The 57,671-nt window shown below is 71.2% G+C and carries 50 protein-coding genes and 1 tRNA gene (1 of these 51 running past the window's edge); 40 read left to right on the top strand and 11 right to left on the bottom strand.

Going from position 1 to position 57,671, the window contains the following annotated elements:
- The 21 genes from ACFY1E_RS14985 to ACFY1E_RS14885 all read left to right on the top strand — a co-directional run.
- Nucleotides 1-4,020, top strand: the 3' portion of a protein-coding gene (locus ACFY1E_RS14985; RefSeq protein ID WP_389075628.1) for a beta-ketoacyl synthase N-terminal-like domain-containing protein. 3,612 nt of this gene lie to the left of the window's left edge; 4,020 of the gene's 7,632 nt are visible here — the last part of the coding sequence; the start codon falls outside the window, past its left edge; its stop codon occupies nucleotides 4,018-4,020.
- 154 nt (nucleotides 4,021-4,174) lie between these two features.
- Entirely contained in the window at nucleotides 4,175-5,782 is a 1,608-nt protein-coding gene (locus ACFY1E_RS14980; RefSeq protein ID WP_389075627.1) for a PfaD family polyunsaturated fatty acid/polyketide biosynthesis protein, read from the top strand.
- Nucleotides 5,779-7,923 (top strand): acyl-CoA dehydrogenase family protein, encoded by a 2,145-nt coding sequence (locus ACFY1E_RS14975; protein ID WP_389075624.1) that lies wholly within the window; start codon nucleotides 5,779-5,781, stop codon nucleotides 7,921-7,923. Before ACFY1E_RS14980 ends, ACFY1E_RS14975 begins: the two co-directional genes overlap by 4 nt.
- Nucleotides 7,920-9,677 (top strand): acyl-CoA dehydrogenase family protein, encoded by a 1,758-nt coding sequence (locus ACFY1E_RS14970; protein ID WP_389075622.1) that lies wholly within the window; start codon nucleotides 7,920-7,922, stop codon nucleotides 9,675-9,677. The genes ACFY1E_RS14975 and ACFY1E_RS14970 overlap by 4 nt, the downstream gene beginning before the upstream one ends.
- Before the next feature lie 7 nt (nucleotides 9,678-9,684).
- Nucleotides 9,685-10,491, top strand: a complete 807-nt coding sequence (locus ACFY1E_RS14965; protein ID WP_389075619.1) for a 4'-phosphopantetheinyl transferase family protein — start codon at nucleotides 9,685-9,687, stop codon at nucleotides 10,489-10,491.
- A gap of 140 nt (nucleotides 10,492-10,631) precedes the next feature.
- Entirely contained in the window at nucleotides 10,632-11,261 is a 630-nt protein-coding gene (locus ACFY1E_RS14960; protein WP_389075617.1) for an RNA polymerase sigma factor, read from the top strand.
- Nucleotides 11,258-12,673, top strand: a complete 1,416-nt coding sequence (locus ACFY1E_RS14955; protein ID WP_389075614.1) for an aldehyde dehydrogenase family protein — start codon at nucleotides 11,258-11,260, stop codon at nucleotides 12,671-12,673. The genes ACFY1E_RS14960 and ACFY1E_RS14955 overlap by 4 nt, the downstream gene beginning before the upstream one ends.
- A gap of 19 nt (nucleotides 12,674-12,692) precedes the next feature.
- Nucleotides 12,693-13,187 carry a DUF4188 domain-containing protein gene (locus ACFY1E_RS14950; RefSeq protein ID WP_389075612.1) on the top strand — a complete coding sequence of 165 codons (495 nt, stop codon included), beginning with the start codon at nucleotides 12,693-12,695 and terminating at the stop codon, nucleotides 13,185-13,187.
- Nucleotides 13,184-14,890, top strand: a complete 1,707-nt coding sequence (locus ACFY1E_RS14945) for an acetyl-CoA carboxylase carboxyltransferase subunit alpha (RefSeq protein WP_389075610.1) — start codon at nucleotides 13,184-13,186, stop codon at nucleotides 14,888-14,890. Before ACFY1E_RS14950 ends, ACFY1E_RS14945 begins: the two co-directional genes overlap by 4 nt.
- Nucleotides 14,880-15,377 carry an acetyl-CoA carboxylase biotin carboxyl carrier protein gene (gene accB / locus ACFY1E_RS14940; protein ID WP_389075608.1) on the top strand — a complete coding sequence of 166 codons (498 nt, stop codon included), beginning with the start codon at nucleotides 14,880-14,882 and terminating at the stop codon, nucleotides 15,375-15,377. The genes ACFY1E_RS14945 and accB overlap by 11 nt, the downstream gene beginning before the upstream one ends.
- 18 nt (nucleotides 15,378-15,395) lie before the next feature.
- A complete protein-coding gene (gene accC, locus ACFY1E_RS14935) occupies nucleotides 15,396-16,757 on the top strand; it encodes an acetyl-CoA carboxylase biotin carboxylase subunit (RefSeq protein WP_389075606.1) in 1,362 nt (453 codons plus the stop codon).
- Between the two features lie 16 nt (nucleotides 16,758-16,773).
- On the top strand, nucleotides 16,774-17,004 hold the full coding sequence (locus ACFY1E_RS14930; protein WP_389075604.1) for a LuxR C-terminal-related transcriptional regulator: 231 nt from the start codon (nucleotides 16,774-16,776) through the stop codon (nucleotides 17,002-17,004).
- A gap of 85 nt (nucleotides 17,005-17,089) precedes the next feature.
- A complete protein-coding gene (locus ACFY1E_RS14925; RefSeq protein ID WP_389075602.1) occupies nucleotides 17,090-17,554 on the top strand; it encodes a cobalamin B12-binding domain-containing protein in 465 nt (154 codons plus the stop codon).
- The gene (locus ACFY1E_RS14920) at nucleotides 17,554-18,822 is read left to right on the top strand and encodes a methylaspartate mutase (RefSeq protein ID WP_389075600.1); all 1,269 of its coding nucleotides are present in this window, start codon (nucleotides 17,554-17,556) and stop codon (nucleotides 18,820-18,822) included. Before ACFY1E_RS14925 ends, ACFY1E_RS14920 begins: the two co-directional genes overlap by 1 nt.
- A 193-nt stretch (nucleotides 18,823-19,015) precedes the next feature.
- Entirely contained in the window at nucleotides 19,016-19,960 is a 945-nt protein-coding gene (locus ACFY1E_RS14915; protein ID WP_389075597.1) for a transporter substrate-binding domain-containing protein, read from the top strand.
- Nucleotides 19,961-20,050: 90 nt separating this feature from the next.
- The gene (locus ACFY1E_RS14910; protein ID WP_389076031.1) at nucleotides 20,051-20,950 is read left to right on the top strand and encodes a DMT family transporter; all 900 of its coding nucleotides are present in this window, start codon (nucleotides 20,051-20,053) and stop codon (nucleotides 20,948-20,950) included.
- The gene (locus tag ACFY1E_RS14905; protein WP_389075595.1) at nucleotides 20,947-21,990 is read left to right on the top strand and encodes an aspartate-semialdehyde dehydrogenase; all 1,044 of its coding nucleotides are present in this window, start codon (nucleotides 20,947-20,949) and stop codon (nucleotides 21,988-21,990) included. Before ACFY1E_RS14910 ends, ACFY1E_RS14905 begins: the two co-directional genes overlap by 4 nt.
- Nucleotides 21,987-23,090 carry an aspartate kinase gene (locus ACFY1E_RS14900; RefSeq protein WP_389075593.1) on the top strand — a complete coding sequence of 368 codons (1,104 nt, stop codon included), beginning with the start codon at nucleotides 21,987-21,989 and terminating at the stop codon, nucleotides 23,088-23,090. Before ACFY1E_RS14905 ends, ACFY1E_RS14900 begins: the two co-directional genes overlap by 4 nt.
- A gap of 5 nt (nucleotides 23,091-23,095) precedes the next feature.
- Complete coding sequence (locus tag ACFY1E_RS14895) at nucleotides 23,096-24,079, top strand: TauD/TfdA family dioxygenase (protein WP_389075591.1); 984 nt, start codon at nucleotides 23,096-23,098, stop codon at nucleotides 24,077-24,079.
- A gap of 142 nt (nucleotides 24,080-24,221) precedes the next feature.
- Nucleotides 24,222-25,253 (top strand): LuxR C-terminal-related transcriptional regulator, encoded by a 1,032-nt coding sequence (locus ACFY1E_RS14890; RefSeq protein ID WP_389075588.1) that lies wholly within the window; start codon nucleotides 24,222-24,224, stop codon nucleotides 25,251-25,253.
- Nucleotides 25,254-25,364: 111 nt separating this feature from the next.
- Nucleotides 25,365-26,261, top strand: coding sequence for a LysR family transcriptional regulator (locus ACFY1E_RS14885; RefSeq protein ID WP_351466051.1), 897 nt, complete (start codon nucleotides 25,365-25,367; stop codon nucleotides 26,259-26,261).
- Between the two features lie 102 nt (nucleotides 26,262-26,363).
- On the opposite strand, the gene ACFY1E_RS14880 is transcribed toward ACFY1E_RS14885, so the two are convergent.
- Together ACFY1E_RS14880 and ACFY1E_RS14875 are read right to left on the bottom strand one after the other, a co-directional pair.
- Nucleotides 26,364-27,239 (bottom strand): LLM class F420-dependent oxidoreductase, encoded by an 876-nt coding sequence (locus ACFY1E_RS14880; protein ID WP_389075585.1) that lies wholly within the window; start codon nucleotides 27,237-27,239, stop codon nucleotides 26,364-26,366.
- 2 nt (nucleotides 27,240-27,241) lie between these two features.
- Entirely contained in the window at nucleotides 27,242-27,403 is a 162-nt protein-coding gene (locus ACFY1E_RS14875) for a hypothetical protein (RefSeq protein ID WP_389075583.1), read from the bottom strand.
- Between the two features lie 197 nt (nucleotides 27,404-27,600).
- Between ACFY1E_RS14875 and ACFY1E_RS14870 the strand changes: the two genes are divergently transcribed.
- From ACFY1E_RS14870 to ACFY1E_RS14805, 14 genes are all read left to right on the top strand, one after another.
- Complete coding sequence (locus tag ACFY1E_RS14870; RefSeq protein ID WP_389075581.1) at nucleotides 27,601-28,053, top strand: nuclear transport factor 2 family protein; 453 nt, start codon at nucleotides 27,601-27,603, stop codon at nucleotides 28,051-28,053.
- A gap of 27 nt (nucleotides 28,054-28,080) precedes the next feature.
- A complete protein-coding gene (locus ACFY1E_RS14865) occupies nucleotides 28,081-28,518 on the top strand; it encodes a nuclear transport factor 2 family protein (RefSeq protein ID WP_389075579.1) in 438 nt (145 codons plus the stop codon).
- Nucleotides 28,515-29,549, top strand: coding sequence for an ankyrin repeat domain-containing protein (locus ACFY1E_RS14860; protein WP_389075576.1), 1,035 nt, complete (start codon nucleotides 28,515-28,517; stop codon nucleotides 29,547-29,549). The genes ACFY1E_RS14865 and ACFY1E_RS14860 overlap by 4 nt, the downstream gene beginning before the upstream one ends.
- A gap of 23 nt (nucleotides 29,550-29,572) precedes the next feature.
- On the top strand, nucleotides 29,573-29,881 hold the full coding sequence (locus ACFY1E_RS14855; RefSeq protein ID WP_030947702.1) for a muconolactone Delta-isomerase: 309 nt from the start codon (nucleotides 29,573-29,575) through the stop codon (nucleotides 29,879-29,881).
- 46 nt (nucleotides 29,882-29,927) lie between these two features.
- A complete protein-coding gene (locus ACFY1E_RS14850; RefSeq protein WP_389075574.1) occupies nucleotides 29,928-30,635 on the top strand; it encodes an EthD family reductase in 708 nt (235 codons plus the stop codon).
- Complete coding sequence (locus ACFY1E_RS14845) at nucleotides 30,622-31,860, top strand: MFS transporter (protein WP_389075573.1); 1,239 nt, start codon at nucleotides 30,622-30,624, stop codon at nucleotides 31,858-31,860. Before ACFY1E_RS14850 ends, ACFY1E_RS14845 begins: the two co-directional genes overlap by 14 nt.
- A gap of 19 nt (nucleotides 31,861-31,879) precedes the next feature.
- On the top strand, nucleotides 31,880-32,278 hold the full coding sequence (locus ACFY1E_RS14840) for a cupin domain-containing protein (RefSeq protein WP_389075571.1): 399 nt from the start codon (nucleotides 31,880-31,882) through the stop codon (nucleotides 32,276-32,278).
- 11 nt (nucleotides 32,279-32,289) lie between these two features.
- Nucleotides 32,290-32,922, top strand: a complete 633-nt coding sequence (locus tag ACFY1E_RS14835) for an NADPH-dependent F420 reductase (RefSeq protein WP_389075569.1) — start codon at nucleotides 32,290-32,292, stop codon at nucleotides 32,920-32,922.
- On the top strand, nucleotides 32,919-33,221 hold the full coding sequence (locus ACFY1E_RS14830; protein WP_351466074.1) for a hypothetical protein: 303 nt from the start codon (nucleotides 32,919-32,921) through the stop codon (nucleotides 33,219-33,221). Before ACFY1E_RS14835 ends, ACFY1E_RS14830 begins: the two co-directional genes overlap by 4 nt.
- 114 nt (nucleotides 33,222-33,335) lie before the next feature.
- Nucleotides 33,336-34,838, top strand: a complete 1,503-nt coding sequence (locus ACFY1E_RS14825; protein ID WP_389075566.1) for an FAD-binding oxidoreductase — start codon at nucleotides 33,336-33,338, stop codon at nucleotides 34,836-34,838.
- A gap of 5 nt (nucleotides 34,839-34,843) precedes the next feature.
- On the top strand, nucleotides 34,844-36,496 hold the full coding sequence (mdlC, locus tag ACFY1E_RS14820) for a benzoylformate decarboxylase (protein WP_389075564.1): 1,653 nt from the start codon (nucleotides 34,844-34,846) through the stop codon (nucleotides 36,494-36,496).
- A gap of 233 nt (nucleotides 36,497-36,729) precedes the next feature.
- Complete coding sequence (locus ACFY1E_RS14815) at nucleotides 36,730-37,575, top strand: type 1 glutamine amidotransferase domain-containing protein (protein WP_389075561.1); 846 nt, start codon at nucleotides 36,730-36,732, stop codon at nucleotides 37,573-37,575.
- Nucleotides 37,576-37,605: 30 nt separating this feature from the next.
- The gene (locus ACFY1E_RS14810; protein ID WP_389075559.1) at nucleotides 37,606-39,285 is read left to right on the top strand and encodes a thiamine pyrophosphate-binding protein; all 1,680 of its coding nucleotides are present in this window, start codon (nucleotides 37,606-37,608) and stop codon (nucleotides 39,283-39,285) included.
- Nucleotides 39,286-39,287: 2 nt separating this feature from the next.
- Entirely contained in the window at nucleotides 39,288-39,893 is a 606-nt protein-coding gene (locus tag ACFY1E_RS14805; protein WP_389075557.1) for a DJ-1/PfpI family protein, read from the top strand.
- 40 nt (nucleotides 39,894-39,933) lie between these two features.
- Here the strand turns inward: ACFY1E_RS14805 and ACFY1E_RS14800 are convergent, their stop codons facing one another.
- The 4 genes from ACFY1E_RS14800 to ACFY1E_RS14785 all read right to left on the bottom strand — a co-directional run bounded on the left by ACFY1E_RS14800 (nucleotide 39,934) and on the right by ACFY1E_RS14785 (nucleotide 45,724).
- Entirely contained in the window at nucleotides 39,934-41,295 is a 1,362-nt protein-coding gene (locus ACFY1E_RS14800) for a helix-turn-helix domain-containing protein (protein WP_389075555.1), read from the bottom strand.
- Nucleotides 41,296-41,763: 468 nt separating this feature from the next.
- Entirely contained in the window at nucleotides 41,764-43,872 is a 2,109-nt protein-coding gene (locus ACFY1E_RS14795; protein WP_389075552.1) for a dipeptide ABC transporter ATP-binding protein, read from the bottom strand.
- On the bottom strand, nucleotides 43,869-44,744 hold the full coding sequence (locus ACFY1E_RS14790; RefSeq protein ID WP_389075551.1) for an ABC transporter permease: 876 nt from the start codon (nucleotides 44,742-44,744) through the stop codon (nucleotides 43,869-43,871). The genes ACFY1E_RS14795 and ACFY1E_RS14790 overlap by 4 nt, the downstream gene beginning before the upstream one ends.
- Entirely contained in the window at nucleotides 44,741-45,724 is a 984-nt protein-coding gene (locus ACFY1E_RS14785) for an ABC transporter permease (protein WP_389075549.1), read from the bottom strand. Before ACFY1E_RS14785 ends, ACFY1E_RS14790 begins: the two co-directional genes overlap by 4 nt.
- 173 nt (nucleotides 45,725-45,897) lie before the next feature.
- On the opposite strand from ACFY1E_RS14785, the gene ACFY1E_RS14780 reads away from it, so the two are divergent.
- Entirely contained in the window at nucleotides 45,898-47,610 is a 1,713-nt protein-coding gene (locus ACFY1E_RS14780; RefSeq protein ID WP_389075546.1) for an ABC transporter family substrate-binding protein, read from the top strand.
- On the opposite strand, the gene ACFY1E_RS14775 is transcribed toward ACFY1E_RS14780, so the two are convergent.
- From ACFY1E_RS14775 to ACFY1E_RS14760, 4 genes are all read right to left on the bottom strand, one after another.
- Complete coding sequence (locus ACFY1E_RS14775; protein WP_389075544.1) at nucleotides 47,553-48,830, bottom strand: IS701 family transposase; 1,278 nt, start codon at nucleotides 48,828-48,830, stop codon at nucleotides 47,553-47,555. The two genes, ACFY1E_RS14780 and ACFY1E_RS14775, sit on opposite strands and share 58 nt — an antisense overlap.
- Nucleotides 48,831-48,833: 3 nt before the next feature.
- Complete coding sequence (locus tag ACFY1E_RS14770; RefSeq protein WP_389075541.1) at nucleotides 48,834-50,981, bottom strand: AGE family epimerase/isomerase; 2,148 nt, start codon at nucleotides 50,979-50,981, stop codon at nucleotides 48,834-48,836.
- Nucleotides 50,982-50,985: 4 nt separating this feature from the next.
- Complete coding sequence (glgX, locus tag ACFY1E_RS14765; RefSeq protein WP_389075539.1) at nucleotides 50,986-53,121, bottom strand: glycogen debranching protein GlgX; 2,136 nt, start codon at nucleotides 53,119-53,121, stop codon at nucleotides 50,986-50,988.
- Between the two features lie 264 nt (nucleotides 53,122-53,385).
- Nucleotides 53,386-53,473 (bottom strand) — tRNA-Leu (locus ACFY1E_RS14760).
- A gap of 187 nt (nucleotides 53,474-53,660) precedes the next feature.
- Between ACFY1E_RS14760 and ACFY1E_RS14755 the strand changes: the two genes are divergently transcribed.
- From ACFY1E_RS14755 to ACFY1E_RS14745, 3 genes are all read left to right on the top strand, one after another.
- Nucleotides 53,661-54,986: a M20/M25/M40 family metallo-hydrolase gene (locus ACFY1E_RS14755; RefSeq protein WP_389075537.1), complete on the top strand. Its 1,326-nt coding sequence runs from the start codon at nucleotides 53,661-53,663 to the stop codon at nucleotides 54,984-54,986.
- 138 nt (nucleotides 54,987-55,124) lie between these two features.
- Nucleotides 55,125-55,358, top strand: a complete 234-nt coding sequence (gene chpH, locus ACFY1E_RS14750; RefSeq protein WP_030947654.1) for a chaplin ChpH — start codon at nucleotides 55,125-55,127, stop codon at nucleotides 55,356-55,358.
- Between the two features lie 141 nt (nucleotides 55,359-55,499).
- Nucleotides 55,500-56,471, top strand: a complete 972-nt coding sequence (locus ACFY1E_RS14745; protein WP_389075535.1) for a chaplin family protein — start codon at nucleotides 55,500-55,502, stop codon at nucleotides 56,469-56,471.
- 114 nt (nucleotides 56,472-56,585) lie between these two features.
- Here ACFY1E_RS14745 and ACFY1E_RS14740 read toward each other — a convergent pair whose 3' ends face one another.
- Nucleotides 56,586-56,774 (bottom strand): DUF5703 family protein, encoded by a 189-nt coding sequence (locus tag ACFY1E_RS14740; RefSeq protein WP_005485166.1) that lies wholly within the window; start codon nucleotides 56,772-56,774, stop codon nucleotides 56,586-56,588.
- A gap of 47 nt (nucleotides 56,775-56,821) precedes the next feature.
- Between ACFY1E_RS14740 and ACFY1E_RS14735 the strand changes: the two genes are divergently transcribed.
- Nucleotides 56,822-57,532, top strand: a complete 711-nt coding sequence (locus ACFY1E_RS14735; RefSeq protein WP_389075533.1) for a hypothetical protein — start codon at nucleotides 56,822-56,824, stop codon at nucleotides 57,530-57,532.
- Nucleotides 57,533-57,671 lie beyond the last annotated feature (139 nt).

Below are 57,671 nucleotides of genomic sequence, written 5' to 3'. Positions count from 1 at the left end.
GCCGCCGTGCAGCGCCAGGACCGCGTCTTCATCACCCACGTCAACACGCCCACGGAGGTCGTCGTCGCAGGCGACCCCGCCCAATGCCGTGACGTGATCGCCGAGTTGGGCTGCCAGAGCGCACGCTCTCCCGCCAACCACGTCATGCACTGCCCGGTGGTGGACGGCGTACTTTCGGAACTCGCCGACCTCAACCGCTACCCGACCGGCGACGTGGGCGACCTCGTCCTCTACAGCAGCCGGCACTACGCCCCCGTGGGCGCCCTCGACCAGGACGTCGTCGCCCACAACATCGCCGTCACCCTGCGCGAGACGGTCGACTTCCCCCGTCTGATCCGACGGGCCTACGAGGACGGCTTCCGCTGCTTCATCGAGGTCGGCCCCTCCAGCACCTGCACCCGCTGGATCCACGAGACGCTCGGCGACGATCCGCACCTCTCGGTGCCGGTCGACCGCCGGGGAGCCCGCGGCGCAACGGACATAGCCCGCCTCGTCGCCCGCCTCGCCACCCACGGCGTCCCGGTCGACCTGACCCCGTTCCGCCCCCGCACGGCAGCACCCCGGCGCGCGCCGGGCCTGCGCACCTTCACGGTGGGCGGCACACCGGTGGCACCGCTGGTGAGGGAGGCGGCCGCGCCGGTGCTGGACGCGGTACGGCGGGCGCCCCACCGGCCCGCCACACCGCCGGCGCCTGCCGCTGCCGTGATGAGCGGCGGAGCCGGGCGGGGAGAACCTGGCCCGGCTCCCTCGCCGTCGCAAGCCACGGCCGCGGCGGCGACGAACGCACCGGCCGGCGAGGCCGATCCACGGGACGGAGCCGCACGGGGAGGCGGAGCCGAACGGCGGAACCACCCCGTGCCACCACGACCGGCCCCGACGACACACCCTCTCCCGCCGAAGCCCGTACCAGTGGCGACCGCGTCGGGCGGGGAAGCCGCGCCTCAGGACCGTGCTGTGCCGCTGCGGCCGGTCCGGGGCGGTGATCCTGTGCCGGCGGCGACCGTGTCGGGCGGGGAAGCCGCGCCTCGGGACCGTGCCGTGCCGTCGGTGCCGGTTCCGGGCGGGGACGTGCCCGTGCCGGCGAACGCCCCGTCCGCGCCGACGCCCGCCGCGGCCCCCGTGCCGGCAGTGACCGCCGTCGCCCCGCCCGGCCCGTCAGCCCCCGTCCCGGTGACCACCGGGGCCCCCGACCAAGCCCCGGAACTGCCTGCCACGGCATTCCACGCCACGGAATGGGACACCGCGATGCCGACCCGCCCCGACGGTCCGCCCGTACCCGCGCTCTCGCTGGAGCGGGAACCGATCACGATGCTTCCCGCCGACGCGGTTCCGGCGCCGTCCCTCGGTGCCGTGCCGCCGCAGGCCGAGCGCGCCGACGTACCACCCCGCCCGGCCATCTTCGGCGCCCCCCTGCCCGTACCGGAGAAGCCGCGGCAGCCGGACCGCCCCACGGATGACCACGCGGCCACGCTCACCCTCGTACGCAGCCTGCGGGCGGAGATCCTGGAGGCGCACCAGGAAGTCCTGGACGCCCAACGGGAGTTGCGGGAGGAACTCACCGCAGTACTGTCCGCCTCGGCGCCCGTCCGGCCGACGCCGGCGGCCACCCCGCGCCCGCCGAAACCCGAGGGCGTCGTCTGGGACGAACACGACCTCCTCGAGTTCGCCGTGGGCAAGGTCGGCAACGTCTTCGGCCCCCGCTTCACCCGTATCGACGGCTACGACCGTCGCGTACGGCTCCCCGCCCCGCCCTACCTCTTCGCCACGCGTGTGACTCAACTCGACGCGGAACCGGGGGAGTTCAAGCCGTCCTTCATCCGCACCGAGTACGACGTGCCCGAGGACGCCTGGTACGCCGTCGACGGCCAGGTCCCGCCCGCCGTCACCATCGAGGCCGGCCAGTGCGACCTGCTGCTCATCAGCTACCTCGGCGCCGACTTCACCAACCGCGGCCAGCGCGTCTACCGCCTCCTCGACAGCAGCCTCAGCTTCCTGGGCGACCTGCCGCGCACCGGGCAGACCCTGCGCTACGACATCTGGATCGACCAGTTCGTCCGCCAGGGCGACACCCTGCTGTTCTTCTTCCACTACGACTGCTACGCCGACGGCGAGCTCATCCTCAAGCTCAATAACGCCTGCGCGGGCTTCTTCACCGATGAGGAGCTGGAGAGTTCGCCGGGCCTGGTGCAGGGGCGGGTGGCCCCCGGTCTCAAGACGGCCGCGGACCCCGGGCGCACGGCCTTCAAGCCGCTCGCCACCACCCACCGCACCTCCCTCACCTCCGCCGACCTCGACGCCCTCGCCGAAGGCCGTATCGCCGAGGTCTTCGGCCCCGGCCACCGGCAGCCCCCCGGCTGCAACACCTCGCTGCGGCTGCCCACCCGGCCGCTGCTGATGGCGGACGAGGTCACCGTCCTCGACCGCAAGGGCGGCAGCCACGGCCTCGGCCGGATCGAGGCCGTCAAGGAACTCGACCCCGACGCCTGGTACTTCACCAGCCACTTCCCCGACGACCCGGTGCTCGCCGGGTCCCTCGTCGCCGAAGGAGCCGTACAGCTCCTGGAGACCTACGCCCTCTCCCTCGGCCTGCACCTCACCCTCCCCGACGCCCGCTTCCAGCCGGTGCCGGACCTGCGGACCGAGGTGAAGGTGCGCGGGCAGATCACCCCGCGCAACGCCCGTATCGAATACCGCATCGACATCACCGAGCTGACCCTGCTGCCGCGGCCCTCGCTCGTCGCCGACGTGGTCGTGCTGCGCGACGGAACCCCGTCGATCAGCGTCACCGGACTCGGCATCCGCCTCCGCGAGAAACCCGGCACGTCCTACCGCCCGGAGACCGCCGGCACCGTCCCGCACTTCCTCGGCCGGCTCTCCCCGGCCACCGGAGAACCCGCGCTGCTCAACGAGTTCCACATGGCGCACGCGGCGAAAGGCGACCTCGCCGTCGCGATGGGGCCCGAGTTCGAGATCTACGCCGACAGCAGGGCACCGTACATCCCCAACGGCGACTTCCTCTTCGTCGACCGGGTGATGAAGCTGGAGGGCACACGCGGCACGCTCAAGCGCGGGGCCGTGATGGTCACCGAGTACGACTCGCCCGAGGACGCCTGGTACTACGCCGACAACGGCCACCCGTCCATGCCCAACTGCGTCTACATGGAGTCCAGCCTCCAGGCGGCCATCCTCCTCGGCTACTACCTGGGGGCCACCCTGCCCTTCCCCGAGGAGCAGTTCAGCATCCGCAACCTGGACGGCCACGCCACCCTCGTCAAGGACGTCGACCTGCGCGGGAAGACCGTCCAGCACCGCTCGACGCTGCTGTCCAGCGACCGGATGCCCGGCTCGATCCTGCAGAACTTCTCCTACGAACTCTCCTGCGACGGCGAGGTCTTCTACACCGGCGAGTCCCTCTTCGGCTACTTCAACGAGAAGGCGCTCGCCCACCAGGTCGGCCTCGACAAGGGGCAGCACGTGCTGCCGTGGCTGGACACGCAGCCGGCCAGGCCGTCCGGCACCCGCCGCATCGACCTGCGCGACTTCCGCACCGCCGAGTCCGCCCGCCGCGGCCCGCGGCTGGCCGGCGGCCACCTCGACCTCGTCGAATGGGTGGACATCCTGCCCGGCGGCGGCGAACACGGCCAGGGATATCTGCGCGGGCACCGCTCCATCCGGCCCGACGAGTGGTACTTCTCCTGCCACTTCCACCGCGACCCCGTGATGCCCGGCTCCCTCGGCGTCGAGGCACTGCTGCAGGGCATGCAGGTGTACGCCGTCGAGACCGGCCTCACCGACGGTCTGCGCAACCCGCGTTTCGCCCTCGCGACCGGCACCGACACGACCTGGAGCTACCGGGGCCAGATCCTGCGCACCGACCCCGACATGGAGTTCGACGTCCACATCAAGGAGATCCGCCGCGAGCCCGGCCGGATCCTCCTGCTGGGCGACGCCCACGTCTGGAAGTCGACCCTGCGGATCTATCGCCTCGGCGACCTGGGCATCGAGATCCACCACGACTGAGCGGTTCGGGCAGAGTCCGCTGCGGTTCGGCCGCGCCCTGAAGGGGCGCGGGGAACTGCGCGACCAGCCACGGCAGACACCGCAGACGATCGACGGCCCATTGCGGCACTTCCCGCGGAGCGAACAGCGGCAAACGGACCAAGGAGACGTACACATGAGCACCGAACAGCCGCGCCCGCGCTGGAGCGGACCCGCACCCGCGGTCGGCGACAGCGGGATCCAGGAGGCGCTGATGCGCCTCGACGAGCCCGTCTACATACTGCGCGGGCCCTACGGCCTCGGCGCCGCCGCAGGCGGAGGCGTGCGGCCCGGCGGGGAGCACGAGGTCGTCGCCGCCGTGCCGCCGCTCGGGCCCGAACGCCTGGGCAGCGCCGCCTTCCTGGAGGCGTACGGGGTGCGTGAGGCGTACATGAGCGGCGCCATGGCGAACGGCATCGCCTCCGCCGACCTGGTGATCGCCATGGCCAGGGCCGGCTACCTCGGCTCGTACGGGGCGGCCGGGCTGCTGCCCGAGGCGGTGGAGAAGGCGCTGGTGCGCTTCGCGGCCGAGATCCCGGGGCTGCCGTACGCCTGCAATCTGATCCACAGCCCCAGCGAGGAGCGGCTGGAGCGCACCGCCGTCGACCTGTATCTGAAGCACCGGGTGCCGTGCGTGGAGGCGTCCGCGTTCCTGGCGCTCACCCCGCACATCGTGCGCTACCGGCTGGCCGGGCTGCGGGCCGGCGGGCCGCACGGGGTGGTCGCCGAGAACAAGGTCATCGCCAAGATCTCCCGTACGGAACTCGCGGAGCTGTTCATGCGGCCCGCGCCCGAGCCGATGGTGCGGGCGCTGCTCGACGAGGGCGCGATCACCGCGGAGCAGGCGCGGCTCGCCGAACGGGTGCCGCTCGCCGACGACATCACCGTGGAGGCCGACTCCGGCGGGCACACCGACCGGCGCTCGCTGCCCGCGCAGCTGCCGGTGATCATCCGTCAACGGGACGGGCTGGTGCGGGAGTTGGGGTACCCGGTGCGGCTCCGGGTCGGGGCGGCGGGCGGGATCGGCACGCCCGAGGCGGCCTGGGCGGCCTTCGCGATGGGCGCCGACTATGTGGTGACCGGCTCCGTCAACCAGTCCTGCATCGAGGCCGGCACCTCCGCGCAGGTCAAGGAGATGCTGGCGCAGGCCGACCTCGCGGACTTCGAGATGGCGCCCGCGGCGGACATGTTCGAGATGGGCGTGGAGCTGCAGGTCCTCAAGCGCGGCACGCTCTTCCCGATGCGCGCCCGGCTCCTCTACGAGCTCTACCGCGACCACGACGGCATCGACGCGATCCCGGCCGCGGCCCGCGCCCGTATCGAGAAGCAGCTCTTCCGGCGCCCTCTGGAGGACGTCTGGGCGGAGACCGTCGCCTACTTCGAGCGCCGCGACCCCGACCAGCTCGCCCGCGCCGCCGCCAGCCCCAAACGGCGGGCCGCGCTGATCTTCCGCTGGTACCTGGGCATGGCCTCGCGCTGGGCCAAGACGGGGGAGGCGGACCGGGCGGTCGACTACCAGATCTGGTGCGGCCCCGCGATGGGCAGCTTCAACTCCTGGGTCCGGGGCACGTATCTGGCCGCTCCGCGGAACCGCCGCGTCGCCGACGTCGCCCGCCACATCATGACCGGCGCCGCCTTCCACCAGCGCCTGTCCATGCTGCGGGCAGCGGGCCTCGCGCTCTCACCCGCGATCGCCGACTACCCGGTGCCGCAGCCCGACCCGGCCCTGGAGGTACGGCCATGACGGCGCCCTTCGCCGCTGCGGCGCTCCTCGACGAACTGCTGGGTGACCCCTGGCGGGCGGACAACGTCTACGGCTTCGGAGCCGGGGTCGCGCGGGACGACCGCGGAGACTTCCCGCACGCCTTCGCCGCCCGTCTCGACTCCGTCGACTTCCCGCTCGCCTGTCTGCCCCCGTCGCTGGGCGGCGCACTGCGCGGACTGGACGACACGCTGCAGCTGATACGGGTGGCCGCCCGGCGCGATGCCGCGATCATGCCCGCCACCCTGCTGTCCTGCTCCGCCGTGATGACGGTGCTCGCGGCGGGCACTCCCGAGCAGGCGAAGACCGTCGCCGACTGGGTGCAGGAGGGGCGGACGATCGCCTTCGCGCTCTCCGAGGAACGCTCGGGCAGCGACGTCCTGGCGGGCGAGTGCCGCCTCGATCCCGCGCAGGACGGAGGGTTCCGGCTGACCGGACGCAAGTGGCTCGTCGGCCGGGGCGCCACCGCAGACGCCGCGGTCGTGGTGGCCCGCACGGCAGCGCGCGGCCCGGCGGCGTTCACGGCGGTGCTGCTGGGGCCTCGCGAGCTGTCCCGAGTACGGCGGCAGCCCGCACAGGCCGTCACCGGAATGCGGGGCATCGACTTCGCCGACCTGACCTTCGACGGCACTCCGGTACCGCAGTCGGCGGTGATCGGGGACCTGGGCGGCGGCCTCGCGGGCGCGATGCGGGCCCAGCAGGTGGTACGGCTGCTCAGCACGGCGGCCTGCCTGGCGACGGCGGACACGGCACTGCGCACGGCACTGCGCTTCACACAGGGGCGGCGGATCGGCGGCGTCCGGGTCGCGGACACCGCCCACGGCTCCCGCGAACTGGCCGTGGCAGCAGCAGAGTTGTTCGCGGCGGACCTCCTGTCCCTGACAGCCGCCCGCTACGCCCACCTGTCACCAGCGACATTCGGCCTGTGCTCGTCGATCGTCAAGCGCGTGGCCACCAGCCTGACGGCCTTCACGGTGACCCGCTCCCGCTCCTTGCTGGGCGCCCGCGGAGTCCTGGCCCACGGCCCCGGCGCCGTCATCGACAAGGCCCAGCGGGACAACACCGTCGTGGAGTCGATCGACACCAGCCCGCTCGGCGTACTACGCGCGGTGGCCCTGCAACTCCCGGGCTACGCCCCGACGTTCGCCCCCTGGGCAAGGCCGGCAGCCGAGGCCGACGGCACGCCCGGGCTCCCCGCGGCCGGGCCCGGCTCTCCAGCCGTGCCCGCGGGCCCGGAGCAACCGGTCTCCGGTCCAGGTACCCCGGCTCTCTTCGAGGGGGCGGCGCAGCGAGGGTCCGACGTGGGGGCTGACGGTCGGCTCCCGGCGGGATCCGGGTCCGCGGCTGTGTCGGCGAGCTCGGCGCGGACGGGGGGCGTTGTGGTTGCGCCGGCCGCGGACGGTTCCCCGGATCGCTTCGGGGGGTCGGCGAGGCCGGGGTCCGGCGTTGGGAACGGCCATGCGGGCGGGGGTCCCGCCGGGGCCGGGTCCCGTATGCCGACCCGGTTTGAGGCTTCGGCCGGTGATGGACTGCCGTACCCGCCTGGGCCTGCGGCCCCAGCCGGTCTCGACTCCCTGTTCGCCTTCGGGGAGCCGCTTCCCGGGCTCGATCCGGGAGCGCTCGACCTCTCCGCGCGGCCCAAGGACCTTGTGCTCCTCGGGTTTGCGGCACGTGCGGAAGAAATCGCGCGGGACCTCAGGGCACGGGGCGAAGAACGGGGTGCCGGTCTCGTGCGGGACGTACGTACCGCTCTCGCCGACACATTTGCCACCGCCGCCGAGGCCCAGCGCGACCGGTCCCGTGGTCTCGGGGCCTCGCCCGAGCTGCTCGACCTCGCCGAAAGGTGTTGCCTGCTGTACACGGCCGCCGCGGCCGCCCTCGCCTGGTATGCGCACCCCGACCGCGGCCTGTACGGCGAGGGGCCCGCCGGGGCCGGGTGGCTCACCGCCGTTCTGGCCGTGCTGCTCGCCCTGGCCGAGGGACGTGATCCCCGGCAGGCGGCTTCCGATCTGCCGCCAGCGGCCCGCGCGCTCACTTCGCTCGACGCCGAGCGGCTCCTGTTCACCGCGTTCCCGGTCCGGCTGTCCGACGGACCGGCATCCGAGGAGGACGAGACGACATGACCGACCTCACCGCGCTGATGGCGGACCTGGAGCGGTATCTCGGCGACCCGTGGGACGCCGGTGGCCCCATGCCGTACCCGCGCATCCTCGACCTCGACGAACGCCAGGAGTACCCGCACGAGTTCGTGGACACCCTGGCCGAGTGGGGCCTGTACGACTGGATCGTCCCCGCCGCCAACGGTGGCAGGGCCGTCCATGTCGAGGACGGGTTCAACCTGTACCGCCTCGTCGGCCGCCGCGACCCCACCTCCGCCACCGCCATGGTGCTGACCAGCCTCAGCTATATGCCGGTGTGGATCGCCGGCAGCCCCGAGCAGCGGCAGTACTTCGCCGACGCCATCCGCGACGGCAGGAAGCTGGCCTGGGGGCTGTCCGAGCGGCGGCACGGCAGTGACGTACTGGCGAACGAGACCGTCGCCCGGCGCACCGACGGCGGCTGGCTGCTCAGCGGCGAGAAGTGGACCATCGGCAATGCCACGGTCGCCGCCACGGTCATGGTCTTCGCCCGTACCTCCGAGAAGGGCGGGCCCGGCGGGTACTCGGTCTTCGCCGTCGAGAAGGCCGGCATCCCGGCCGAGCAGCTGGAGCATCTGCGCGACGAGCCGCTCCACGGCCTGCGCGGCCTCGACATGAGCGGGGTGCGGCTCACCGACTGCTTCGTGCCCGACTCGGCACTCGTCGGACGGGTCGGGCAGGGGCTCGAAGTCGCCCTGAAGAGCAGCCAGTTGGCACGGATCGCGATTTCCAGCATTGCCATGAGCTGCGTGGACACCGCCCTGCGCAGCACCCTCGACTTCGCCTCCCGCCGTGTCATCTTCGGCGGGACGGTGCTCGAAGTGCCGTACTCGAAGCGGCAGTTGGCCGAGTGCTTCGCCGAGCTGCTGGTCGCCGACGCACTCACCACCGGCGCCGTACGGTCGCTCCAGCTCGCCCCCGCCCAGGCCAGCATCTGGTCCTCCGTCGTCAAGTACTTCGTGCCGACCCTGCTGGAGGAGACCCTCTCCCGGCTGACCACCGTCCTCGGCGCCCGCTACTACCTGCGCGACCACCCCCGCCACGGCATCTTCCAGAAGGTGCTGCGCGACTTCGCGATCTCCAACTTCGCCGACGGCAACACCGTGGTGAACCTCAAGAACATCGCCCTGCAGCTGCAGAACCTGCTCGCGAACGTCGTCGCTCAGGAACCCGCCCCCGTGGCCGAGGCGGTCTCAGCCACCACCCGGCTCTTCGATCCCGCCCACCCCATGGAGCCCTACGAGCCCGCCGCGCAGCAGCTCTTCAGCCGCGGCGGCGACGACTCCGTACTCGCCCTCCGCTCGGCCGTCGCCGAACTGCGCCGGGCGGCGGACGAAGCGCAGGGCCGCGAGGCCGCATGGCTGGCCGGGTGCGCCGACACCGCGGGGCAGCTCGCCGACGAAGTGCACCGCCTCGCCGACGAGCACGCCAAACTCCTCGCCGAACAGGGGCAGCAGGCCGGGCAGTCCGCCGAGCTGTACGACCTCGCCAAGCAGTACGCGGCCGTGTCGGCGGCAGCCGCCTGCGTCCACCTCTACCTGCGCGGACGCGACAGCTTCGCGCCCGCCCTGCGCTCACCGGCCGTCCTCCTGCTCTGCCTGGAGCGGCTGCTGCGGCGCTTCCACCCCAGGCGCCGGGTGACCGGACCCGAGGACGTCGACGCCGTCGCCGAGGTCATGGCGGGCGCCCACCGCGAGGGGCTGCTGTTCTCCTTCCGTCCGTTCCAGGTGAGTTGGTGACCGGGAGATGCGTACGACCGAGGCCCCCGACACGTCGCTGGAGCGCGAGCCCGCCGGCGACCCGCTGGCCGAAGGCGCCGACGTCTGGCTTCTCGCCGAGGAGGACGTGGAACGGTTCGCCGAGGCCACCGGCGGCCTCGAACTGCTCACCGAGGAGGAGCGGGCCCGGCACGACCGGCTGCTCTTCCCCGCCGCCCGCACCCGTTTCCTCGGCGCCCGGCTGCTCTCCCGCCAGGTGCTCTCGCAGTACGCCGACGTGGCGCCGGGGGAGTGGCGCTTCGACAAGGGCCGGTTCGGGCGGCCCACCGTCCAAGGCGCCGACTGGGGGCTCGACTTCAACATCACCCACACCAACGGGCTGATCGCCGCGATCGTGGTGCGCGGCCGTACCGCGGGCGTCGACGCCGAGAACACCCCGGCCCGCCCCGAGGCCCTCCAGTTCGCGCCGAAGGTCTTCACCCCGCTGGAGCAGGAGGTGCTGCGCCGCGACCGGGAGGACCAGCAGGGGCACGCCTTCGCGGACTCCTGGGTGGCCAAGGAGGCCTACACCAAGGCCACCGGCATGGGCATGGCCCGCGGCTTCGACGCCTTCTCCGTACACCGGCTCAGGGGCGGCGGCCTGGCCGTCGTCGACGACGAGATCCCGCAGGAGGAGCGGCCGTTGTGGCAGATCCAGGTGCTGCAGGTCTGGGACCGCTTCGCGCTCGGCATCGCCATCCGCGGCAGCGAGAACGAGCCCGGGCCGATCCCCGTACGGCTGCGTTCGGCCATGGCCGAGCTGCTGCCGGAGTCCTCCGCGGGCGGCCCCCGATGAGCAACTGCCCACTCCACGCTGTCCACTCCTGGTCTGACCGCTACCTGACGCCGTCATCCGTTTCCGGCCGTGACGCGCGGTGTGTTGCATGGAAGCCGGAGCCCGCTGCCGTGCGGGCGGTCGCAGACGGAGGACGAGCGATGCCGGCGAAGGGGAACGCGGAGCTGCTCGCGGGTTGTGCCCGTGGTGAGGCGGAGGCCTGGGACGAGACCGTCGGCCGGTACGGCCGGCTGGTCTGGTCGGTGGCCCGCAGCCACCGGGTGAGCCGGGTCGACGCCGAGGACGTGCGCCAGCTGACCTGGTTCCGGCTGATGCAGAACGCCGACCGCATCCGCGACCCCGACCGGCTGGGCGACTGGCTCGCCACCGTCGCCCGCCGCGAGGCCATCAAGGCGGCCACCCGCGACCGGCGTCTGGTGATGGTCGGCGACAGCGCCTCGCTGGAGCATCTGCTCGACCACCACGAGAGCCCGGAGCAGATCACCCTGCGTGCCGACCGCGGCCAGGAGGTGCTGCGCGCCCTCGACGGTCTCTCCGACCAGTGCCGCGAACTCCTGCTGCGTGCCTTGCAGGACCCGCCGGCCTCGTACCAGGAGATCGCCGCCGCGCTGTCCATGCCGGTGAGCTCGGTCGGCCCGATCCGCACCCGCTGTCTGCGCCGGTTGCGGCGCGCCCTCGACCGGGACGGCATGCCGGCCGCCCTCGACGAGGACTGCGCCCGCTGCCCCGTACGCACCCACGACAAAGCCGAAACCGAGGTGCCCAGGTGACCGCCCTCACCGCGTCCGAGACCCGGCTGGTGAGCCGGGAGATCACCACCGGCGAACCGCTCGGCGCCGTCGAGCTGTCCACCCCCGACCGCGTCACCTCCGCCGCCCGCCGGGCCGGCGCCGCGGCCCACGCCTGGGCGGCCACGCCCGCCGAGGAGCGCGCCGCGATCGTCGAACGCGCCGCCGACCTGCTGGTGCAGCGTGCCGAGCAGGCACAGGAGCTGCTGGTGCGGGAGGGCGGCGCGATCCCCGGCAAGGCGTTCTTCGAAGTGCACCAGGCCGCACAGGAGTTGCGGCACGGGGCGCGGCTGGCCCGGCATCCCGGGCTCCCGCACCCGCCCGCCGACGACCCCGACCGCGCGGCCGAGGTGACCCGCGTCCCGCTGGGCGTGGTCGGCGTGATCGTGCCCTGGAACTTCCCGCTGCTGCTCGCGGCCCGCTCCCTGGGCCCGGCGCTCGCCCTCGGCAACACCGTGCTCCTCAAGCCCGACCCGCACACCCCGCTCAGCGGCGGCCGTCTCTTCGTCGAGGCGTTCGCCGGCGCGGGGCTGCCGCCGCACGTGCTGGAGGTCGTGCACGGCGACGCGGAGGCCGGCTCGGCGCTGGTGCAGGCGCCCGACGTGGCCATGGTGTCGTTCACCGGGTCGACCGAGGTGGGCCGCGAGATCGGCGCGCAGTGCGGGCGGCTGCTCAAGCGGGTCGTGCTCGAACTCGGCGGCCAGAACGCCTTCGTGGTGCTCGACGACGTCGACGTGGAGCAGGCCGCGGCCGCCGGGGCCTGGGGCTCCTTCCTGCACCAGGGGCAGATCTGCATGTCCGCCCGCCGTCACCTGGTGCACCGGTCGATCGCCGAGCAGTACACCCAGGCGCTCGCCCGGCACGCGGCCGCCCTGCGCATCGGCGACCCCTACCGTTCCGACGCGCAGATCGGCCCCGTGATCGACCGGCGCCAGCTCACGACCGTCGCCAACGCCGTCGAGCAGGCCGTCGCCCAGGGCGCCCGGCTGGTCACCGGGGGGCGTCCGCAGCCGCCGTACTATCCGCCGACCGTCCTCGCCGACGTCACCGAGCAGATGGACGTCTTCCACACGGAGGTCTTCGGACCGGTCGCCACGGTCACCGCCTTCGCGGACGACGCGGCGGCCGTCCGCCTCGCCAACACCAGCGACCACGGTCTGACGGCCGCCGTCTACACCGGCGACACGGCACGTGGAGAAGCCATCGGCCGCCAACTCCGTTGCGGTGTCACCCACATCGGCGACCAGACCGTCGTCCAGGACGCCGGCCTGCCCTTCGGCGGTATCGGCGCCTCCGGCAACGGCTCCGGCTTCGGCGGGCGCGCGAGCCTCGAGGCGTTCACCCGCTGGCGCACCCTCACCACCAGCACGCCCCCGCGCACGTACCCCTTCTGAGACTCCGATGGGAGCTTCCGTGGCAGCCAAGGTCGAGTTAGTGCCCCAGGTGGCGGACCCGCCCGAGGGAACCGTGGTGTTCCTCATCGGCATGCGGATCAACAGCTTCTGGAAGGTGCACCGCTGGCTGCCGTCCTTCACGGCGATGGTCCCGATGCTGGTCGAGCTCCACAAGCAGAAGGAGTACGGCTTCCTGGGCGCCCGCACGTGGATCGGCCGCACGGTGGTGGTGATCCAGTACTGGCGCTCCATGGACGAGCTGATGGCGTACGCGCACGACACGGACGCCGCCCACCGGCCCGCCTGGGGCCGCTTCAACCGCACCGTCGCCGACAACGGCGCGGTCGGCATCTACCACGAGGCGTATGTCGTCGACCCGGCGCGCATGCACACCGTCTACCGCAACATGCCGCCGTTCGGCATCGCCGCGGCCACCGACAGCCGGCCCCAGCGGGCCGTGCCGGTGCCACGGGAGCGCGGCAGCGGCAGTCGACAAGAGCGGAGCACAACGTGACGACCACACCAGGGCCCATCCGGGCCGGACAGGACGTCCAGTGGCGCCGGTGCGCGTCCTGCGGCGCGTACATCTACGGCAAACGACTCGACCGCAACCGCAAGGTGTGCCCCGAGTGCCAGTTCCACTTCCGTATCCCACCCGACGTGCGGATCGCCCAGCTCGCCGACGCGGGCAGCTTCGAGGCGTTCCCCGACAGCTACGCGCCGCGCGACCTGCTCGGCTTCCGTGACAGCAAGCCGTACCCCGACCGGCTGCGGGACGCCCAGTCCCGGACCGGGCGGCAGGACGCGGTGCTCGCCGGGCGGATGAGCGTGCGCGGCCGTCAACTGGTCGTCGCCGTCCTCGACTTCACCTTCATGGGTGGCAGCATGGGCACCGTCGTCGGCGAGACCGTCGCCGCCGCGGCCCGCACCGCCCTCGCCGAACGGCTGCCGCTCCTCCTGATCGCCGCCTCCGGCGGGGCGCGGATGCAGGAGGGCGCGCTGTCGCTGATGCAGATGGCCAAGACCTCCCAGTGGATCGCCGCCCTGCGCGAGGCCCGGGTGCCGGTGATCAACCTCAACACCGACCCGACCTTCGGCGGGGTCAGCGCCTCCTTCGCGATGCTCGGCGACGTCGTCCTCGCCGAGCCCGGCAGCCTCCTCGGCTTCGCCGGGCCCCAGGTCATCCGCAACACCATCCGCCAGGAGCTGCCGGCCGGCTTCCAGAGCGCCGAGTTCCTCCTCGAACACGGCATGATCGACGCCGTCGTACCACGGGAGAGCCAGCGCGAACAGTTGGCGCGGCTGCTGACGTTGCTGGGCCCGTCCGTGCCCGAACTCCCCGAAGAATCCGGGGACTCGGTGCTCACTGCCCCGGTTCCGACCACCCGTACCACCCGTGAGACCGTCGCCCTCGCGCGCGACATCCAGCGGCCCACCACCCTGGAGTACATCGGGTACGTCTTCGACGACTTCGTCGCCCTGCACGGCGACCGTGCCTTCGGCGACGACGAGGCGCTGGTCGGCGGCATCGCCCGGTTCGGCGGGCAGAGCGTCGTGGTCCTCGGGCACCAGAAGGGCCACGACACGGCCGAGCTGGTGCGCAGCAACTTCGGCATGCCGAACCCCGAGGGCTACCGCAAGGCACTGCGGCTGATGCGGTTCGCGGACCGGTTCGGGCTGCCGGTGATCGCGTTCATCGACACCCCGGGCGCCTTCCCGGGCATCGGAGCCGAGGAACGCGGCCAGAGCGTGGCCATCGCCGAGTGCATCCTCGAACTGTCCCGGCTGCGCGTCCCGGTCGTCTCCGTCGTCACCGGCGAGGGCGGCAGCGGCGGCGCGCTCGCCCTCGGTGTCGCCAACTCCGTACTCATCCTGGAGAACGCCTACTACTCGGTCATCAGCCCCGAGGGCTGCTCCACGATCCTCTTCGGCACCGCCGAACACGCGGACCGCGCGGCCGACGCCCTGCGTCTGACCGCCTCCGAACTGCTGCGCCTCGGCGTCGTCGACGGCATCGTGCCCGAGCCGCCCGACGGCGCCCACACCGCACCGCACACCACCGCGCTGACGGTCAGGAGCGCCCTCGCGCGGACCCTCGCCCCGCTGCTCGACCTCTCCGGCGAGCAGCTCGTCGACGCCCGACGGAGGCGGTACGACCGCTTCGGGGACCCCCGACTGCAGCCCGTAGTGGACTGGGAGACGCACGATGAGCACTGAGGTGACCACCACCCGAGCCGAGGACAGCACCGACATGACGGTGGAGGAACTACGGGCCCACACCCTGCGCCTCGCCGGTGAACTCCCCGGCACACTCCGGCGGATCACGCTGCGGGCCGGCGCCCTCAGCGTGGACGTGGAGTGGGAGAACGCGCCGGTGCAGGCGGCTCCGGCCGCCCCGGCCGTGCAGGCGGCCCCCGTGGCGGCGGCCGCGGCTCCGGAGCCGGAGACCGCCCCCGCAGACCTGGTACGGGTCACAGCGCCCCTCGTCGGCACGTTCTACCAGGCCTCCTCCCCGGGCGCGGAGCCCTTCGTCAAGGTCGGCGACACCGTGGAGGCCGGGCAGCAGCTCGCCATCATCGAGGCGATGAAGCTGCTCAACTCCATCACCGCCGAGGTCAAGGGCACCGTGCACGCCATCCATGTACAGGACGGGGACGTCGTCGAGTACGCACAGCCGCTCATCGACCTCGTCCCGGCCGGCTGAGACGAGGCGGACGACGACATGTTCGACAAGGTGCTCATCGCCAACCGCGGCGAGATCGCGCTCAGGATCATCCGGACCTGCCGCGACCTCGGGGTCCGCACGGTCGCCGTGTACTCGACCCCGGACGCCGACGCGCAGTTCGTGAAGGCCGCCGACGAGGCCGTGCACATCGGCCCCGGCGCCCCCACCCGCAGCTACCTCAACATCCCCAACATCATCGGCGCCGCCGTGAAGACCGGCGCCGAGGCCATCCACCCCGGCTACGGATTCCTCTCCGAGGACCCGTACTTCGCCGAGATCTGCGCGGACGACGGCATCACCTTCATCGGCCCGCCCCCGGACGTGATGGAGAACGTCGGCGACAAGGCCACGGCCCGCAAACTCATGACGGCCGCGGGCCTCCCGCTGCTGCCCGGCACCACCGAACCCGTCGACTCGGTCGAGGCCGCCGAGGAGATCGCACGGGAGATCGGCTACCCGGTGATCATCAAGGCCGCGGCGGGCGGCGGCGGGCGCGGCATCACCGTCGTACGGCGGCCGCGGGACCTGCGCGACGCCTACACGAGGACAAGGGCCGGCGCCCTGGCGGTGTTCAAGAACAGCGCCGTCTACATCGAGCGCTACCTCACCGACACCCGGCACATCGAGATCCAGGTGCTGTGCGACGACTTCGACGGCGCCGTCCACCTCGGCGAACGCGACTGCTCCGTACAGCGCCGCCACCAGAAACTCGTCGAGGAATCGCCCGGCCCCGGCATCCCGCCCGAGCTGCGGGCCAGGCTCGGCGCGGCGGCCGTCGCCGGGGCGCGCGCGGTCGGCTACCGGGGCGCGGGAACGGTCGAGTTCCTGCTGGAGGCGGACCCGGAGGCACAGAACGCCTTCTGGTTCATGGAGATGAACGCCCGGATCCAGGTCGAGCACCCGGTCACCGAACTCGTCACCGGAGTCGACCTGGTCAGCGAACAGCTGCGCGTGGCCTCCGGCTCCCCGCTGACCGTCAAGCAGGAGGACATCGAGGTCCGCGGCCACGCCATCGAGTGCCGTATCAACGCCGAGGACCCCGACCGCGGCTTCGCGCCCACGCCCGGACTGCTGGAGAACTACCGCACCCCGGGCGGACCCTGGGTCCGCGTCGACACCGACTATGTGCCGGGCTCACGGGTCAGCCCCTACTACGACTCGATGATCGGCAAGCTCATCGTCTGGGGCCCGGACCGCGCCACCTGCCTGGACCGCGCTCTGCGCGCCCTGTCGGAGTTCGAGGTGTCGGGCCCGGGAGTCCACACCACGATCCCCATGCACCAGGAGATACTCGGCCACCCGGAGTTCCGCCGCGGGGGAGTCGCCACGGATTTCCTGGAGCGGCACTTCGCTCTGTAGACGCTCGGAGGCCGACATGTTCGGCGAAACCTGCGACATCCGCGCCATGGAAGTCGCGATCCTACGTCAACTGGAATGCGGCAGGTCCGACGAATTCATTTCCCGCAGCCTCGGCGTCTCCACCCGCACACTGCGCCGCTATCTGGCCGGAATGTGCGCGAAACTCGGCGTGGTGACCCGGTTCCAGCTGGGCGCGGCCGCCGCCCGGCTCGGTCTGCTCGGCGCCGTGGACACCCCGGACACGTGATGTATGGAAATTCCTGATCTCCGGTCCGGGAACTCCGTTGGGCGGCTTCTGTACTTTCGCCCGGGCGAATCCAAGAGTGATGGGTATGTCTCTCCGTATTGTCGTTTCCAGCGTTTCTTCCGACGCGCACATGTGGAATCTGGTCTATCTTCAGCTGCTGCTGGAGGAGGCCGGGCACGAGGTGACCAATCTCGGCGTGTGCCCGCCGGACGGGACCGTCATGGACGCCTGCCGCGGCGCCGACCGGCCCGACCTCCTGGTGCTGAGCACCGTCAACGGTCACGGCCACCTCGACGGTCTGCGCCTGATCCGTGCCCTGCGCCGCGATCCCGAACTGGCCGCCCTGCCGGTGGTCATCGGGGGCAAGCTCGGGGTGCGGGGCGCGGACGCCGAGGAGGGCCGGCGGCTGCTCGACGCGGGCTTCGACGCCGTGTTCAACGAGTCGGACCAGCCGGCCGGCCGCATGCTCGCCGCCTTCGGTGACTTCCTCGCCGGGCTGGCCCGGACAGCAACCGTGCACGAGCCGCTCGTCGCCGGGGCGCCGCGCTGATGCCCCGGTTCGCCGAGTTCGTCCGGACGGCGTCCGCGGCCGGGCGGCTGGTCGTGCAGCCGCGCATGGGCTTCGGTGAACTCGCCCGGATGCGGGCCGGGTTGAGGGCGGTGCGGGACTGCCGGGCCACCACGGTCGGCACCATCACGCTCGACAGCTACACCCGGGTCGGCGACTACGCCTCCGCCCGCCGGGCCCTGCGCGAGGGAGCCGAGCTCAACGGCTTCCCGCTGCAGGCCCACGGTGCGGGAACCGTGCGCGACCTGCTGCGCGAGGTCTCCGGTCCGGGCTTCCCGGTCCAGGTACGACACGGATCGCCGCTGCCGCTCGACCTGTTCCGCACGATGGTCGCCGCGGGCGTCGACGCCACCGAGGGCGGCCCGGTGTCGTACTGCCTGCCCTACGGCCGGGTCCCGCTCCCCGAGGCGACCGACAACTGGGCCCGCTGCAGCGAGCTCGCCGCGGCGGCCCCCGAGCCCATGCACCTGGAGACCTTCGGCGGCTGCATGCTCGGCCAGCTCTGCCCGCCGTCCCTGCTGGTCGCGCTCAGCGTCCTGGAAGCCATGTTCTTCCAGGAGCACGGCCTGCGCTCGCTCTCCCTCAGCTACGCCCAACAGGTGCACCTGGGCCAGGACCTGGAGGCCCTGGCCGCCCTCCGCCGTCTCGCGGCCGACCACCTCCCCGACGCCGACTGGCACGTCACCCTCTACACCTACATGGGCGTCTTCCCGCGCACCCCCATCGGCTCCTACCGCCTCGTCGAGGACAGCGTCCGCCTCGCCGTGCACAGCGGCACCGAGCGGCTCATCGTGAAGACGCCCGCCGAGGCCCGCCGTATCCCCGCGATCGAGGAGAACGCCGAGGCCCTGGAGTTCGCCGACGCCGTCGCCCGCCAGGCCGCCGCCGACTGCGCGGTCACCAAGTGCCCCCCGCCCACGGACACCGGCCTCCTGACCGAGGCCCGCACCCTGATCGGCGCCACCCTCGAACTCGGCCGCACGGTCGGCTCCGCCCTGGTCACCGCCTTCGCCCGGGGTGTCCTCGACGTGCCGTACTGCCTGCACCGCGACAACGCGAACGCCGCCCGGGCCGTCATCGACGAGCAGGGAATGCTCAGCTGGTCGAAGGCGGGCGGCATGCCGGTCACGATCCGCGACACGGACACCCCACCCCTCACGGCCGACCGCCTGACCACCATGCTCGCCCACAACGAACGCCGCTACGACCGCGAGGACCTGGTCGGCTCCCTCCTACGGACCGCAGCATGACCCCCCGCACCACAGCCGCCACCCGAGCCGCTCCGGTGCACGGCCGGTGGTCGCTCGGCAGCCCTGCCCGGTCCGGTCTGCCCGTGTGCTCTGCCGGTGCCGTGTGCGCGGTCGGGGCGACGGTCGGCCGGTCGTCGGTGGGGGCGGGCTGTGACCGCGGGGACTTGGTCGGTTCGCTGTTGGGGAGCGGGGCATGAGCGGCCGTACGGCCCTCGTCGGCACGCTGGCCGCCGTCCGTGCCCGTGGTGCCGTGCGGGCCCTGGTCTCCCAGGGACAGCCCGGGCTCTCGCTGTGTGGCGCCGACGGGCGTTGGACCGGGCTGGACGCGGACATCGCCCGTGCGGTCGCCGCCGCCGTGCTCGGCGACCCGGAGGCGGTCGAGTGGCGCCCGGCCGGATCCGCCGCCCGGCTCAGCCAACTCGCCGCGGGGCAAGCAGATCTGACGGTCTGCAACGTCAGCTGGACCATGGGGCGCGAGGCCGCGCACGGGCTGCTCTTCGCCGGGGTCACCTGTTACGACGGCGAGGGGTTCCTCGTGCCCGCGGAATCCGGGTTCGAGGACCCCGCCCAGCTCGCGGGCAGGCGGCTCGCCGTGCACGCCGGCTCCACCTCCCCGGCCAATCTGGCCGCCTGGTACCGGCCGCGCGGTCTCGCCGTGGAGCCCGTCCCCTTCGACCGGCCCGCCGACGCGCTGCGCGCCTACGCCTTCGGCGAGTGCGCCGCGTACGTCCTCGACAAGGTGGCCCTGGCCGGCGCGCGACGAACCCTCCCCGACCCCGAGGCGCACCGGATCCTGCCCGCCGAGATCTCCCGCGAGCCCATGGCCGCCGTGGTGCGGGACGACGACCCCGGGTGGTTCCGGATCTGCCGCTGGGTGCTGCAGCTCCTGTTCGCCGCCGAGTACGAGAGCCACCGCACCGGCGAGGCCGGCCGCGAAGCCGTCGCCCGCCAGGCCGGCCGGCACGGCCCCGCCGCCGGCCTCGACGAGCGGTGGGCGGCCCGTGTCCTCGACGCCGTGGGCAGCTACGCCGACCTGTACGAACGCAACCTCGGCCGCGCCTCGGGCCTCGATGTGCCGCGCGGCCCCAACGAGCTGTGGACCAGAGGTGGTCTGCACTACGCCGTGCCCCTGCACTGAGACGCGGATCCACCCGGAGAAGAGGTACCGACTGTGAGCACCCCCAGCCGTCAGCAGCAGACCAGAGGAGCCGTCGAACTCACCGCGGCCATGGTCCTGTCGGGCACCCTCGGCGTCTTCGTCGTCGAGTCCGGCCAGCCCAGCTTCAACGTGGTCTTCTTCCGCTGCGTCTTCGGCGCCGTCGCCCTCGCCGCGTACTGCCTGGCCCGCGGCCTGTTCAGGAATCACAACTTCACCCGCCGCACCTTCGCCCTCGCGGTCCTCGGTGGCGTGTGCATCGTCTTCAACTGGGTGCTGCTGTTCAGCAGTTACACCAAGACGTCGATCTCGGTGGCCACGGTCGTCTACCACACCCAGCCGTTCTACGTGGTGATCCTCGGGCTGGTCCTCTTCAAGGAGAAGCTCAACCGCCACCAGGCCGGCTGGATCGTCCTCGCCTTCCTCGGCGTGCTCCTGGTCGCCGACCTCACCTCGGCCGACGGCAAGAAGGACGGCGCCTACTTCCTCGGCGTCGGCCAGGCACTGCTCGCCGCGCTGCTGTACGCCTTCGCCACCGTCATCGCCAAGCACCTGAAGTCCGTTCGCCCCGAACTCACCGCCCTCACCCAGGTGCTGGTCGGCATCCCGCTGCTGCTGCCGTTCACGGCACTCGGCAAGACCGCCGATCTCGGCGCCGACTGGGCCTGGCTGGTCGGACTCGGCGTCATCCACACCTGCCTGATGTACATCCTGCTGTACGCCTCGTACCAGAAACTGCCCACCGCGAAGATCGCGGTCCTGTCCTTCGTCTACCCGGCGGTCGCCATCCTCGCCGACTTCACCGTGTACGGGCACCACATCACGCTCCTTCAGGCCCTGGGCGTCCCGCTGATCGTCCTGGCGGGACTCGGCGTGAACCTCGGCTGGCGGCTGCTGCCGTCGGGAGGCCGCCGTACGCACGGGGACAAGGCGGCGGCACCCGCGCTCACCCGGATCGGAGAACCCCGATGACCTTCGTCAGCGACACCAAGGCGCCGCAAATCGCCCTCGTCGGCGCGACCGGAGCGGTCGGCCACACCCTCATCGAGCTGATCGAGACCCGGAGCCTGCGCCACAACGGCATACGGCTCGCCGCGTCCGCACGTTCGGCGGGGCGGCAGATGGAGGTCGACGGCCTCTCCTGCACCGTGGAGGACCTGGACGGCTTCGACTTCTCGGACGTCGACATCGCGTTCTTCTCCGCCGGGACGTCCGTCAGCCAGAAGTGGGCCCGGCCGGCCGCCGCCCAGGGCGCACTGGTCATCGACAACACCAACGCCTTCCGCATGGACCCGGACACCCCGCTGGTCGTCCCGCAGGTCAACGCGGACGTCCTCACCGGCCGCCCGGCGAGCGGCATCATCGCCAACCCCAACTGCTCGACCATCCCGCTGGTGCGGCTTCTCCAGACGGTCGAGCAGCGGTGGGGGATACGGCAGGTGGTCGTCAGCACCTACCAGGCGGCCTCCGGGCAGGGCCAGCACGGCATCGAGGAACTCCAGGAGGGCACCGAACTCGCCCTGCACGACCCCGACGCCGAACTGCCCGCGGAACGCTTCACCGCCCCGCTCGCCTTCAACGTGGTGCCGTTCATCGACCGGCTCCTGGACACCGGGTTCACCATGGAGGAGCAGAAGATGCTCCAGGAGTCCCGCAAGATCCTCGGCCTGCCGCACCTCGACGTCACCACCACCTGCGTCCGCGTCCCGGTCGTCAACTCGCACTCCGAGGCGGTGTGGGTGGAGGCCGCGGCCCCCGTCGACCGCGCCGAGCTGATCGACCGGCTGGCCGCCCTGCCCGAGGTCACCGTCCACGACCGGGACACCCCGGGCCGCTTCCCGACCCCGCTGACCGCGGGCGAACCGGACCACGTCCACGTCGGCCGGGTCCGGGTCGCCCCGCACAACCCGCGCGGCTTCTGGCTCTGGCTGGTCGCCGACAACCTGCGCATCGGGGCCGCCCTGAACGCCGTACAGATCGCCGAGACCGTTCTCGACCGGGGGTTGCTGTGACCGACGCTGCCATTCTGAAGTTCGGCGGCTCCACCTTCCGTACCCATGCCGCCTACGACAGGCTCGCGGCCGGCCTCGAAGCCCGGCTGGAGCGCGAGGGCCGCCGGCTGGCCGTCGTGGTCAGCGCCATGCAGGGGGAGACCGAGCAGCTGCGGGGCCGGCTGCACGAGGTCAACGCCCACCCCGAGGACGCCACCCCGGCCGGCATGCTCGCCACCGCCGACCTGATCAGCGCCCACCTGCTCGCCACCGCCCTGCACCGCAGGGGCCGCACCGCGACCGTCCTGGCCGGCCACCAGATCGGACTGATCACCAACTCGTCCTTCCTGTGGGCCCGGGTGATCGAGACGGACCCGGGACCGCTCGACAGGACCCTGGCCGAGTACGAGGTCGTCGTCGTCCCCGGTGGCCAGGCGATCGACGCACAGGGCCGGCCCACCTGGCTCGGCAAGAACAGCTCCGACCTGTCGGCGATCGCCGTCGCCCGTGCCCTCGGCGGTACCGCCTGCGAGATCCACTCCGACGTCGACGGCATCTACACCTCCGATCCGCACCTGGTGCGGGGCGCACGGCTGCTGCCGAAGGTCTCCTTCAACATGGCCGCCCTGATGTCCCTGTACGGGGCCAAGGTGCTGCACCGCAGGGCCGTGCAGCTCGCCCTGCGGCACGGCATCGAGATCGTCTGCCGCTACAACCGGGCACCGTTCTCCCGCGGCACGACCATCAGCCGGGAGGGCGACCAGATGGCCGCCATCGTCTTCAACCAGCGGTCGGTGGTGCTGAGTTACGACAACGACGACTGCGCCGACCTCGCCCACGGCGTCTTCCACGCGGCCGGCATCGACACCGTACGGCTGACCGAGAAACCGTGGGTCGCCGTCGTCGGCGGCTTCGTCGACCTGGAGGCCGTGCAGCGCCGCCAGAACCTCAAACCCGGCAGCTACGTCGGTGTCCCGGTCGCCGAGATCCGCGGCTCCAAGGTCACCACCCACATCGCCGAGAGCGGCGAGGACGCCCTGCACCTCGCCCAGCGCCTGCACGACCGGATCGACCTGCCCGTCATGGAACCCGCGCCAGAGCCCCACCTCGCCGGAGTGTGACCGCCTTGACCTTCGCCGACCTCGAAATGCCCGACCAGGTGCGCGACACCATCGGTGCGGAGCTGTGTCTGCTGCCCGACCCGACCACGGACGTCGACCGGGCCCTGACCCGCTACCACCGCATCTTCGCCGCCCTGCCCACCGAACTCCTCCAGCAGCTCATGGACTTCGGCCGGCACAACGACTCCCCGGGCGTGATGCTCGTACGCAACCTGCCGCTGGACGCGGACCTGCCGCCGACCCCGGTCGACGGTGGACCTTCCGCCGCCAAGAACAGCTTCGTCGCCGAAGGCGTGCTGCTCGGCCTGACCGGACTGCTGGGCGAGCCGATCGGCGTGCTCACCGAGAAGGCCGGCCGACTCGTCCACGACGTCGTCCCGGTCCAGGAGGGCGCCCGCGCGCAGACCAACCAGGGCTCCGCGGTCTTCCTCAACTTCCACAGCGACATCACCTACGACACCACCGGCCGCTACGACGTCGCCAACCCGGACTTCCTCGTCCTCAACTGCCTGCGTGGCGCCCCCGGCAACGACGCCCACACGTACTACGCCGACGCTCGCGACCTGTGCCGGCACCTGCCGGACCCGCTGGTCGAGACCCTGCGCAGCCCGCTGTACCGGCTCAACGCCCCCGGCAGCTACACCCGCAGTGTGGGGGAGGAGGTGCTGTCCGAACCGGTGCCCATTCTCAGCGGCGCCCCCCATTTCCCGGAGATCACCGTCTCCGCGAACGGCACCCGACCGCTCACCAGCGGCGCCCGGACCGCCCTCGACGCACTGCAGGAAGCCTGCCGGTCCGTCGCCCACACAGTACGGCTGGAACCCGGCCAGGCCCTGCTGATCAACAACCGCAAGGGCGTCCACGCGCGTTCCGTCTTCCGTGCCCGTCACGACGGCCGCGACCGCTGGCTCCAACGCACCTACATCCGCCGCAACCTGTGGAACGTGCGTTACCGGGCCACGCCTGAGGACCGGCGCGTTCATTACTGAATGCGGTGCCGTACCTAACGCTCTCAAGCCGACGGAACCCGCACGGGAGTTCGGGCCGGGCGAGGCGTCCTAGGGTGAAACGGCAAGACGCGGTGCGCGGCGACGCACCGACCTGGGCTCGGGTGTGTTGGGGGGTGAGGAATTGACGGACGAGATTCCTCTTCTCGGCGACCTCGCGGTCAAGGCCTACGAAACGGCTCTGCAGAAGGGCCGCTTCGACGACGAGGAGATCGCCACCGCCCTCGCTGCGGACACCACCGCGGTCGAGGAGATACGCAAGTCCCTCCAGGACCTGCACCTGCTCAGCCCGAGCGCACCCGGGCGCCCCGTCGTCCCCCTCGACCCCGAGGTCGCCGAGGCCGAACTGGTCACGCCGCTGGAGGTGGAGATCGGCCGCCGCCGACGCGAGATCGGCCGTATCCACGAGGAGTTGCGCTCACTCGCCGCCGACTACCGCGCCCGGCCGGGCGGCTTGCCGGCCGACGTGCCCATCACCGTTCTCGACGACGTCGAGGAGGTGCGCCGCGAGATCGACCGGGCCCGCTACGGCTGCACCCAGGAACGCATGAGCCTGCAGTCCGGCGGCGGCCGCCCACCCGAACTCCTCGAGGCCGACCGGGAACACACCCTGGAACTGCTACGCCGAGGCGTCCGCGTGCGCACCCTCTACCAGCACACCGCCCGCACCAGCCTCGCCACCCGCACCTACGTCCAGGAGATCAGCCGACGCGGCGCCGAGGTGCGCACCGTCGACGAACTCTCCGAGCGGCTCATCATCTACGACCGCAGGATCGCCTTCATCCCCAAGGAGCGCACCGGCCGGCAGCCGCCCGGCGCCGCCGTCATCACCGAACCGACGGTCGTGGACTATCTGGCCCGCACCTTCGAGTCGGTGTGGCAGATCGGCCGCTCCTTCGAGGTGGACCAGCAGACCGCCGAATACCCGCAAGTCGCGGAAGAAGTACGGCACTCCATCATTCGCCTCATGGCCCTCGGGCTGAAGGACGAGGTCATTGCGCGCAGGCTCGGCATGGCGACCCGGACCTGCCGCCGCCACATCTCCGCCGTCATGGAGGAAATGGGGGCGGTCAGCCGATTCCAGGCAGGCCTGATAATCGGCCGCGAGAACCGGGAGCACGGCGGGGGCCGGGAAAACGGAGATGTTGGCCGCTAGCTGACGTCGCCTGTCCCCAAGGGGACAGCGCCGGGACATGGCGCCCGTACCCGTCCGGTGATTCGCTGGAACAGGAAATCCATCCGTTGTCGGCCCATGCAGGAGAACACCATGGATATCAGGCAGCTGGCGGCGTTCCACAAGGTGGCCACGCTGCTCAGTTTCTCGAAGGCGGCGACGGAACTGAAGTATGCGCAGTCCAGTGTCACCAGCCAGATAAAGGGACTCGAGATGTCCCTGGGCGTCGATCTCTTCGACCGCCTCGGCGGCCGCATCCAGCTCACCGAGGCGGGCCAGCGGCTGCTGCCCTACGCCGAGCAGATGCTGGCCCTGGCCGGCGAGGCCCGCGGCGCCACGGTCGGCTCCGGGGACCCCTCCGGAGTGCTCACCATCGGCTCGATGGAGAGCATCACGTCCTACCGGATGCCGCCGCTGCTGGAGTTCTTCCACCACCGCTACCCCGCCCTGCACATCGTGCTGCGCCCGAGCCTGTGCGCGGAGACCTGCCATGCCCTGCGGCAGGGAATGTTCGACATGGGCTTCCTCATGGAGGCCGAGACACAGCACCCGGGCGTCCAGACGGAAGTCCTCGGCTCCGAACCCCTGACCGTGGTGGCCGCCCCCGACCATCCGCTCACCCAGCTCCCGAAGGTGACCACCGAGGAACTCCGCCGCACCCAGGTCATCTCGGCGGAGGCGGGCTGCGCCTACCGGGAACTGTTCGAGGCCGAACTGAACGACGGCACGGGGGAGGCGCTGCCGTTCCTGGAGTTCGGCACGATCGAGTCCATCAAGCGGGGGGTGGCGGCGGGTCTCGGCATCAGCCTGCTGCCGACGGCCTGCGTACAGGACACATTGGACGCCGGCATTCTCGTGAAACTGGACTGGGACATCCCGTTCGAGGTGTTCACGCAACTTGCTTGGCGGCGAGGAAAGAACCTGACGCGCGAGATGCGGGTGTTCACGGACCAGTCGATCCGCTTCCTGGCTGAGGAATACGGGCGCTGACAATAAGCGCCGGCGTGCAGGAGCGCCCCTTCAGGGGCGCGGGGCTGTATCGATATGCGGCTCCGCCGCGTGGGCGCGACAAGCACCCACTAACCCGCGGACTCAGTCACAAGCGACTGGCCCCAATTCCCGCAACGTACTGCCGAGCATCCGAATGTGATCGTCCACGGTCGCCAGACCCAACCCCATGGTGCTCAGACAAAGATGCGTCGCCCCCAAGTCCCGCCAACCAGCAACGAAATCCGCCCACGCGGCCCGCGGCACCTCCGCAAGCTTGAGGCGCGCCTCAAACCCGACCGCACCGGGATCACGGCCGGCCTGCAAGGCATACGTCCGCACCCTCTGCACCATGCCCCGCGCCGTCTCATCCGGTGGGCGCTGAGGGAGCCAGCCGTCACCCAGGGTGCCGGCCCGCCGCAGCACCGCCTCCGCGTTGCCCCCGAACCACACCGGAATACGCCCCCGCACCGGCCGCGGCAGGATCCCCGCGTCCTCGATGCGATGCCAGCGCCCCTCATAGGTGACCGTGGGCTGCGCCCACAACGCACGTAGCACCTCGACCTGTTCGGCGCTGCGGGCGCCGCGGTCGGTGAACGTCGCGCCGAGGCTGTCGTACTCCACCCGGTTCCAGCCGATGCCCACGCCCAGCCGCAGCCGGCCGCCGCTGAGCACGTCCACCTCGGCGGCCTGCTTGGCCACCAGGGCGGTCTGCCGCTGCGGCAGCACCAGGACCCCGGTGACGAGCTCCAGGGTGCGGGTGACCCCGGCGAGATAGCCGAACAGCACGAAGACCTCGTGGAAGAGGTCCTCGCTGGTGTAGCCGTACCAGCCGGGGCGGCCGGCGGTGCCCGCGCCGAGCACGTGGTCGAAGGCGACCACGTGCCGGAAGCCCAGTTCCTCCACGGCCTCGGCCCAGGCGCGCACCGCGCCCGGGTCCGCGCCGATCTCCGTCTGCGGGAAAACTGCTCCGATATGCATGCTCAGCCGACCAGACCCCAGCCGTCGTCCTCTGCGGACGTGGTCCGCAGTGCGCTGCTGTTCACCATCAGTGCCTCCTCGTGGTCGATGTGGGTCGATCCGGTCGTCCCACCGTCCCCAGCCGGCTCCTCGCCCGCGCGGCGCCGCGCCGCCGGTTCCGGCACTCTGTCACACGGTCGATGACACTGCGTCAAGTGAGCGGTCAGTTCGAATGAACTGACGTAGTACCCAGGTGGAGCTCGCAGAGTGCGCCGGGCGGCCGCGGCGCCGGGACCTCCCCTCCGGCACCGTCACTAGCGTCGGCCGGGACCGATCGTCCAGCACGCCCGCCCCGACCGGGCGCGCCACCACGGAGTTGCCGATGACTTCCGCCGAAGACCGGATCGACGTGACCGAGACCTGCACCAGGATGCTGTGGCACGTCGACCTGCGCCAGTGGGAGGCACTGCCCGCCCTGCTCGCGGAGAAGGTGACCCTGGACTACACGAGCCTGTTCGGCGGGGAACCGGTGGTCAGCACCCGCGACCGGGTCATCGCCGACTGGCGGGCCGGGCTCGGCCACCTCAAGGCCACCCAGCACATGATCGGCAACCAGATCGCCGAGGTGCACGGGGACGAGGCGGTCCTCACCGCCCACTTCCAGGCCACCCACCTGCTGCCCAACGCGCACGGCGGCCCGAGCTGGACGCTCGGCGGCCGCTACCGCTTCGACCTGACCCGCGGAGGGTCCGGCTGGCGCATCGCCGGCCTGGTGATGACCGCGCTGTGGGCGGACGGCAACCAGCAGATCATGACCCCTCCGGACAGCCAGTAGGCCGCGAGACGGCCACAAGGAGACGACATGAGCGACCTCACCGAGCAGACCCGGGACGTTGCCAAGCGGTGGTTCGCCGCCCTGACGAGCGGCGACTTCGGCACCGCGCTCGGGCTCCTCGCCGACGACGTCGAATGGATCAACTACCGTCCCGTGCCCGGCTACAACGACGACATGAAGTGGATCGGCACCCTGCACAGCAGCGCCGAAGTGGCCGACAGCGTCGGGGTGTTCGCCGGCCAGTGCGAGGTGATCTCCGAGGAGCTGCTCGACCTCGTCGTCGAGGGCGAGAAGGCCGCCGGGATCATCCACGAGATCTCCCGGGTCAAGGAGACCGGCATCGACTTCGAGATCATCTTCACGCACTGGCTGACCGTCCGCGACGGCCGCATCGTCCGCTGGGAGTCCCACACCGACCCCTCGCAGATCATCCGGGCGATCCGGGGCGGGGCGGTGGCCTCATGAGCGCCGCTCTCATCGCGGCCGTACGCGGCCGCGCCACCGAGGAGGTCCAGCGGCTGCTCGACGCGGGCGCCGACCCGAGCACGCGCGAGCACTCCTCAGGGCTCACCGTCTTGATGATCGCCGCCGGCCAGGCCGACCCGGGGACCACCGAGACGCTGATCGCGTCCGGCGCCGACGTCCACACCGCCGACACCAGGGCCGGCGCGACCGCGCTGCACAAGGCCTGCCAGGGCGGCAGCCTGGACGTCACCCGGCAGCTCGTCGAGGCCGGTGCCTTCGTGGACGCCGTGGCCCCCACCACCGGGCACACCCCGCTGATGGACGCCCTCTGGTACAAGTACCCGGACCTCGTGGAGTACCTCCTCGACCAGGGCGCGGGCCTCAAGCTCCACACCCACTACGGCTTCTCGCTCGAGGAGCACTTCGCCTACGAGCTGAACGTCAACACCTTCGGCAAGGACAAGCTGCTCCGTGCCGAGCAGCTCCTGAAGGAGCGCAGGGAGGCGGACGCGAGCGCCGTCGAGGCCCAGCCCCTGATGGCCGCCACCGCCGCCGGAGACACCGAGGCGGTACGCCGGCTCCTCGCCGACGGCGCCGAAGTGGACGCCCGCGCCCCCTTCCTCAACGGCTTCAACGACGCCCACACCCCGCTGCTCGTCGCCTCCCGCGACGGCCACGGCGAGATCGTCCGGCTGCTGCTGGGCGCGGGCGCCGACATCAACGCCGTCGAGCCCTGCTTCGGCGCCGTACCCCTGCACAAGGCCGTCTACAACGGCCACGCCGACATCACCGCCGACCTGGTCGCCCACCCCGGCATCGACCTGGACTTCCAGGGCGCCACCAACGGCTACACCCCGCTGCACGACGCCCTGTGGCACGGCTACGCCGACTGCGTGACCGTCCTGCTCGACGCCGGCGCCCGCACCGACCTGGTCGGCCACGACGGCAAGACCCCGCTCGACCTGGCCGTCGAGGTCTTCGGCGACGACGACCCGATCACCCGGCGGATCGCGGCACTCGCGGCGGCGTGACCCCAACTCCCCTAAGGAACCCCATGTTGTTCTACGTCCAGATGCGCTGGAACCACGAGGGACGGATCTCCCTGGACGAACTCTGGGAGATCGAGCGCGAAGAGGCCGAACACGCCCAGGAGACCCTCGACTCCGGATTCGCCGTCGGCCTGTGGAAGGTCGCCGCGCAGAAGCGGGTGATCGGCATCATCGAGTCCCCGAGCGCCGAGGAACTGGACCGCACCGCCCTCGGCCGGCTGCCGATGCGCGAGTACCTCGAGTTCGAGGAGGTCTGGCCGTTGCGCGACTACCTGGGCTTCGCCGAGGACGTGAAGAAGGCCTACAAGGTCTGACCCGACCGACTCCCCTTCCGGCCGACCGACTCCCCTGGAGACCGCCATGATCCACCAGCTGATCTTCGCCCATCCCAAACCCGGAATGTCCGAGCAGGAGTTCCAGGACTACTGGGTCGACGTGCACGCGGTGCAGTACGCGAGCAAGATCCCGCAGATCAAGAAGTATCTGATCGACACCCGTATCCCCTTCGGCCCGGAACCGGACGACCCGCTGTGGAGCGGTATCGCGGAGATCTGGCTGGAGAACGACGAGGACCAGCTCGCCTCCCTGCAGACCCCGGAGTTCCTGGAAGGCGCCCGGCTGGACGAGCCCAAGTGGGCCGCCTTCTGGCGCACCGTCGTCCTCGACACCGACGCACACGTCCTGCGGGCCGGGGACCACCCGGCGCCCGAGGACGGCGTGAAGATCGTCGCCCTGGTCAAGCGCACCGAGGGCACCACCGTGGAGCAGTTCCGGGAGCGCAGCCTCGGTGAGCACGCCGAGCTGATGCTCCAGGTGCCGGGCCTGCGCCGCTACCTCCAGTGCTTCACCCGGGACGGCGCCTACGCCATCGGCGAGGCCCTCCTGGACGCCGCCTACCTGCTCTCCTTCGACAGCCTCGAAGACCTGGAGAAGGCCGCGGCCTCCGAGGAGTACGCGAGGGCCAAGGACGACCTCGTCACCTTCGTACAGCCCCGCTATCTGCACCACATGGCGGTCAAGGAGCACTGGATCATCGGTTCGGAAGGCGAAGCACGTGACCACCGCTGAACACACGCACGACAACCAGGCGCGTCGCACCCAACTCGCCCTGGGAACACTGGCCCTGGGCGCGTTCGTCATCGGCACGGCGGAACTCGTCATCGTCGGCATCCTGAACCTCATCGCCAAGGACACCGGCGTCTCGGTCGGCACGGCCGGCCTGCTGGTCACCGCCTACGCCCTCGGCATCTGCATCGGCGGACCCCTGCTCACGGCCGTGACCATCCGGCTCGGCCGCCATCTGCTGCTGTGGTCGGCGCTGTCCGTGTTCCTCGTCGGGAACCTCCTCGCAGCCGTCACCACCAGCTTCGGCGCCTTGATCGTGGCGCGCGTCATCACCGGCGCCATCCACGGCCTGTTCATCGGCGTCGCCTCCGCGCTCGCCGCACACCTCGTCCCCGCCGGGCAGCAGGGCCGGGCCGTGGCCATGGTGTTCGGCGGGATCGCCGTCTCCACCGTGATCGGCGTGCCGCTCGGCACCCTGGTCGGCAACGCGGTCGGCTGGCAGGCCACCTTCGTCGGGATCGTCGCCCTCGGCGCGCTGGCCCTGGTCGCCACGCTCGCCTTCGTCCCGAGGGTCGGCATCACCGGGCCGACAGGGCTCGGCTCACAGGTCCGGCACGCCTTCGCTCCACGGGTGCTGGCCCAGCTGGGCGTCGGGCTGCTGCTGCTCGGCGGCCAGTTCGCCGCCTTCACCTACCTTGCCTCCTACCTGGAGGACGTCACCGGCATCTCCGGCGGCGCGGTCAGTGCCTTCCTGCTGGTCTACGGCATCGCCAGCGCCGTCGGCGTGTTCGGCGGCGGCCGGTTCGCCGACCGCGGGGCGGCCACCACCCTGGTGGTGGCCAACGTGGCGCTCGCCCTCATCCTCACCGCCCTGCACTACGTCGGCGACAACCCGGCGCTGACCGCCGTCGCGCTCGCCGTATGGGGGCTGGTCGGCTTCGGCCTGGTGCCCTCCTTCCAGCTGCGGGTGATCACCCTGGCCGGACCCGGCGGAGACCTCGCCGCCACCCTCGGCGCCTCCGCCGTCAACGCGGGCATCGCCGGGGGAGCGGCCGCCGGCGGCTGGGCCGTGGAGGCCCACGGCGTCGGCTCGGTGTTCGTACTCGCCCTGATCGTCATGGTCGTGGCGCTGCCCGCGACCTGGGCCGCGACGCGGCTGCGCCCGGCCGGCGACGAGCCCGTCCAGGCGGTGTCCCCGGTCGCCGACCCGGTAGCCGATCCCACCTGAGGACCCCAAGGACCGACCCATGCAGATCATCGCGAAGAACAGCCTGCCCACCGTGCAGATCAACGGCGAGGTGGCCGCCCACATCCTCAACGCGAGCGACCATCCCGGTCTCAGCGTCTCGGCGTTCATCGTCGACGTCGCCACCGACGCCGGCCCCCCGAGCCACACCCACCCCTACGAGGAGATCTTCGTGATCGTCGAGGGCACGGTACGGCTGGAGGCCGGCGGCGAGAGCGTCGATGCGACCCCGGACGACATCTGCGTCGTACCGGCCGGAATGCCGCACAAGTTCGCCAACCTCGGCCCCGGCCGGGCCCGCATGGTCAACATCCATGCCGCCAAGGACGTCGTCACCGAGTTCGTCCCCGACGAGGCCGACACCAACGAGTCGTACGCGTACAACCGCCCGGGCGCTTGAGAGGACCGCACATGAGGATCGGCATCCTGGGCAGCGGCGAGATCGGCGGTACCCTCGCCCGGCTGCTCACCGCCGCCGGACACGAGATCGCCGTCGCCAACCGGCGCGGCCCCGACTCCCTCGCCGGGCTGGTCGCGGAACTCGGCGGACGGGCCCGGGCGGCCGGCGTCGAGGAGGCCATTGCCTTCGGTGACCCGCTCGTCGTGGTGGCCGTCCCGTTCGGCGCCTACGAGAGCCTGCCCGCCGACGCGCTCGCCGGGAAGGTCGTCGTCGACACCACCAACTACACACCCGGCAGGGACGGCACGTTCCCCGACCTCGAGTCGGACCGGACCACGTCCTCCGAGCTGATCGCCGCCCACCTTCCGGGTGCCCGCGTGGTCAAGGCGGTCAACACCCTCAACTACAAGTACCTGCTCGACCTCGCCCGGCCGGGCGCACCGCGCGAGGAACGGACCGCGCTGTTCGTCGCCGGCGACGACCCCGAGGCCAACCGGCTCGTCACCGAGCTCCTCGACGAGCTCGGATTCGCGCCCCTGCCGACGGGCTCCCTCGCCCAGGGAGGACGCCGGCAGCAGCCCGGCACGCCCGTCTTCAACCGCCCCCTCGACGCACGTCTCGCCCAAGAGAGGTGGAGCACATGACCACTGTGGAGACCATCCGGTTCAAGCTGCGCGAGGCCGGCGCCGCCGCCGACGCCGAGTTCCAGCAGCTCAACCGCACCATGGAGAAGGAGTACCTGGAGGCCCGCCCCGGCTTCCTCGCCCGCTCGACCGCCCGCAGCGCCGACGGCGAGTACCTGGTGACCGTCCACTGGGCCTCCCCCGAGGACGCCGAGGCCACCATCGCGGCCTTCTTCGCCGCCCCCGAGACCCAGGCCTTCCTCGCCGCCGTCGACCTGGAGACCGTACAGCCCGGCCGCTACGAGCTGATCGAGAGCTGAGGCCTTCTCCTCGGCTTTCTCCTCGGTCTTCCTCCCCGGCCGGGCCGGCTCCAGGACTGTGAGGGATCCGGAGCCGGCCCGGCCCACCTGTCGACAAGAAGAGAAGGGGGAGCCATGGCACCCTCAACGACCACTCCCGCGTCGGCGGCCGCCGTACGCGCACTGCGCACCACCCTGCGGGGGAACGTGCTCGCGCCGGGCGACCCGTCCTACGAAGCGGCGCGGCGCCTGTGGAACGGCGCGGTCGACGCACGGCCCGCGGTCATCGTGCGGCCCGCCGACGAGACGGACGTGACCTGGGCGGTCCGCATCGCCCGCACCCACCGGCTGCCGCTGACCGTCCGTGGCGGCGGCCACGACTGGGCGGGCCGGGCGAGTGCGGACGACGGCCTGATGATCGACCTGTCCGCGATGCGCCGGGTCACCGTCGACCGGGCCTCCCGCACCGCCGTGGCACAGGGCGGCGCCCGGGCCGGCGACCTCGTCGAGGCCACACGGGCCCTCGGCCTCGCCCCCGTCACCGGCACCGTCAAGGCCGTCGGCTTCGCGGGCCTCACCCTCGGCGGCGGCTACGGCCTGCTCGCCGGCCGGTGCGGACTCGCCCTGGACAACCTGGTCTCCGCCCGGGTCGTGCTCGCCGACGGCCGTCCCGTCGTCGCCAGTGCCGAGCAGAACCCCGACCTGTACTGGGCGCTGCGCGGCGGAGGCGGCAACTTCGGCGTCGTCACCGAACTGCGCGTACGCCTGCACCCCATCAGCACCGTCCTCGCCGGCATGATCCTCTACCCCCTCGCCCAGGCCGCCTCCGTCCTGCGCGGCTACCGCGAGGTCATCGCCTCGGCGGCGGACGAACTGACCGTCATGACCGGCTTCTTCGGCGGCCCCGACGGACAGCCCCTGATCTACGTCCTGCCGGTGTGGTGCGGCGACATCGCCCGGGGCCGCCCGGTCATCGACCGCTTCACCGCCCTCGGCACCCCCCTGGCCGGACAGGTCTGTCCCCAGGAGTACGCGGGCGTCCTCGGCATGTTCGACCAGGTCGTCGTCGACGGCCGGCACAACGAGATGGGCACCCAGTGGCTGCCCGAACTCACCGACGCCACCATCGGGTTGATCGTCGAAGCGGCGGCCGGCGCGACCTCGCCGTACTCCGGCATGTACATCCACCACTTCCACGGCGCCGCCGCCCGTGTACCGGCCGCGGACACCGCCTTCGCGCTGCGCCGGGACCATCTGCTCGTCGAGATCGCCGCGGCCTGGGAGGGCGCCGACCGGGCCGCGCCGCACCGGCGCTGGGCGCGCGAGGTGTCCAACGCGTTCGCCGAGCACGCCCTGCCCGGCGGCTACCCCAATCTGCTCGGCCCCCAGGAGAGCCGGCGCGCCGCGGCCGCGTTCGGCCCGGGCGCCGCCCGGCTGCTGAAGACCAAGGAACGCTACGACCCGGACCACGTCTTCAGCGCGGTGGCGGCGCTCGAACCCCCCGATACCACTGCATTTTCCCGGGGCGTGACATCAGCGGCTCCGCCGCGGGCCCCCGGACCCCCAGCAGCAAAGCAGGTCGGCCCGGATGACCGGCGCGGACAGCGCGAGGCAAACCCGAGGAACTCAGGAGCCTGATCACCATGACCGAAGTGGCGAGCACCGCCCGCACCGTGCGGGACGCGACCCTGGACGTCCTGCGCGCCTTAGGACTGACGACCGTCTTCAGCAACCCCAGCCACACCGAGATGAAGCTGTTCGAGTACTGGCCCGAGGACGAGTTCCGCTTCGTCATGGGCCTGCAGGAGGCCGCGGTCGTCGGCATGGCCGACGGCTACGCCCAGGGCACGGGCGAGCCCGCCCTCGTCCTCATCAACGGCGGACCTGGCCTCGGCAACGCCATGGGCAGCGTCTACACGGCCGCCGCGGCGAACACCCCGATGGTCATCCTCGGCGGGCAGCAGGCCCGCAAGATGCTCCTCGGTGACCCGTTCCTGGTCGCCAAGGACGCCACCCAGCTGCCCAAGCCGTACATCAAGTGGGCCGGCGAACCCGGGCGTCCGCAGGACGTGCCCGCGCTGATCGCCCAGGCCTACCAGATCGCCAAACAGGCCCCGCAGGGCCCGGTGTTCGTGGCCGTCCCCGAGGACGACTGGGTCCGCCCGGCCGATCCGGAGCCGGTGCGGATCGCCGAGGTGGAGAGCGCCGTCGTACCCGATCCCGCCGTCCTCGCCCGGATAGCCGAGGCGCTCAACGGCGCCGAGCGGCCGGGTCTGGTGGCCGGCGGTCCGGTGGACGCGCAGGGCGCGCGCGGCGACCTGATCGCGCTGGCCGAGAAGCTGAACGCGCGCGTGTGGGGCGCCCCGGTGTGGAACCGCGGCGCCTTCCCCGAGAACCACCCCCTGTTCGCCGGCGTTCTGCCGCCCATCCCCGAACTGGTCAACCAGCGGCTCGGCGAGCAGCACGACGTGGTCGTCGTCCTCGGCGGCCCCGCGTTCACGCTGTTCACGGCGTGGGACCTGTTCTCGACGGCACCCGCGGACCTGGACCGGACGCCTCGGCCTCAACTCACCGCCGATGTACGGTTCCTGCACGTCACGGACAATCCGCAGGCCGCCGCGGCCACCCTGGCGAACACCAGCTTCGTGGCCCCGCCCGGCGCGGTCGTCAAGGGCCTGGTGCCGCTGGTGGAGCAGCGCGAGCGGGTCGAACTCGCCCCGGTGCGCGAGCCCGTGGCGGTACCCGAACCCTCGACGCCGCTCACCCAGGCGTACCTCTTCCACGTCCTCTCCCAGGAACTCCCCGCCGACGCCCAGCTGTTCGAGGAACTGCCCATCGCCCGCGCCGACTTCCACGAGCAGATCCCGCTCGGCGCGGACAACGGCTACTTCGCCACGGCCAGCGGCGCCCTCGGCTTCCCCTTCGCCGGCGCCGTCGGCTACGCCCTCGCGCATCCCGAGAAGCGCGCCGTGGTCGTGGTCGGCGAGGGCTCGGCGCAGTACACGCTGCACGCTCTGTGGACCGCGGCCCAGCACCGGCTGCCGGTCACCTTCGTCATCCCCGACAACTCCGGCTATCTGTCCCTCAAGTACTACCTCCAGGACCAGAAGTCCTGGCAGAAGGGCTGGGACCTCAGCGGCGTCGACATGGCCCAGCTGGCCCGCGGCTTCGGCGTGCGCGGCGAACGCATCGAGACTCCCGAGCACCTGCGCGAGTCCCTCCGCAGCGCCCTGACGGCCGACGGCCCGGTCCTCCTGGACGTCGTGGTCGCCGACCCGGGGCTGTTCCGTCTCTGACCCCGCACACCGGCATCCGACGCCCTCCGCCCGGCGCGGGGGGCGTCGTTCGTTGCGCAGTGGACAACCGTCCCGGCCACGGCCCGATTTGCCGTAGTGCGGTCTGCCACTTCGGGATGTGCGCCACCCGGAGCCCTCCCTTCTGGTACCGGCCAAACCCCGAAAACTAGACATGAGTTCGGCAGTTCGCGTGTCCGAAGCGAACACCGACCGAGCCGACCGAGAGGAACCTCATGAGCAGGCGCATCCTCGTCGTCCTGTCCGAGTACGGCTATTGGGGCGAGGAACTGATCGGCCCCCTGGAGACGTTCGACAAGGCGGGATACCACCTCACCTTCGCCACCCCGACCGGCAAGCGGCCCGTGGCGCTGCCCCCGAGCATGGACCCCGACTACGTCGACCCGCCGCTCGGCCGCTCCGTCACGACCCCGGAGATGGCGGCGAAGGTCAAGGCCGTCGAGGCCTCCGACCGCCTCGACAACCCCCTCGACCTGTCCTCCTGGCTGCCCGACCGGCCCTACCGCTCGAAGCCGTACTTCCTGCGCGACTGGGAGGCGTACAACAGCCGCGTGGAGAAGGTCCGCGACCAGATCGCCGACCGCTACGACGCCCTCCTCATCGTCGGCGGCAGCGGCCCGATCGTCGACCTCGCCAACAACTGGCGCGTCCACGACCTGATCCTCGCCTTCCACCACCTGGACCGCCCGATCGCCGCCGAGTGCTACGGCGTCGCCTGCCTGGCCTTCGCCCGCGACCAGGAGGACCGCGAGAGCATCATCCGCGGCAAGCACGTCACCGGGCACTGCATCGAGTACGACTACCTCGACGGCACCGGGTTCGTCGGCACCGACTTCAACATGGGCCCGCCGCCGTACCCGCTGGAGTACATCCTGCGCGACGCGACCGCCCCCGGCGGCGCCTACCACGGCAACTTCGGCAAGACCACCTCGGTGATCGTCGACTACCCGTTCATCACCGGGCGTTCGACGCCCGACTCCTACCTCACCGGCCAGAAGACGGTCGAGGTGCTCGACCAGGGCCTGCGCCAGTGGGGCTTCCGGGCCGCCGCCCAGTCGTAGCCACCGATCCCGACGAGAGGCGGTACCACCATGGACAGCAGGCCGGCCCGGGCGGCGTTCCTCGAACAGCTCGCCGTCGACGGGGTGCCGTACATGTTCGGCAACCCCGGCACCGTCGAGCAGGGCTTCCTGGACGAGCTGCGCCACTTCCCGGCGATCGAGTACGTGCTGACCCTTCAGGAGGCGGTGGCCGTCGGCATGGCGGACGGCCACGCCCGCGCCACCCGCCGCCCGGCTGTCGTCCAGCTGCACTCCGGGGTGGGGCTCGGCAACGGCATCGGCATGCTCTACCAGGCGAAACGCGGCCACGCCCCGCTCGTCGTCCTGGTCGGCGAGGCCGGCCTGCGCTACGAGGCGATGGAGGCGCAGATGGCCGCCGACCTGGTGGCCATGGCCGAGCCGGTGACCAAGTGGGCGACGCGGGTCGTGGACCCCGACTCCACGCTGAGGGTGCTGCGCCGCGCGTTCAAGGTGGCCGGCACCCCGCCGTACGGGCCGGTCCTCGTCGTGCTGCCCGCCGACGTGATGGACCGGCCCACGCGCGAGGAGGCGGTGCCGGTGTCCTACCCCGACACCGCCTCCGCACCAGACCCGCAGTCGCTGGAGCGCGCGGCGGAACTGCTCGCCGGGGCGCGCAAACCGATCGTGATCGCGGGCGACGGGATCCACTTCTCCGGCGCACAGGCAGAGCTGGGGCACCTGGCCTCGGTCTGGGGTGCGGAGGTGTGGGGCGCCGACTGGGCCGAGGTGAACCTGTCAGTCGAACATCCGGCCTATGCGGGACAGTTGGGCCATATGTTCGGTGAGAGCAGCCGTCGTGTCACCGGTGCGGCGGACGCCGTCCTGCTGTGCGGCACCTATGCGCTGCCCGAGGTCTTCCCGGCCCTGGAGGGCGTCTTCGGCGAGGGCGTGCCGGTGGTCCACATCGACCTGGACACCGACGCGATCGCCAAGAACTTCCCGGTGGACATCGGCCTGGTCGCCGATCCCAAGCGGTCCCTCGCACTGCTCGCCGACGCGATCGAGGCCCGTATGGGCCGCGAGGACCGTACGGCGGCCCAGGACCGGCTGCGACGAGGCGCCGCCGAACGGGCCGAGGCCCGGGCGGCCGCCGCCCGCAGCGCTCGCGAGCGGGCCGACGCGGCGGAACTCCCGCACATCGCCTTCGCCGAGGAACTGGCGGCCCAACTGCCGGACGACATCGTCCTGTTCGACGAGTCACTCACCGCCAACCCGGACCTGTTCGGGCCCCTCCCGGCGGCCGAGCCCGGCCGCTGGCACCAGACCCGCGGCGGCTCCCTCGGCGTCGGCATCCCCGGCGCGCTCGGCGCCCAACTCGCCCGCCCCGACGCCACGGTGGTCGGCTTCACCGGCGACGGCGGCAGCATGTACACCTTCCAGGCGCTGTGGACGGCGGCCCGGCACGACATCGGCGCCAAGTTCGTTGTCTGCAACAACAGCAGCTACCGGCTGCTGGAACTCAACATCGACCAGTACTGGAAGGAACAGGGGATCCCGGTCCACGAGCACCCGGGGATCTTCGACCTCTCCCGGCCGGCCATCGACTTCGCCGCCCTGTCGAGGTCGCTGGGCGTGCCCGCGCTGCGCGTGGAGAAACCGGGCCAGGTCGCGGCGGCCGTCGACGAGGCGCTGTCGCACCGCGGCCCGTTCCTGATCGACCTGGTCACCGAACGGGGGAGGGGACGGTAACGGTGCGACTGACGGGTCACAAGATCGCCGTACTGATGGAGAGCGACTTCTACGAACCCGAGATCCTCTACTACGCGCGCCGCTTCCCCGAGGAGGGCGCCGAGGTCCACTTCCTGTCCCGGCTGTGGGGCGAGAAGGAGATGACCTTCCAGGGACACGAGCACCGGATGCCGTTCACGGTCGGCGAATCCTTCGAGGACGTCGACGAGTTCGCGCTGAAGGAGTTCAGCGCCGTCATCGTCCCCTCCGGCATGGTCGCCGACCGGCTGCGCTACACCGAGGACCCGGACCGGCTCCCGCCCGCCGTAACGTTCCTGCGCCGTGCGTTCGCCGACCCCGCCATCCTCAAGGGGATCATCTGCCACGGCATGTGGCTCGCGGCCCCGGTGCCGGGACTGGTCCGCGGCCGGCGTGCCGTGGTCCACAACAACCTGCTGGGCGATCTGCGCAACATGGGCGGCAGCTACGTCGACCAGGACGTCGTCGTCGACGACGACCTCGTCACCGCCCGCACCGGCGAGCACTGCCATCTCTTCGCACGCACCATCATCGACCTGCTCGCCGCACACGGTACGAGAAGCTCCGGCACCGGCTTGTGGGCGCGGTGAGCTGATGAACACTCACGGGGGAACGCGCCGAGCGGGCCGGTCAGCTCTGGTGCTGCTGCTGGCCGGTCAGGGCCTGCGCGGGGTCATAGGTCGTGGGCATCCCGGAGGCCTGCAGCGCCTGGTCGTAGGCCTCCAGGGCCTCCTTCGCGCGGCCCTGGCGCTTCCACACGTCACCGAGGTGGCGCCATTCCTGCGCGGTCTCGTACGACGCGGCGAAATGCCTCAGCTGGCGGGTCGCCGCGTGCAGGCCCTGCAGGCCCTCCTCCGTCTCCCCGCGCAGCAGATGGATCTCGGCGATCCTGACGCGTGCCCCGACCGCCTCGACGCGCGGGCCCGAACTGAGCAGTCCGAGGGCGCGCCGGGCATGGGAGACGGCCTCGTCCCACCGGCCGAGCTGGGTGTTCGCGTCGATCAGGCAGATCTCGCACCTGGCCTGCTCCACGGCGGTGCCGAGTTCCGCGAGCGTCTGTCCCGCATCCTGAAGGAGTTCCAGGGCACGGGCAGGGTCGGGCACCTCGGACTGCAGTTCCAGCCAGGCCACCGTCATCTTGAGCATCGCCACATGCCGCAGGTTGTCGTCGTCGGCCATCATCGCCAGGGCCCGCTCGGTCAGCGCGAGCGCCTCCGGGAGCTGGCGCCGGGAGAGGGCGACCAGCCCCGCGTTCCAGTACACCGCGCCGCGGCCCGCGCGCCCGCCGTGCTCCTCCGCCACCGGGACGAGCTTCTGGGCGAGGAGGTGGGCGCGGGTGATGTCGCCGCGCATGAGGTACGACCCGATGAGCGTCGCACCGACCTGGATGTGGTCCACGGTGACGTCCAGGCCGAGCGCATCCAGCCTGGCCATGGCCCGCTCGCCGATCTCGATGCCGAGGGTGATGTCGCCCATGTTGCGGTAGCAGCGGCTGAGGGCGACCTGCACACGGCACCACTCGTCGGAGCCGGCCGCGAGAGACGGGTCCTTGCCGAGTTCCTCAAGGACGGGGATGGCGGCCTCGATCCGGTCCAGCTTCTCCAGCGAGGTCGCCTGGCCGATGCGCGCGCGCAGCCGCATGTGCGGGTCCAGCAGGGCGGGTTTGGCGAGGAGTTCACCGAAGGCCTGCAGGGCCTCGCCGTTGTCGCCGTTCCGCAGCGCCATTTCGGCGAAAGAGAGCTTCAGCCTGGTGTCCTCCAGGGCGTGGTCGTCGCGACCGGTGCGCAGATGGTCCGGCGAGCACCCCAGTTTCGTGGCGAGAGCGGAGAGCACCGCATCCGAAGGAGCCCTTTTCCCTGATTCGATGAGCGAGATGTAGCTCGCCGAGATATCCGAGGAGGCCAGATCCTGCTGCTTCAGACCGAGTTTGACGCGGAGGGTCCGGATGCGCCTGCCCAACTCGACCGGAGATGCGCTTTCTGTTTGATCCATTTGGCTTCCCAGGGGTGAGCACATGACTTGAGATGTCATAGATCACAATACCAGCATGACTGGGCCACGCCAATGGGCTTGACCTGGCTGTGGCCTGGAGCGGCCGAAAACCTCCTGCTCCGCTTGTGGTTGCCATGTGCGCGAACAGGACACGGAAATTCCGATTCCCATAACGCGAATTACAATCCCTATTTTACTGAAACGCACTTGACTGGCGAAGTAATGTTCGATTGACTCTCCTCGTAAATAAAAACCTCTAGGGGGAATGGAGAAAAGGAGTGATTCACAAACTCGCCGCAATACTTGTGGCTGTGCTGTTCGTCGCCGGACTGGTCGGCGGCGGGACCTTCCTCGCAGAAGGAGGGGCGTCCGTGCAGACGGTCGTGCCCGCAAAGGAAAACGGCCCGGCGGGCGGCGGCTGCTGCTGAACCGGCCGGCGCACCTCGGCCGGCTGCCGTAAGGGGAGCCCTACCCGGATACGCCCCGAGGGCCCGTGAGCGGAAAATGACAGGCGACCGAACGGCCACCCCCCACAGCCTGTTTCAGGGTCGCCGGGATTTCCCGTTCACACCTGCGCTGTTCCTCCCGTCGAAGTGAAGCGAACACGGGGCAGCGTGTCCGGAACCGGCATCCCGTCGCGTACGCGCCGTCCGTCGACGGATCGCCCCGTAGGACAACGGTCGTACGTGTCCGCTGCAGCGCGGGATCAGGCACCGACACCGCGTCGAGCAGCGCCCTGGTGTACGGGTGGGCAGGCCACTCGAACACCTCCTGGACCTCGCCGGTCTCGACGACGCGACCGGCATGCATGACCGCGACCCGGTCGGCCAGCTGTCGCACCACGGCCAGGTCGTGCGAGACGAACAGACAGGACGGGCCGGGATCCTCCCTCAGCCTGCGCAGCAGATCGAGGATCCCCGCCCCCACGGACACATCGAGCGCGGACAGCGGTTCGTCCAGCAGCAGTAGCCGCGGCCGGGCGGCCAGGGCCCGGGCGATGGCGATGCGCTGCCGCTGGCCGCCGGAGAACCGGTGCGGGCAGGCGGACAGGTGCTCCGGGCCGAGCCCGACGAGCCGCAGCACCTCCGCCACCCGCGCGGCCACCCGGTCGGCCGGCATCCGCTGCACCCACAGCGGCTCGGCGACGATGTCACCCACCGGCATCCGCGGATCCAGGCTCGACATCGGGTCCTGGGGCACGATCTGCACCGCACTCCGCAGCCGCCGGGCCGCCTCACGCGACAACGACGAGGTGTCCTGCCCGAGGATCTCGATCGTCCCGCTCTGCGGGACTGCCAGGGAGACCACTTCGAGCAGCGTGGTGGACTTCCCGGCCCCGGACTCTCCCACGAGCCCCAGGGTCTCGCCCCGGCGCACCTCCAGATCGACCGACTCCACGGCGCGTACGACACGTTCGGCCGCCGCCCGTCGCCCCCGCCGCAGGCGTGACGGGCCCGACGGGTTCCATGGCCCGAAGGCGCCGGGCGCGGGATAGGACCTGGCGAGCCCGGTGATCCTCAGAACCGGCTCCGCCTCGGGCCCTCCCGCGCGCGGCCTCCGGTACACGGACGGCGGAAACAGCTCGGCGGAGCTGCGCTTCACGGCCTCGTCGCCCCGATGGCAGGCGGCCACATGCCTCTCACCCCCCAGGAGTTCGGGCATCCGCTCCCGGCACTTCTGCTCGGCGAGCGGACACCGCGGGGCGAAGGCGCAGCCCGGCCCGCTGCCACCCGCGGCGGGCGGCTCGCCCGGCACGGGGGTGGGCGGAGTCTCCCCGTCGACGCGGGGCACGGACCCGATCAGCCCCTTGGTGTACGGCATCCGGGGCCGCGCGAAGAGCGCATCGACGCCGGCGCTCTCCACGATCCGCCCGGCGTACATCACCGCGACCCGGTCCGCCGTGCCCGCCACCATCCCCAGGTCGTGGCTGACCAGCAGCAGTGCCGCGCCCGTGGCCCGCCGTGCCGTCGTGAGCGCCTCGAGCACCTGGGCCCGCACGGTGACGTCCAGGGCGCTGGTGGGTTCGTCGGCCACGATCACCTCGGGGCGGCCCGCCATCGCCATGGCGATCATGGCCCGTTGCCGCATCCCGCCCGACAGCTGATGCGGGTAGGAGCGGGCGGCCCGGTCCGGCTCCGGCACCCCGAGCGCGTCCAGCAACTCGGTCGCAGCCCGCAGCGCCGACTCCCGCCCCGGCCGCGGGCGTTGATGGATGCGCAGCACCTCACCGATCTGGTCCCCCACCCGCTGCACCGGGGTGAACGCGCTCAGTGCGTCCTGGAACACCATGGCGATGTGCCGTCCCCGCACCCGGGCGAGTTCGCGCACGGGCAGCCCGACCAGCTCCCGCCCGAGCAGCCGCACCGAACCGCTCACCTCCACCCCGGGCGGGCACAGACCGAGCAGCGCCAGCGCGGTGAGGCTCTTCCCCGCCCCCGACTCGCCGACCAGTCCGAGGACTTCCCCCCGGCGCAACCGGAGATCGACACCGTGCACCAGCGGCACCCCGGCCGATCGGCGGCTCCCCGCCCGCCCGACCCGCAGCCCCCGTACGTCGAGCACCACCTCGCCCGTCACACCCGGCTCCCCGCTTCCCCGCCCACCACCACCGCCTCGGGATCCAGCGCAGCCCGCAACGCATCCCCGATGAGATGGAACCCCAGCACGAGCAGCACCAGCAGCCCCGCCGGGAAGTAGAACATCCACGGGTACGTCGTCGGGACGTCCGCGGCATCCGCGATCAGCGTGCCGAGGGACACGTCGGGCGGCTGCACCCCGAAGCCGAAGTACGACAGTCCGGTCTCGCTGATGACGGCCCCGGCCACCGCCACCGTCGCGTCGGTGACGAGGAAGGACGCCATGTGGGGGAGGATGTGCCGCCGGATGACCACGACCGGACGGATCCCCATGTGCCGGGCCACCAGCACGAACTGACGCTCCTTGAGCGACCGGGTCATCGCCCGCACGGCCCGTGCCGTCACCATCCAGCCGAACGCGGCGATCAGCCCGACGTACGCCGGCCAGCCGAGAGCTCGCAGCCGCGGCGCCACCACCACCAGGACCAGGAACGCCGGCACCACCAGCATCAGGTCCACCAGAAGCATCAGCGCGCGGTCCGCCCAGCCCCCGAAGTACCCCGCGCACACCCCCACGACCGCGGCGAGCCCCGTCGAGAAGCCGGCCGCCAGCGCCCCGATGAGCAGCGACTTCTGCAGCCCCCGTGCGCACTGCGCGTAGACGTCCTGGCCGATCCGGTTGGTGCCGAGCCAGTGCCGGGCGTCCGGCGGCCGGTGCAGCGCGGAGTAGTCGATGTCGGCATAACCCCACCCCGTCAGATGCGGTCCGGCGAAGGCGAAGAGGAACAGACCGAGCAGCAGCGCCCCGCCCGCCACCGCGCCCGGTGAACGGACCAGCCGCCGCCGTACCGCCGCCCCCCGCGCGGATCTCACGCGTACCGCACCCGCGGATCAAGCGCGCTGTGCAGCAGATCGGCGACCAGTCCGGCCAGCAGGACGAGCGCGGCGCTGAACACCTCGACCGCCATGGCCGCGTTCACATCGCCCCTCTGCACGGACTCGATGAACCAACTGCCCATGCCGTGCCAGCCGTAGATCTTCTCCGTGAACACGGCGCCCGTGAACAGCGTCAGGAATCCGAAGGAGAAGAACGCCGTCAGCGGAATCAGCGAGGTCCGCAGGCCGTGCCGGAGCAGCGCGCGCCCGGGGGTGAGCCCCTTGGCCTGCGCGGTGCGCAGCTGGTCCGAGGTCAGGACGTCCAGCGTGGCCCCCCGCTGATAGCGGCTGTACGCGGCGATCACCCCCAAGGCGACCGAGACGGTCGGCAGCGCCAAGTGCACTGCCGCATCCCGGAGTTGGACCGCCGCGCCGCCCTCCAGACCGGGCGTCCGCTCGCCGGTGTACCGGATCACCGTGCGGCCCGCCGTGTCATTGACCGTGAGCGCACCCGCCTGCAGCAGCAGCCCCAGCACGAACGGCGGCACCGACAGCACCGCGAAGGAGAACAGCGTCAGCGCCCGGTCGGGCAGCCGGCCCCGGCGCACCGCCGCCCACACCCCGGCCAGCACCCCCAGCACCGTGCCCACGACCGTCCCGACGATCAGCAGCCGCGCGGTGACCCCCACCCGCCGGCCGAACTCGGCGTCCACGGACGTGCCGTCGAGGGTGCGGCCGAGATCGCCGTGCAGGGCCCGCCACGCCCAGTCGCCGAACCGCTCGGTGACCGGAGTGCCGCTGTCGAGCCCGATTTCGGCGAGCCGCGCATCGACCACGGCGGCCGGCGGCCGGGGCGTCCGGTCCTCGAAGTAGGACCGCGGATCGAGCGCCGCGGAGGAAATCAAATAGCAGAGAAACGTTGAAGCGAGAAGCAATATCAGGCAGTTCGTCAGACGTTTTGCCAACAATGCGAGCATCGGGTGTCGGACTCCTCGGCAACCCGTCGGCTTCATGTGCTTGACATGGGCCAATGTTAAGCTCGCCGCCGCCTCTTGAAGACGTGTTTGCGCTTTCTTACGGCAGAATGCTCGCCGAAGGGCCCGCCGCGTTAGCGGCAGGTGTTGCCGTCACACGGGGAGAGGGCATCGCAATGACGGGGTACCGCATACGCGGCAGACGGTTGTGGCCCGCGGTGGCCTTGATCGCCCTCTGTGCTCTGCTCGGCGGCTGCACCGGGGCCCACGGCCGTGCCGCCCCCGGCACCAGCAGCTCCAGCGCGGCGGTCCCGGCCTACGGCCGCACCGACGTCAACCCCCGCCCGCGCGGCGAACTCCGGCAGGGCGGCACCCTCACCCTGCCGATCTACCAGTGGCTGACGCAGTTCAACTACTACCAGGCGGACGGCACCCTTGACGACGTCTTCACGGTGGTCAGCATGCTGGAGCCGCGCCTGTTCACCCGCGACGCCGAAGGCGCTCCCCGGCGTGCGCCGGACTACCTGCGCTCGGCCTCCGTCACCTCCACCACCCCCCAGACGGTCACCTACCGCCTCAACCCCGAAGCGAGGTGGTCCGACGGAAAGCCGCTCGGCTGGCGGGACTTCGCGGCCCAGTGGCGTGCGCTGGGCACAGGAGACGCGCGGTACCGGATCGCCGATCCGAGCGGCTACGAGGACATCGCCTCGGTGCGTCAGGGTGCGGACGCACACGAGGTGAAGGTCACCTTCAAGCGGCCCTTCGCCGAATGGCAGCGGCTGTTCACGCCGCTGTACCCGGCCGCCGGTTTCGGCAACCCGGCGGACTTCAACACCGGTTGGCAGGGCAAGGCGCCGATCACGGCGGGAGCCTTCAGGATCGGTTCGCTGGACGACACAGGCCAGACCCTGACCCTCGTACCCGACCCCGCCTGGTGGGGCACCCACCCCCGCCTCGACCGGGTCGTCTTCCGCACCCTCGACCCCACGACCGCCGTCCAGGCCTTCCTCAACGGCGAGATCGACGCCGTCAACGCCGCCTCCGCCGACCTCTACGACCGGCTCAAGCACGCCGGCGACACCGACATCCGCACCGGCTCCGCCTGGGACGACGTCCAGGTCGCCCTGAACGGGGCCGCGGGGCCCCTCGCGGACGTCCAGGTGCGCCGGGCCGTACTGCGGGCCATCGACCGCCATGCCCTCGCCGAGGTGGCGGGCACCGGCCTGCCGGTCGGGGTGCCGCTGCTCGGCAACCACTTCTTCATGACCAACCAGCCCGGATACGCCGACAATTCCGCTGCGCTCGGCACGTACGACCTGAAGGCCGCAGAGCGAATTCTGGATGAGCAGGGATGGCACCGCACGGGCACCAGCGGCACCCGCAGCAAGAACGGGCAGGAGTTGCGGCTGCGTTTCGTGCTCAGCCAGTCCACCAACCGACTTGGTCTCGACCTCTCCCAGCTGATCCAGCAGATGCTCCAGCGCGCGGGAATTGCGGTGGAGATCCAGAAAGTCCCTGCCGACGACTACCTCCCCAAGTACCTCAACCGCGGGAATTTCGACCTGGCGATCTTCCGATTCAGAGGGCTGACCTATCCCAGCACCCTGTACCCCGTCTACCGGCGCCCGAGGGACGGCCAGTTCTACGAGAACTACGGCAGGATTTCCAGCCCCGCGATCGACGCCCTGCTCAGCCGTGCCGTGCACACCCTCGACGCAGGACGCCGCAACCAGCTCTACAACCAGGCCGACCGCCTGATCTGGCAGCTTGGTCACGACGTCCTGCTCTACCAGCGCCCGCAGGTGCTCGCGGTCAGGAAGGGCCTCGCCAACTACGGCGTGCCCGGCCTCGGCGACATCGACTTCACCGCCGTCGGCTGGCCGCGGTAGGGCCGGCTCAGCGTGTCGTAGCCCATCGCCACCGAGGCGAGCGTGACGTGATGGTGCCAGCCGCGGAAGGAGCGGCCCTCGAAGTCGGCGAGCCCGAAGTCCTGCTGGAGCCGGCCGAGGCTCTCGCCCGACAGCGTCCGCAGCTGCGCCAGCGGCAGCACGTCCGACAGCCTGCGCCCGGGCAGATTGGTCAGCCAGTACGTACGCGGGGTGGGCCGGCCGTACGGCCAGTCGGTGACCAGGTGCCTCGGCCGCTGCGGCGGCTGCGCCCCCGCGGACCGGGCGCCCGCACCCCCGCCGTGGGGCGCCTCGGTCAGCAACAGGGCCGGAGCGGACAGGACCTGGGACTGCCGCATCCGGGCCGTCGTCCGGTCCTGCCAGGCGATCGGCATCCGCTTGCGGTGCTGGACGGCGTGCACGGCGAGCTCCGTCAACGTCCCGCTGCCGTACGGGGATCCGGCGCACGGCCTGGGCAGGGTGACCGCGGTGCTGGGCGAGGCCTCGACCAGGTACGCAAGGCCGCGCGCCTCGAGCCCGCGCAGCAGGGGCGCCACATCGGCCTCACCGCGCCAGTCCACCAGCACCGGCAGCGGCTCCAGGTACCACTCCTCCAGCATTTCGTCGACGGCCTCCAGGATGTACCGCCAGCGCGGCCGGGAGCGCTCCTGGGGCGGCAGATGCGCCTGGGTGCGCAGCCGCTCGTCGCGGTCCCAGCGGGCCGGCAGCATCAGCCGCCAGCTGACCGGGACCCCGCCGTGCCGGCCCACCAGCGAAGTGGCCAGCGCCAACTGGCAGTTGACGGTGCGCTCCAGCGAGGGCGCGTACTGCCGGGCCACACCCACCGAGCGGTCGCCGTTCTTCGCGAAGACGACCTCGTCGACGCACCAGGCTTCCGAACGGAAGGCCCGGCTCAGCTGCCCGGCGAGCCGCCGGCGCACCGGACCGCACGGCCACGGGCTCTGGTTGACGAACTGCTGGATCTGCTGGACGGCCCGGCGGCCAAGGACCTGCTCGGAGATGCGGGCCGGGGTCTTGCGGCCGGGCACTCCGAGCAGTCCGCGGACATAGACCTCGCCCCAGCGCCGCTGGTCGGAGCGGCTCAGGGTGCCGAAGAGGTCCTGGCAGTAGGCCGAGAGGTCCACCGGCTCTACGGGCACCTCGTAGGGCGGGCCGAAGTCCGGCTCCGCGGCAAGGATTCCGGGGGGCATGGTGGTGGTCACGGTTCAGTCCTCCTCGCCCTCTAGCAGGAAGGCGTCAGTGGCCATCAGGGCTTCGCGGACCTCGGGCAGGACCGCGCCGACGACGACGAAGTCGACGTCGAGCCCTGCCTTGGTGCGCTGCACGAGCAGTTCGTTGACCGCGGGCCGGCACATCTCGCTGACCTCGGACAGATGGAACTCCACCCGCCGGGGTCCCGCGGCCATCACCTCGCCGAGCACCCGGCGGAACTTGTCCAGTTCGCCTGCGTCGACCGCGCCGCCGCACCGGACGTGCGCGGTGCCGCCGTCGAACTCGCTGCGCATCCTCAGGCGCATCTGCACGGGCTCCAGCTCCACCCGCACCCGCACCGGCCCGTCGCTCTCGGGGAGCTTCACGGTCAGCTGCTTGGCGTCGAAGTGGTGGTGCTCGCGCCCGTCGACCCACACCCGGGTCAGCTCCACCGAGCCGGGCGGCAGCAGGTCTGGCGCCACCCGCAGTTCACGCTCCGGCAGGTCGTCGGGGCGCGGCCGGAAGTACAGGGTGAGCGGCTCGTGGCTGATCAGCAGACCGGTGTAGGCGGCCGCCAGGTAGCACAGCTCCAGCGAGTGGTAGCCGGCCATGGCGTGCGAGCCCTTGAGCCGCTCGGTGCCCACCAGATACGGGATCCCGTCGGCCAGCACATTGAAGTAGACCCCGCCGTCCTGGTGGTCCAGGAAGAAGGCGTTGTAGAAGGAGGCGGCCTCCCGCGCGAGCCTGAGCGACTCGGGGTCGTCCGCCGTCCCCGCCAGGATCAGATAGGCGAGGATCGCCTGCTCCTGCTGCCACCAGGCCTTGCGGTCGTGCCACACCATCCGGTGGATGCCGCTGTCCGCGTCCGCCCGCCGCTCCACCACGTCGTACCAGCCGCCGCGCTGCTGGTCGCTGCCGACCGGCGGCATGATCTCGGCGATCCGCCGGGCGGTCTCGGCGTACTCCTGCTTGTCGTGCAGGGCCCGGATCCGGGTCAGGTTCCAGGCGATCTTCAGGTTGTGCCCGACCACCGCCCGGTCCTGCTGCCAGCCCCAGGTGCGGTCCGGACTCCAGTCCTCGTGGAAGCGCTCCTGCACGAAGGGACTGTCCGGCTCGTCAGGGAAGCGGGCCACGATGGTGTCCGCGGTCTCCTCCAGGAGCTCGGCGAAGTCCTCGCGGCCGGTGGCCAGATAGGCGTTGATCAGATACGCCGGGGCGTGGTCGCCCACCGAGTTCCAGTTCTTGCGGGAGCGGTTGCGGCCCAGCGCGTCGTCACAGGGGGAGAGGTTGATCGGGTCGATGTGCGAGAAGAAGCCCCCGCGCTCCTCATCACGGAAGTACCGCTGGAACAGGGCGACCGTCCGGTCGATGTCCTCCAGGATCCGCGGATCGCCGGTCACCCGGTACGTCTGGGTCGGCCCGGCCAGCGCATAGATCTGCTCGTACATCGGGATGGCGTCGAAGTCGTCCCCGAACTCCGAGGCGTACACCTTGCGCCGCCCGGTCGGTGTGATGTCCATGCCGTGGTACCAGTAGACGATCCCGTCCTGCTTGTCGTCGACGCGCATGTACTGCCGTAAGTACTCGGTCCCGCTCTCGGCCGCGTCCAGGAACCGGTCCTCGCCGGTCAGCAGATACGCGGTCGAAAGGCCGTACACCAGCCGGGAGATGGTGTCGGTCTCCTGCCGCACGTTCGCACCCGCGTGCTCGGGCAGGTGCGCCCCGTCGAGGGTCAGGTGGGTGCGGTAGTTGCGCCAGTCGAACTTGCCGTCCGGGAACTGGCCGCGCAGATAGAAGTCGGCGATCGCCGCGGCCTGCTGCACCCACCAGTTGGGGTGCTCGAAGACGTAGTGGCCGCGGCTCTCCTCGGGGAAGGTGATCTCCTTCGCCTCGAAGCGTGAGCCGCCCTCCCACTCGTAGAAGATCCCGTACGCGAACAGGAAGCGCCCGGTGCCCAGCATGTCCCGGGTGCGCGAGGTGGTGTCGTGGTAGGGGTCGCCCAGGTTGCGGACGATGCGGGAGACGACGTTGCGGGCCAGGTGCACGGTGAACTCGCGGCCGTCGGAGGTGCGCAGCCCGAAACGGTGCTGGGTGGGGCTGTGGTACGTCACATATCCCGCGAGGGTGTCGGAGAAGATACGGCGGTCGGTGGTGGCACTCATCTCGTCACGTGCCCTTCTCGTCGGGTAGCGCCACAAGGAGGACGACACTGCGGCCGTGGGCGTGGAAGACGGCCCCGTCGACCGGTTCCTCCGCGCCGGCGGGCAGCAGGTCGTGCGGCCCGGAGCAGGCCGTGTCCAGGACCCGGAACCAGCGGTGGCCCTCGACGGGCGGCAGCTCGAAGTCCAGGCCCAGGTGGTACATGTTCAGGATCAGATGCAGGTCGGGGTCGCCGTCGAAGCCGCCGAGCGTGGCCGCCAGCACCCGGGCGTCCGCGTGGTCCCAGCCGGGGCACAGCAGCTTGGTGCCGTGCCAGGTGACGTCGGCCTGACCCCGTTCGTTGCGGCGCTCGGTGAAGAAGCGGGCCTCGCGGAAGGTCCTGAAACGCTTGCGAAGCCCGATGACCCGTTCGGTGAAGGAACGTATCTCCGTTTCCTTCTCCGCCTGGTCCCAGTCCAGCCAGGAGGTCTCGTTGTCCTGGCAGTAGGCGTTGTTGTTGCCCTGCTGGCTGTTGCGGAACTCGTCCCCGGCGAGCAGCATCGGCACGCCCCGGCTGAGCATCAGGATCGACAGGAAGTTCTTGATCTGCCGCACCCTGAGCCGCTCCACCTCCTCGGAGTCCGTCGGGCCCTCCACCCCGCAGTTCCAGCTGAAGTTCTCGTGCGCACCGTCGGCGTTCGACTCGCCGTTGGCGTGGTTGTGCTTGTGCTGGTACGAGACCAGGTCATTGAGGGTGAAGCCGTCGTGGCAGGTCACGAAGTTGATGCTGTTGGTGGGCAGCACCTGCTGCGGGAAGAACAGGTCCGCCGATCCCCCGAGCCGGGAGGCGATCTCCCCGACCAGGCCCGCGTCCCCACGCACGAAACGCCGTACGTCGTCCCGGAACGGCCCGTTCCACTGCGCCCAGCGCTTCCCCGGGAACCGGCCGACCTGGTACAGCCCGCCGCCGTCCCACGGCTCCGCGATGATCTTCGTCTCGGCGAGCACCTGCGACAGCTCGATCGCCCAGAGGGACGGTGGTACGGCCATCTCGTAGCCCATGGGCCCGCGGGACATCTCCGAGGCAAGGTCGAAGCGGAAGCCGTCGACATGGTGCTCGGTCACCCAGTACTCCAGGCACTCCAGGATGAACTTGGTGACCATGGGATGGTTGGCGTTGACCGCGTTCCCGCAGCCCGTGAAGTCCATGTAGCGGCTGCGGTCCTGCGGCCACAGGTGGTAGTACGCCTCGTTGGCCAGGCCCCGGAAGCTGATCGTCGGCCCGTACTCGTTGCCCTCGCTGGTGTGGTTGAAGACCACGTCGAGGATGACCTCGATGCCCGCCCGGTGCAGCGCCTTGACCATGTCCCGGAACTCGGTGATGTGCCCGGCCAGATGGGGCTCGGCGCAGTAGCCGGTGTGCGGGGCGAAGAAGCCGTACGGGTCGTAGCCCCAGTAGTTGTGCAGCAGTGTGCCGTCCGGGCCGGTGCGCAGGATCTGCGTCTCGTCGAAGTCGAAGACGGGCAGCAGTTCCACGGCGGTGATGCCGAGCCGCTTCAGCTCCGGGATCTTCTCCACGACCGCGGAGAAGGTGCCGGGGTGGGCGGCGCGCGAGGTGGGCGAGGCGGTCAGGCCGCGGACGTGCATCTCGTAGATGACCGTGTCCGCCATCGGCGTCCGTAACGGACGGTCGCCCTCCCAGTCGTAGTCGTCGAGGTCGACGACCAGGCTGCGCATGCAGTGCTCCACGTTGTCCCCGCCGCCGATGGCGTGCGTGCGGTCCCAGCAGCTGTTGATGTTGGCCCGCGCATACGGGTCGAGGAGCACTTTGCGGTGGTTGAAGCGGGTCCCCGAGTGGTGGGTGTTGCGGGGGCCGTCGATCCGGTACGCGTACACCTGCCCCGGGCCGATCCCGGCCACATGGCAGTGCCAGAAGTGGAAACTGCGGTGCCGCTCGGGGTGCAGGCGCACGACCCGGGACGGCAGCGGTGCGTCGCAGCGGTCGAACAGCAGGAGGTCGACGCGCGTCGCGTGCTCGGAGAAGAGCGAGAAGTTCACGCCGTCGGCGTCGACGGTGGCGCCCAGGGGCTGTGGGCGCCCCGGTGTGACTCTCGGGACGGCCTCCGGCCGACGCTCCATCGTCAGGCTTCCCTGGGTCTTCACAGAGCTTCACCTCTTGTCACCTGGGAGTCACTGGCTCCGAACCAGTCAACAAGCCCTGTAAGGTCGAGTCAAGTGAATTGTAAATCCGGAGGGCGTCACGGAGCCCGGCGCGCGCTGGGGCGCACAGGGGGAGCTGGGGCTTCGCCGGACCTCGGGGAATCTTGCGGAATCCGCGCGGGAACGGCGCCGGACGACGGGTTGCGGCCGGATCGGCCGTGAACGTACGACGAAGCCCCCGGCCGCTGAGCGGCCGGGGGCTTCGGCTGGTGTCCGAGGGGGGACTTGAACCCCCACGCCCGATAAAGGGCACTAGCACCTCAAGCTAGCGCGTCTGCCATTCCGCCACCCGGACAAGGTGTCTGTCGTGCGGGGTTTCCCCCGCGGCGACGAAGGAAACATTACCAGGCTTTCGAGAGCTCCCCGGTCACCCCCCGCCCGGCGTGAACGGCGTGTGACGGGCGGGGTCCGGTCTTGGGGAGCGGCTGGGCGGAGAGGGAGGATGAGGGGAACCACCAGCAGTGACAGCGGGAGGAAGCAGCGTGAGCGAGACGGACACGGCCAGGGGCGTCACCGGCGAGGACGAGGTCGTGGACCTCTGCCGCGAGCTGATCCAGATCGACACCAGCAACTACGGCGACCACTCCGGGCCGGGTGAGCGGGAGGCGGCCGAGTACGTCGCGGAGAAGCTCGCCGAGGTGGGTCTCGACTCGAAGATCTTCGAGTCGTACCCGGGCCGGGCGTCCACGGTCGCCCGGATCGAGGGCGAGGACCCGTCGCGGCCCGCGCTCCTCATCCACGGCCACCTCGACGTCGTACCGGCCAACGCCGACGACTGGACCCACCACCCCTTCTCCGGCGAGGTCACCGACGGCTGCGTGTGGGGCCGCGGGGCCGTCGACATGAAGGACATGGACGCCATGACCCTGGCGGTCGTGCGTGACCGGCTGCGCAGCGGGCGCCGGCCCCCGCGTGACATCGTCCTCGCCTTCCTCGCCGACGAGGAGGCGGGCGGCACGTTCGGCGCCCGGCACCTGGTCGACAAGCACCCCGACCTCTTCGAGGGCGTCACCGAGGCGATCAGCGAGGTCGGCGGCTTCTCCTTCACGGTCAACGAGCAGCGGCGGCTCTATCTGATCCAGACGGCCGAGAAGGGCATGCACTGGATGAAGCTGACCGTGGCCGGCACCGCCGGGCACGGGTCGATGATCCACCGGGACAACGCCATCACCGAGCTGTCGGAGGCCGTCGCGCGGCTCGGCCGGCACAAGTTCCCGGTCCGGGTGACGAAGACCACCCGGGCCTTCCTCGACGAACTCGGCGACGCGCTCGGCACCGAGCTGGACCCGGAGGACATGGAGGGGACCCTGGCCCGGCTCGGCGGCATCGCCAAGCTCATCGGCGCGACCCTCAGCAACACCGCCAACCCCACGCAGCTGGGCGCCGGTTACAAGGTCAACGTCATCCCGGGCGAGGCCACGGCGCATGTCGACGGACGCTTCCTGCCCGGGTTCGAGGAGGAGTTCCTCGCCGACCTGGACAAGATCCTCGGGCCGAAGGTGCGGCGCGAGGACGTGCACGCCGACAAGGCCGTCGAGACGACCTTCGACGGGGCGCTGGTGGACGCCATGCAGTCCGCGCTGGTGGCCGAGGACCCGGCCGCCAAGGCGATCCCGTACATGCTCTCCGGCGGCACGGACGCCAAGTCGTTCGACGAGCTGGGCATCCGCGGATTCGGCTTCGCACCGCTCAAGCTGCCCCCGGAGCTGGACTTCGCCGGCATGTTCCACGGTGTCGACGAGCGGGTGCCCGTCGACGGCCTGAAGTTCGGCGTGCGCGTGCTGGACCGCTTCATCGACGCCTCGTGACCTTCGTAATCGGCCGCACGTACGGAACGGGCCCGAGAAGGGTGAATGCGACCATCAGCTCGTAGCTCCATTACTTCCTCCTCGTTACAGGTAATGCGATCAGCAACACGAGATCGCTTTTGCCAACAAGGAGGAATAATGCTCAAGAAGGTCGTCGCTGCTGCGGCTGCCACTGGTGGTCTGGTTCTCGCGGGTGCGGGCCTGGCCGTCGCCGACGCCGGTGCTCAGGGTGCCGCGGTGCACTCCCCGGGTATCGCTTCCGGCAACGTCGTTCAGGTGCCTGTGCACGTCCCCGTGAACGTCTGCGGCAACACGATCTCCGTGATCGGGCTGCTGAACCCCGCCTTCGGCAACACCTGCATCAACAAGTGATGTCGACCCGCTGAGGGTCGTTCACGCCCGTCGGCTCCGGAGTGCGGCCATGCGCTCCGGAGCCGACCGGCCGTTTCGCGAATTTCCACATGGGATTTCGCGGGATTCCAGGTCAGGAATGAAGGCAGGGAGAATTCAGTAATGCGACAGGTCACCCGCAAGGGCCTGATGACCGTGATGGCGGCGACCGGCGTGCTCGCCGCGGCGGGCGGTTACGCCCACGCCGACTCGGGCGCGAACGGTTCCGCTTCGGACTCGCCCGGCGTACTGTCCGGCAACACGGTGCAGGCGCCGGTGCATGTGCCGGTGAACGTCTGCGGCAACACGGTCAACGTCGTCGGACTGCTCAACCCGGCGCGGGGCAACGAGTGCAGCAACGAGGGCGGGCACGGCGGTTCCGGCGGCGGGGCCCATGCCGGCGGACACTCCAGCCACTCGCCCGGCATCGGCTCGGGCAACACCGTCCAGGCGCCGGTCGACGTGCCGGTCAATGCCTGCGGCAACACGGTCGACGTCGTCGGACTGCACAATCCGGCGCGGGGCAACGAGTGCAGCAACGAGGGCGGGCACGGCGGTTCCGGCGGCGGGGCCCATGCCGGCGGACACTCCAGTGACTCGCCCGGCATCGGTTCGGGCAACACCGTGCAGGTGCCGGTCGACGTGCCGGTCAATGTCTGCGGCAACAGCGTCAACATCGTCGGCATCGGCAACGCCGCCGAGGACAACGAGTGCACCAACGGCGGTTCGGGCGGGCACTCGACGCCTCCCGGCGGCGGCCACCAGACGCCTCCGCCCGGGAACCCCGGACAGCCCGGTAATCCGGGACACCCGGGTAACCCCGGCACCCCCGGCCACCCCGGTCATCCAGGCAACCCTGGCCACCCGAGCACCCCTGGACACCCAGGCACCCCCGGTCACCCCGGCAACCCGAGCACGCCGGGCGGCTCCTCGCACACCAACCACCCGGGCACCCAGACGGTGACCCAGCCACTGGGCGGCGCTCAGCTCGCGCACACCGGCAGTGACCTGCCGATCGGCGTCGTGCTCCCGGTGGGCGCCGGGGCGCTGCTGGCGGGCGCGGTCATGTACCGCAAGGCACGCGCCTCAGTCTGATACGGCGCAAATCCATGCCAAGCACCGCAGACTTCCCCTACGGTGCGCAGAACGGAGCGGGCCCCGTGCTGGCGGGGCCCGCTCCGTTTCGGTCGCCTCCGTCCTCGCCTCAGCTCACCACGTGGCCCGCACCTGGCGGATGATCCGCCGGCGCAACCGCACCCTGCGGCTGCCGTCGCGCAGCAGGCTCAGACGGTCCAACTCCCAGTGTCCGTACTCGGCATGGTCCGTCAGCAGGCGTGTCGCGTCCTTGCGGGACACCCCGCGTGGTACGTACACGTCGACAAATTCGTATTCCGGCATCGCATCTATTGTGCGGGCTGGGGCCCGGTACGGATAGCGTCTGCACTATGTCTGATGCTGCGCAGCCCACCGCTGCCGAGGTACGAGCCGCCGCCGAGGCGGTCAAGACCGCGCTCGACCGTCACCTGGCCGCGGTCGAACGCAGGTCCGGGGAGGACGACCAGGCCGTCTACGAGGCGTTCAACGAGCTGGCCGCGGCCGCCGAGACGTACGACGAACTGCTCTACGACCGCTACGACGAGGTCACGCCCTTCGAGATCCCCGGTGCGGAGGACACGCTGCCGCCGTACACGGGCCCCGAGGAGCCGAACGCGCTGAGTGTGCTGATCCGCCGCGACTACGCCGTGGCGGACCAGCATCGGCTGCTGGCGCAGGCGCAGCGGGTGGAGGCGGCGGACGACGACGGGCGGGGAGCGGAGACCTCCGCGACCGTGCACGGGGCGCTGGGCGTGCTGTTCGGCGAGTTCGAACCGGACGAGATCGCCTCGCGCCACAAGGAGTTCGGTCTGGAGGAGGGCGACTCCACGCTCTGGGTGACGGCCACGGACGAACCGGCCGAGCCGGGCGACTGGCTGGAGGCGCCGTTCGAGCAGATCGATCCACAGCGGGTGGTCTGCCGCTTCGACGTCAGCGCGGTCTTCGACGACGAGATCGACGACGGCCGCCTCGCCGGCGTGAACGACGACGACCTCGAGGACGAACTCGACACCGACCTGGACGGCGACGAGGACCTGGAGCCACTGGACGCGGACCGCTAGCCCGGCACCGGACCGTTTTGCGGCGGCGGGGGGGGGGGGGGGGGGCCCGCGCCCCCCCCCCCCCCGCGGCCGGGGCCCGGGGGGCGGCCGGGGGGGGGGGGCGGGGGGGTGCGGGGGGGGGCGGCCGGGGGGGGGGCCG

Origin of the sequence: Streptomyces sp. NPDC001604, from assembly GCF_042893475.1 — a bacterium.
Taxonomy (GTDB): Bacteria; Actinomycetota; Actinomycetes; order Streptomycetales; family Streptomycetaceae; genus Streptomyces.
This window is presented reverse-complemented; position numbering and strand designations above follow the sequence as displayed.

Bases quoted from the DNA above. Each gene is read 5' to 3' on its own strand.
- ACFY1E_RS14980 (WP_389075627.1), top strand. From the start codon at position 4,175: ATGAGCACCGAACAGCCGCGCCCGCGCTGGAGCGGACCCGCACCCGCG.
- ACFY1E_RS14975 (WP_389075624.1), top strand. From the start codon at position 5,779: ATGACGGCGCCCTTCGCCGCTGCGGCGCTCCTCGACGAACTGCTGGGT.
- ACFY1E_RS14970 (WP_389075622.1), top strand. From the start codon at position 7,920: ATGACCGACCTCACCGCGCTGATGGCGGACCTGGAGCGGTATCTCGGC.
- ACFY1E_RS14965 (WP_389075619.1), top strand. From the start codon at position 9,685: ATGCGTACGACCGAGGCCCCCGACACGTCGCTGGAGCGCGAGCCCGCC.
- ACFY1E_RS14960 (WP_389075617.1), top strand. From the start codon at position 10,632: ATGCCGGCGAAGGGGAACGCGGAGCTGCTCGCGGGTTGTGCCCGTGGT.
- accB (WP_389075608.1), top strand. From the start codon at position 14,880: ATGAGCACTGAGGTGACCACCACCCGAGCCGAGGACAGCACCGACATG.
- accC (WP_389075606.1), top strand. From the start codon at position 15,396: ATGTTCGACAAGGTGCTCATCGCCAACCGCGGCGAGATCGCGCTCAGG.
- ACFY1E_RS14930 (WP_389075604.1), top strand. From the start codon at position 16,774: ATGTTCGGCGAAACCTGCGACATCCGCGCCATGGAAGTCGCGATCCTA.
- ACFY1E_RS14925 (WP_389075602.1), top strand. From the start codon at position 17,090: ATGTCTCTCCGTATTGTCGTTTCCAGCGTTTCTTCCGACGCGCACATG.
- ACFY1E_RS14920 (WP_389075600.1), top strand. From the start codon at position 17,554: ATGCCCCGGTTCGCCGAGTTCGTCCGGACGGCGTCCGCGGCCGGGCGG.
- ACFY1E_RS14915 (WP_389075597.1), top strand. From the start codon at position 19,016: ATGAGCGGCCGTACGGCCCTCGTCGGCACGCTGGCCGCCGTCCGTGCC.
- ACFY1E_RS14910 (WP_389076031.1), top strand. From the start codon at position 20,051: ATGGTCCTGTCGGGCACCCTCGGCGTCTTCGTCGTCGAGTCCGGCCAG.
- ACFY1E_RS14905 (WP_389075595.1), top strand. From the start codon at position 20,947: ATGACCTTCGTCAGCGACACCAAGGCGCCGCAAATCGCCCTCGTCGGC.
- ACFY1E_RS14885 (WP_351466051.1), top strand. From the start codon at position 25,365: ATGGATATCAGGCAGCTGGCGGCGTTCCACAAGGTGGCCACGCTGCTC.
- ACFY1E_RS14880 (WP_389075585.1), bottom strand. From the start codon at position 27,239: ATGCATATCGGAGCAGTTTTCCCGCAGACGGAGATCGGCGCGGACCCG.
- ACFY1E_RS14870 (WP_389075581.1), top strand. From the start codon at position 27,601: ATGACTTCCGCCGAAGACCGGATCGACGTGACCGAGACCTGCACCAGG.
- ACFY1E_RS14865 (WP_389075579.1), top strand. From the start codon at position 28,081: ATGAGCGACCTCACCGAGCAGACCCGGGACGTTGCCAAGCGGTGGTTC.
- ACFY1E_RS14860 (WP_389075576.1), top strand. From the start codon at position 28,515: ATGAGCGCCGCTCTCATCGCGGCCGTACGCGGCCGCGCCACCGAGGAG.
- ACFY1E_RS14855 (WP_030947702.1), top strand. From the start codon at position 29,573: ATGTTGTTCTACGTCCAGATGCGCTGGAACCACGAGGGACGGATCTCC.
- ACFY1E_RS14850 (WP_389075574.1), top strand. From the start codon at position 29,928: ATGATCCACCAGCTGATCTTCGCCCATCCCAAACCCGGAATGTCCGAG.
- ACFY1E_RS14840 (WP_389075571.1), top strand. From the start codon at position 31,880: ATGCAGATCATCGCGAAGAACAGCCTGCCCACCGTGCAGATCAACGGC.
- ACFY1E_RS14835 (WP_389075569.1), top strand. From the start codon at position 32,290: ATGAGGATCGGCATCCTGGGCAGCGGCGAGATCGGCGGTACCCTCGCC.
- ACFY1E_RS14830 (WP_351466074.1), top strand. From the start codon at position 32,919: ATGACCACTGTGGAGACCATCCGGTTCAAGCTGCGCGAGGCCGGCGCC.
- ACFY1E_RS14825 (WP_389075566.1), top strand. From the start codon at position 33,336: ATGGCACCCTCAACGACCACTCCCGCGTCGGCGGCCGCCGTACGCGCA.
- mdlC (WP_389075564.1), top strand. From the start codon at position 34,844: ATGACCGAAGTGGCGAGCACCGCCCGCACCGTGCGGGACGCGACCCTG.
- ACFY1E_RS14815 (WP_389075561.1), top strand. From the start codon at position 36,730: ATGAGCAGGCGCATCCTCGTCGTCCTGTCCGAGTACGGCTATTGGGGC.
- ACFY1E_RS14810 (WP_389075559.1), top strand. From the start codon at position 37,606: ATGGACAGCAGGCCGGCCCGGGCGGCGTTCCTCGAACAGCTCGCCGTC.
- ACFY1E_RS14800 (WP_389075555.1), bottom strand. From the start codon at position 41,295: ATGGATCAAACAGAAAGCGCATCTCCGGTCGAGTTGGGCAGGCGCATC.
- ACFY1E_RS14785 (WP_389075549.1), bottom strand. From the start codon at position 45,724: ATGCTCGCATTGTTGGCAAAACGTCTGACGAACTGCCTGATATTGCTT.
- ACFY1E_RS14780 (WP_389075546.1), top strand. From the start codon at position 45,898: ATGACGGGGTACCGCATACGCGGCAGACGGTTGTGGCCCGCGGTGGCC.
- ACFY1E_RS14770 (WP_389075541.1), bottom strand. From the start codon at position 50,981: ATGAGTGCCACCACCGACCGCCGTATCTTCTCCGACACCCTCGCGGGA.
- chpH (WP_030947654.1), top strand. From the start codon at position 55,125: ATGCTCAAGAAGGTCGTCGCTGCTGCGGCTGCCACTGGTGGTCTGGTT.
- ACFY1E_RS14745 (WP_389075535.1), top strand. From the start codon at position 55,500: ATGCGACAGGTCACCCGCAAGGGCCTGATGACCGTGATGGCGGCGACC.
- ACFY1E_RS14740 (WP_005485166.1), bottom strand. From the start codon at position 56,774: ATGCCGGAATACGAATTTGTCGACGTGTACGTACCACGCGGGGTGTCC.
- ACFY1E_RS14735 (WP_389075533.1), top strand. From the start codon at position 56,822: ATGTCTGATGCTGCGCAGCCCACCGCTGCCGAGGTACGAGCCGCCGCC.